The 55,652-nt window shown below is 63.2% G+C and carries 55 protein-coding genes and 1 tRNA gene (2 of these 56 running past the window's edge); 21 read left to right on the top strand and 35 right to left on the bottom strand.

What is annotated here, in order from left to right:
• On the top strand, positions 1-129 hold the final stretch of the coding sequence (locus tag QF092_RS03890) for a hypothetical protein (RefSeq protein ID WP_281467807.1). Its footprint begins 474 nt before the window's first position; 129 of the gene's 603 nt are visible here — the last part of the coding sequence; its start codon lies off the left edge, out of view; the stop codon is at positions 127-129.
• Between the two features lie 15 nt (positions 130-144).
• On the opposite strand, the gene QF092_RS03885 is transcribed toward QF092_RS03890, so the two are convergent.
• The 5 genes from QF092_RS03885 to guaB all read right to left on the bottom strand — a co-directional run bounded on the left by QF092_RS03885 (position 145) and on the right by guaB (position 5,875).
• On the bottom strand, positions 145-1,872 hold the full coding sequence (locus QF092_RS03885; RefSeq protein ID WP_420026493.1) for an ATP-binding protein: 1,728 nt from the start codon (positions 1,870-1,872) through the stop codon (positions 145-147).
• A 43-nt stretch (positions 1,873-1,915) separates the two neighbouring features.
• Positions 1,916-3,064 (bottom strand): RsmB/NOP family class I SAM-dependent RNA methyltransferase, encoded by a 1,149-nt coding sequence (locus QF092_RS03880; protein WP_281467806.1) that lies wholly within the window; start codon positions 3,062-3,064, stop codon positions 1,916-1,918.
• Positions 3,061-3,813 (bottom strand): SDR family NAD(P)-dependent oxidoreductase, encoded by a 753-nt coding sequence (locus tag QF092_RS03875; protein WP_281467805.1) that lies wholly within the window; start codon positions 3,811-3,813, stop codon positions 3,061-3,063. Before QF092_RS03875 ends, QF092_RS03880 begins: the two co-directional genes overlap by 4 nt.
• Before the next feature lie 101 nt (positions 3,814-3,914).
• A complete protein-coding gene (locus tag QF092_RS03870; RefSeq protein WP_337250651.1) occupies positions 3,915-4,106 on the bottom strand; it encodes a hypothetical protein in 192 nt (63 codons plus the stop codon).
• 320 nt (positions 4,107-4,426) lie between these two features.
• Entirely contained in the window at positions 4,427-5,875 is a 1,449-nt protein-coding gene (gene guaB / locus QF092_RS03865; RefSeq protein WP_281467804.1) for an IMP dehydrogenase, read from the bottom strand.
• 88 nt (positions 5,876-5,963) lie between these two features.
• On the opposite strand from guaB, the gene QF092_RS03860 reads away from it, so the two are divergent.
• Positions 5,964-6,740, top strand: coding sequence for a type 1 glutamine amidotransferase (locus tag QF092_RS03860; protein ID WP_281467803.1), 777 nt, complete (start codon positions 5,964-5,966; stop codon positions 6,738-6,740).
• Positions 6,741-6,830: 90 nt separating this feature from the next.
• On the opposite strand, the gene QF092_RS03855 is transcribed toward QF092_RS03860, so the two are convergent.
• Both QF092_RS03855 and QF092_RS03850 read right to left on the bottom strand, forming a co-directional pair.
• Entirely contained in the window at positions 6,831-7,823 is a 993-nt protein-coding gene (locus QF092_RS03855) for an SLAC1 family transporter (protein WP_281467802.1), read from the bottom strand.
• A 135-nt stretch (positions 7,824-7,958) separates the two neighbouring features.
• Complete coding sequence (locus QF092_RS03850) at positions 7,959-8,756, bottom strand: phytanoyl-CoA dioxygenase family protein (protein WP_281467801.1); 798 nt, start codon at positions 8,754-8,756, stop codon at positions 7,959-7,961.
• Between the two features lie 97 nt (positions 8,757-8,853).
• Here QF092_RS03850 and QF092_RS03845 point away from each other — a divergent pair, with 97 nt between their 5' ends.
• Entirely contained in the window at positions 8,854-9,771 is a 918-nt protein-coding gene (locus tag QF092_RS03845) for a LysR family transcriptional regulator (RefSeq protein ID WP_281467800.1), read from the top strand.
• Positions 9,772-9,775: 4 nt separating this feature from the next.
• On the top strand, positions 9,776-10,738 hold the full coding sequence (speB, locus tag QF092_RS03840; protein ID WP_281467799.1) for an agmatinase: 963 nt from the start codon (positions 9,776-9,778) through the stop codon (positions 10,736-10,738).
• A 59-nt stretch (positions 10,739-10,797) separates the two neighbouring features.
• On the opposite strand, the gene QF092_RS03835 is transcribed toward speB, so the two are convergent.
• The 5 genes from QF092_RS03835 to QF092_RS03815 all read right to left on the bottom strand — a co-directional run bounded on the left by QF092_RS03835 (position 10,798) and on the right by QF092_RS03815 (position 17,370).
• Positions 10,798-11,883: an ABC transporter ATP-binding protein gene (locus QF092_RS03835; protein WP_281467798.1), complete on the bottom strand. Its 1,086-nt coding sequence runs from the start codon at positions 11,881-11,883 to the stop codon at positions 10,798-10,800.
• Between the two features lie 14 nt (positions 11,884-11,897).
• Positions 11,898-13,523, bottom strand: a complete 1,626-nt coding sequence (locus tag QF092_RS03830) for an alpha-amylase family glycosyl hydrolase (protein WP_281467797.1) — start codon at positions 13,521-13,523, stop codon at positions 11,898-11,900.
• Positions 13,524-13,536: 13 nt separating this feature from the next.
• A complete protein-coding gene (locus QF092_RS03825) occupies positions 13,537-14,676 on the bottom strand; it encodes a carbohydrate ABC transporter permease (RefSeq protein WP_281467796.1) in 1,140 nt (379 codons plus the stop codon).
• Between the two features lie 13 nt (positions 14,677-14,689).
• Positions 14,690-15,910 (bottom strand): carbohydrate ABC transporter permease, encoded by a 1,221-nt coding sequence (locus tag QF092_RS03820; RefSeq protein WP_281467795.1) that lies wholly within the window; start codon positions 15,908-15,910, stop codon positions 14,690-14,692.
• A gap of 113 nt (positions 15,911-16,023) precedes the next feature.
• On the bottom strand, positions 16,024-17,370 hold the full coding sequence (locus tag QF092_RS03815; RefSeq protein ID WP_281467794.1) for an ABC transporter substrate-binding protein: 1,347 nt from the start codon (positions 17,368-17,370) through the stop codon (positions 16,024-16,026).
• Positions 17,371-17,638: 268 nt separating this feature from the next.
• Between QF092_RS03815 and QF092_RS03810 the strand changes: the two genes are divergently transcribed.
• Genes QF092_RS03810 through QF092_RS03800 form a run of 3 tightly spaced genes read left to right on the top strand, consistent with a single transcriptional unit; the run spans position 17,639 to position 20,995 of the window.
• Positions 17,639-18,670, top strand: coding sequence for a substrate-binding domain-containing protein (locus QF092_RS03810; protein ID WP_281467793.1), 1,032 nt, complete (start codon positions 17,639-17,641; stop codon positions 18,668-18,670).
• 4 nt (positions 18,671-18,674) lie between these two features.
• Positions 18,675-19,994 (top strand): GH1 family beta-glucosidase, encoded by a 1,320-nt coding sequence (locus QF092_RS03805; protein WP_281467792.1) that lies wholly within the window; start codon positions 18,675-18,677, stop codon positions 19,992-19,994.
• Between the two features lie 23 nt (positions 19,995-20,017).
• Positions 20,018-20,995 (top strand): glucokinase, encoded by a 978-nt coding sequence (locus QF092_RS03800; RefSeq protein WP_281467791.1) that lies wholly within the window; start codon positions 20,018-20,020, stop codon positions 20,993-20,995.
• Between the two features lie 125 nt (positions 20,996-21,120).
• Here QF092_RS03800 and QF092_RS03795 read toward each other — a convergent pair whose 3' ends face one another.
• Positions 21,121-21,783 carry an alpha/beta hydrolase gene (locus QF092_RS03795; protein WP_281467790.1) on the bottom strand — a complete coding sequence of 221 codons (663 nt, stop codon included), beginning with the start codon at positions 21,781-21,783 and terminating at the stop codon, positions 21,121-21,123.
• Positions 21,780-22,439 carry a DNA-3-methyladenine glycosylase family protein gene (locus tag QF092_RS03790; RefSeq protein WP_281467789.1) on the bottom strand — a complete coding sequence of 220 codons (660 nt, stop codon included), beginning with the start codon at positions 22,437-22,439 and terminating at the stop codon, positions 21,780-21,782. Before QF092_RS03790 ends, QF092_RS03795 begins: the two co-directional genes overlap by 4 nt.
• A gap of 165 nt (positions 22,440-22,604) precedes the next feature.
• Here QF092_RS03790 and QF092_RS03785 point away from each other — a divergent pair, with 165 nt between their 5' ends.
• On the top strand, positions 22,605-23,822 hold the full coding sequence (locus QF092_RS03785) for an MFS transporter (protein WP_281467787.1): 1,218 nt from the start codon (positions 22,605-22,607) through the stop codon (positions 23,820-23,822).
• 4 nt (positions 23,823-23,826) lie between these two features.
• On the opposite strand, the gene QF092_RS03780 is transcribed toward QF092_RS03785, so the two are convergent.
• From QF092_RS03780 to cysS, 5 genes are all read right to left on the bottom strand, one after another.
• The gene (locus QF092_RS03780; RefSeq protein WP_281467785.1) at positions 23,827-24,363 is read right to left on the bottom strand and encodes a Hint domain-containing protein; all 537 of its coding nucleotides are present in this window, start codon (positions 24,361-24,363) and stop codon (positions 23,827-23,829) included.
• A 186-nt stretch (positions 24,364-24,549) separates the two neighbouring features.
• Complete coding sequence (locus QF092_RS03775; protein ID WP_281467783.1) at positions 24,550-25,341, bottom strand: squalene/phytoene synthase family protein; 792 nt, start codon at positions 25,339-25,341, stop codon at positions 24,550-24,552.
• Positions 25,329-26,051 carry a class I SAM-dependent methyltransferase gene (locus QF092_RS03770; RefSeq protein ID WP_281469750.1) on the bottom strand — a complete coding sequence of 241 codons (723 nt, stop codon included), beginning with the start codon at positions 26,049-26,051 and terminating at the stop codon, positions 25,329-25,331. Before QF092_RS03770 ends, QF092_RS03775 begins: the two co-directional genes overlap by 13 nt.
• On the bottom strand, positions 26,051-27,685 hold the full coding sequence (gene cimA, locus QF092_RS03765) for a citramalate synthase (protein ID WP_281467781.1): 1,635 nt from the start codon (positions 27,683-27,685) through the stop codon (positions 26,051-26,053). The genes QF092_RS03770 and cimA overlap by 1 nt, the downstream gene beginning before the upstream one ends.
• 100 nt (positions 27,686-27,785) lie before the next feature.
• Positions 27,786-29,177, bottom strand: a complete 1,392-nt coding sequence (gene cysS, locus QF092_RS03760; protein WP_281469748.1) for a cysteine--tRNA ligase — start codon at positions 29,175-29,177, stop codon at positions 27,786-27,788.
• Between the two features lie 636 nt (positions 29,178-29,813).
• On the opposite strand from cysS, the gene QF092_RS03755 reads away from it, so the two are divergent.
• Positions 29,814-31,193: a pyridoxal phosphate-dependent decarboxylase family protein gene (locus QF092_RS03755; protein WP_281467779.1), complete on the top strand. Its 1,380-nt coding sequence runs from the start codon at positions 29,814-29,816 to the stop codon at positions 31,191-31,193.
• Positions 31,194-31,245: 52 nt separating this feature from the next.
• Here QF092_RS03755 and QF092_RS03750 read toward each other — a convergent pair whose 3' ends face one another.
• From QF092_RS03750 to QF092_RS03740, 3 genes are all read right to left on the bottom strand, one after another.
• On the bottom strand, positions 31,246-31,830 hold the full coding sequence (locus QF092_RS03750; RefSeq protein ID WP_281467777.1) for an outer membrane protein: 585 nt from the start codon (positions 31,828-31,830) through the stop codon (positions 31,246-31,248).
• A 238-nt stretch (positions 31,831-32,068) separates the two neighbouring features.
• Positions 32,069-33,874 carry an ABC-F family ATP-binding cassette domain-containing protein gene (locus QF092_RS03745; protein WP_281467776.1) on the bottom strand — a complete coding sequence of 602 codons (1,806 nt, stop codon included), beginning with the start codon at positions 33,872-33,874 and terminating at the stop codon, positions 32,069-32,071.
• Positions 33,875-33,906: 32 nt separating this feature from the next.
• A complete protein-coding gene (locus tag QF092_RS03740) occupies positions 33,907-34,632 on the bottom strand; it encodes a GNAT family N-acetyltransferase (RefSeq protein ID WP_420026492.1) in 726 nt (241 codons plus the stop codon).
• Positions 34,633-34,737: 105 nt separating this feature from the next.
• Here QF092_RS03740 and msrB point away from each other — a divergent pair, with 105 nt between their 5' ends.
• Positions 34,738-35,130 (top strand): peptide-methionine (R)-S-oxide reductase MsrB, encoded by a 393-nt coding sequence (msrB, locus tag QF092_RS03735; protein WP_281467772.1) that lies wholly within the window; start codon positions 34,738-34,740, stop codon positions 35,128-35,130.
• 27 nt (positions 35,131-35,157) lie between these two features.
• On the opposite strand, the gene QF092_RS03730 is transcribed toward msrB, so the two are convergent.
• Positions 35,158-35,628 carry an outer membrane protein assembly factor BamE gene (locus QF092_RS03730; RefSeq protein ID WP_281467770.1) on the bottom strand — a complete coding sequence of 157 codons (471 nt, stop codon included), beginning with the start codon at positions 35,626-35,628 and terminating at the stop codon, positions 35,158-35,160.
• A gap of 232 nt (positions 35,629-35,860) precedes the next feature.
• Here QF092_RS03730 and QF092_RS03725 point away from each other — a divergent pair, with 232 nt between their 5' ends.
• The 8 genes from QF092_RS03725 to QF092_RS03690 all read left to right on the top strand — a co-directional run bounded on the left by QF092_RS03725 (position 35,861) and on the right by QF092_RS03690 (position 41,497).
• Positions 35,861-36,427 (top strand): YceD family protein, encoded by a 567-nt coding sequence (locus QF092_RS03725; RefSeq protein WP_281467768.1) that lies wholly within the window; start codon positions 35,861-35,863, stop codon positions 36,425-36,427.
• Positions 36,428-36,591: 164 nt separating this feature from the next.
• Positions 36,592-36,798: a 50S ribosomal protein L32 gene (gene rpmF / locus QF092_RS03720; protein ID WP_101920344.1), complete on the top strand. Its 207-nt coding sequence runs from the start codon at positions 36,592-36,594 to the stop codon at positions 36,796-36,798.
• Positions 36,799-36,822: 24 nt separating this feature from the next.
• A complete protein-coding gene (gene plsX / locus QF092_RS03715; RefSeq protein WP_281467765.1) occupies positions 36,823-37,953 on the top strand; it encodes a phosphate acyltransferase PlsX in 1,131 nt (376 codons plus the stop codon).
• Positions 37,950-38,921 (top strand): beta-ketoacyl-ACP synthase III, encoded by a 972-nt coding sequence (locus tag QF092_RS03710; RefSeq protein WP_281467762.1) that lies wholly within the window; start codon positions 37,950-37,952, stop codon positions 38,919-38,921. Before plsX ends, QF092_RS03710 begins: the two co-directional genes overlap by 4 nt.
• Before the next feature lie 100 nt (positions 38,922-39,021).
• A complete protein-coding gene (gene ihfA, locus QF092_RS03705) occupies positions 39,022-39,324 on the top strand; it encodes an integration host factor subunit alpha (protein ID WP_281467760.1) in 303 nt (100 codons plus the stop codon).
• A 12-nt stretch (positions 39,325-39,336) separates the two neighbouring features.
• Positions 39,337-40,212 (top strand): MerR family transcriptional regulator, encoded by an 876-nt coding sequence (locus QF092_RS03700; protein ID WP_281467758.1) that lies wholly within the window; start codon positions 39,337-39,339, stop codon positions 40,210-40,212.
• Between the two features lie 62 nt (positions 40,213-40,274).
• Positions 40,275-40,352: transfer RNA gene (locus QF092_RS03695), tRNA-Pro, on the top strand.
• A gap of 68 nt (positions 40,353-40,420) precedes the next feature.
• On the top strand, positions 40,421-41,497 hold the full coding sequence (locus QF092_RS03690; RefSeq protein ID WP_281467756.1) for a 2'-deoxycytidine 5'-triphosphate deaminase: 1,077 nt from the start codon (positions 40,421-40,423) through the stop codon (positions 41,495-41,497).
• Here the strand turns inward: QF092_RS03690 and QF092_RS03685 are convergent, their stop codons facing one another.
• From QF092_RS03685 to QF092_RS03640, 10 genes are all read right to left on the bottom strand, one after another.
• Entirely contained in the window at positions 41,498-41,710 is a 213-nt protein-coding gene (locus QF092_RS03685) for a hypothetical protein (RefSeq protein ID WP_281467753.1), read from the bottom strand.
• Between the two features lie 16 nt (positions 41,711-41,726).
• Positions 41,727-42,374, bottom strand: coding sequence for an SMC-Scp complex subunit ScpB (gene scpB / locus QF092_RS03680; RefSeq protein WP_281467751.1), 648 nt, complete (start codon positions 42,372-42,374; stop codon positions 41,727-41,729).
• Positions 42,371-43,156: a segregation and condensation protein A gene (locus tag QF092_RS03675; RefSeq protein ID WP_281467749.1), complete on the bottom strand. Its 786-nt coding sequence runs from the start codon at positions 43,154-43,156 to the stop codon at positions 42,371-42,373. The genes scpB and QF092_RS03675 overlap by 4 nt, the downstream gene beginning before the upstream one ends.
• Positions 43,149-44,162, bottom strand: coding sequence for a glycoside hydrolase family 3 N-terminal domain-containing protein (locus QF092_RS03670; RefSeq protein ID WP_281467747.1), 1,014 nt, complete (start codon positions 44,160-44,162; stop codon positions 43,149-43,151). Before QF092_RS03670 ends, QF092_RS03675 begins: the two co-directional genes overlap by 8 nt.
• Positions 44,159-45,118 (bottom strand): SPOR domain-containing protein, encoded by a 960-nt coding sequence (locus QF092_RS03665; RefSeq protein ID WP_281467745.1) that lies wholly within the window; start codon positions 45,116-45,118, stop codon positions 44,159-44,161. The genes QF092_RS03670 and QF092_RS03665 overlap by 4 nt, the downstream gene beginning before the upstream one ends.
• 75 nt (positions 45,119-45,193) lie before the next feature.
• A complete protein-coding gene (gene argS / locus QF092_RS03660) occupies positions 45,194-46,939 on the bottom strand; it encodes an arginine--tRNA ligase (RefSeq protein ID WP_281467743.1) in 1,746 nt (581 codons plus the stop codon).
• A 68-nt stretch (positions 46,940-47,007) separates the two neighbouring features.
• Positions 47,008-47,370, bottom strand: a complete 363-nt coding sequence (locus QF092_RS03655) for a 3TM-type holin (protein WP_281467742.1) — start codon at positions 47,368-47,370, stop codon at positions 47,008-47,010.
• A 69-nt stretch (positions 47,371-47,439) separates the two neighbouring features.
• Positions 47,440-47,892, bottom strand: coding sequence for a cytochrome c maturation protein CcmE (ccmE, locus tag QF092_RS03650; RefSeq protein WP_281469746.1), 453 nt, complete (start codon positions 47,890-47,892; stop codon positions 47,440-47,442).
• Between the two features lie 17 nt (positions 47,893-47,909).
• Positions 47,910-48,938 (bottom strand): N-acetyl-gamma-glutamyl-phosphate reductase, encoded by a 1,029-nt coding sequence (argC, locus tag QF092_RS03645; protein ID WP_281467740.1) that lies wholly within the window; start codon positions 48,936-48,938, stop codon positions 47,910-47,912.
• A gap of 237 nt (positions 48,939-49,175) precedes the next feature.
• Positions 49,176-49,988 (bottom strand): glutamate racemase, encoded by an 813-nt coding sequence (locus tag QF092_RS03640; RefSeq protein ID WP_281469744.1) that lies wholly within the window; start codon positions 49,986-49,988, stop codon positions 49,176-49,178.
• 216 nt (positions 49,989-50,204) lie between these two features.
• On the opposite strand from QF092_RS03640, the gene QF092_RS03635 reads away from it, so the two are divergent.
• Entirely contained in the window at positions 50,205-51,098 is an 894-nt protein-coding gene (locus QF092_RS03635) for a LysR family transcriptional regulator (protein ID WP_281469742.1), read from the top strand.
• Between the two features lie 251 nt (positions 51,099-51,349).
• Here QF092_RS03635 and QF092_RS03630 read toward each other — a convergent pair whose 3' ends face one another.
• A complete protein-coding gene (locus tag QF092_RS03630) occupies positions 51,350-52,555 on the bottom strand; it encodes an RNA polymerase sigma factor (protein ID WP_281467738.1) in 1,206 nt (401 codons plus the stop codon).
• Positions 52,555-52,902: a YciI family protein gene (locus QF092_RS03625; RefSeq protein WP_281467736.1), complete on the bottom strand. Its 348-nt coding sequence runs from the start codon at positions 52,900-52,902 to the stop codon at positions 52,555-52,557. Before QF092_RS03625 ends, QF092_RS03630 begins: the two co-directional genes overlap by 1 nt.
• Before the next feature lie 206 nt (positions 52,903-53,108).
• Here QF092_RS03625 and purL point away from each other — a divergent pair, with 206 nt between their 5' ends.
• The gene (gene purL, locus QF092_RS03620) at positions 53,109-55,262 is read left to right on the top strand and encodes a phosphoribosylformylglycinamidine synthase subunit PurL (protein ID WP_281467734.1); all 2,154 of its coding nucleotides are present in this window, start codon (positions 53,109-53,111) and stop codon (positions 55,260-55,262) included.
• Positions 55,262-55,652, top strand: partial view of a GNAT family N-acetyltransferase gene (locus QF092_RS03615; RefSeq protein ID WP_281467732.1) — the 5' portion only. The gene runs 74 nt beyond the window's last position; 391 of the gene's 465 nt are visible here — the first part of the coding sequence; its start codon is at positions 55,262-55,264; the stop codon falls past the right edge of the window. Before purL ends, QF092_RS03615 begins: the two co-directional genes overlap by 1 nt.

The raw sequence follows: 55,652 nt of genomic DNA, 5'->3' as shown, positions 1-55,652 counted from the left end.
ATTCTGCCCCGGCTGAACGTGTCGCCCCATGCCGCGCTTGACCTTGCGCCAGAGACAGAGGCGATGCTGCGCAAAACGGCCGCCCGTGACCTTGCGCTTTATGATACCCTGCGTCCGGACGCGCCCTGATCGTCCTGCCCCTGTTCACGCCACCAATTGCGCTTGCACCATGTCGGTCAGTTCCGAAAGGGAAAAGGGTTTGGGCAAGAATACCGAACCCGGAATACGCGCCTGCAGATCCGACAGCGCCTCTTCGGCATAGCCCGACATGAACACCGTGCGCGTGCCCGGACGCCTTTCCAGCGCGCGTTGCACCCAGCCGGGGCCGTCCAGCCCCGGCATCACCACATCGGTGACGAAAACATCGATCCGCAGCCTGTCATCTTCAAGCAGGGACAGCGCCTCTTCGGCATTTGCCGCTTCCAGAACCGAAAGCCCCCTGAGGCGCAGCGCCCGCGCAGCAAAGGTGCGCACCGGGGCCTCATCCTCCACCAGCAGGATGACGCCCCCCTTGCGCGGCCCATGGCGCGCCCTGCCCGGTGCCACGCTGGCAAGCGCTGGCGGATCGCTGCAATAGGGGAACCACAGTTCGAAATGCGCCCCAAGACCGGGGGTAGAGGTAACAAAGATGAAACCACCCGATTGTTTTACGATGCCGTAAACCATCGACAGGCCCAGACCCGTGCCTTCCCCGGGCCGTTTAGTCGTAAAGAAAGGATCGAAAATCTTTCCGATCCGCTCGGCCGGGATGCCATGGCCCGAATCCTCAACCGAGATGACCACATGGCGCCCTCGCGGCACGACAGCACGGTCCCTTTCCATCTCTTCGGTCAGGGTCACAAGCCGTGTCTGCACCTGAACGACACCGCCATCAGGCATCGCATCCCGCGCATTCACCACAAGATTCATGATGACCTGATCGAATTGTCGTCGATCCGCCCGGATCGCCATGGCCTCTGCCCCATGCACCAGCTCCAGCACCACCTTTTCACCGAGAAGGCGGTTCAGAAGATGGGTCATATCCGCCAGCGCATCCTGAAGGTCGATCCTTTCGGGCTTGAGCGTCTGCTTGCGTGAAAAGGCCAAAAGCTGCGAGACAAGCGCCGCTGCGCGGTTGGCGTTCTGCCGGATCTGCACCAGATCGGGATGGTCCGGGTCATCGACCCTGTGACGCAGCAACATCAGGTCGCAGTGGCCCGTGATCGCCGTCAGAAGATTGTTGAAATCATGCGCTATACCCCCGGCCAACTGCCCGATGGCCTGCATTTTCTGGCCTTGCAGAACCTGCGCCTCAATCCGCTTTAGGGCGGTTGCATCCTGCAACACGGCCAGCGCACCGCCCCGGCCATCGGGGCGCAGAGCGACCTGAACGAAACGGTCCCCTTCATCCTGACGCACGCCACGCAGCGCCACCATTTCCACGCCGCCCGGCAAGCGCCGCGCCGCCACATCGGCAATCCAGTCCCGCACTGGCCTGCCCAGATCGACGAAAAGCCGTGCCGGTTCCGGCCGCTCGCCCGGGCCAAGGTCAAGAAGAAGCCGTGCTTCGGAATTCACATGGGTCAGATTGCCCGCGGCATCAAACCCAATCAGGGGCAGCGCCAGCCCCTCTATCAGCTCTGCCTCGTTGCTGGTCGCTGTGGCGGCCTTTACCTCCACCCGCCCCTCTTCCCCCATGCGCCGCGCCAGAGCATAGAACAGCAGCGCCAAAGTCAGCCCGGCGCCAAAAGCGGCAAGCCCCGTCGCGATATGCAGGCCCACTAGCAGTAGGGCCAAGCCGCACATCGCCGCAGAACCAAGAACAAGCGCCCCTGACCACCCGATCGGCGGTAGGGCAAGACGGCGTTCATTATCTGCGGAACGATCTGTCATTCCGCCCAGAATGCCGCCAAAGCCTTAACAAATCGCTAAGGCCCTATGCCGGAGCGCGCAGCACCGCCGCATAGAAGCCATCGCCCTCTTCCAAGGGCGTGAAGCGTCTTTCCGCTTCCAGCCGCCAATCGGGATGGCGGGTCAGGAACCCCGCGACCTGTGCCGCATTCTCGGCCTCCAGCAGGGAACATGTCGCATAGCCCAAGGCACCCCCGGCCCGAACCATCGCCGCCGCGCGGTCCATGATCCCCGCTTGAATGGACAAAAGCGTCGCCAGCCGCTCTGCTGTGAACGCCCATTTCCCTTCCGGATCGCGCCGCCAACTGCCGGAACCCGAACAGGGAACATCCGTAAGGATCAGGTCATAAGGCGCCGTATTTTCGGGATTTTCCGTAATTTTCACACGCACTCCGGCACGCGCTGCGCGGGCAGGAAGGTCGGCCATGCGCCGCACCTCGGCATCATGGGCGAAAAGCTGCAGCCGCGCCCGCGCTGCCATGGCCAGCGTCTTGCCCCCGCCGCCTGCGCAATGGTCCAACACCGCCATCCCATCAGATAGGGGCAGCATCTCCACCACGGCCTGACTAGCGGCATCCTGCAATTCCACCAGACCACCCGCATAGGCGACCGAGCTTTGCACCTTCCGCGCGCCCTCGACCACCTCCAGCGCCATCCGCGCCAGAGGATGGGGGCGGGCCACGATCCCCTCGGCCGCCAGCGCCGCGACCGCCGCCTCGCGCGTCACGCGCGCCGCATTCACCCGCAAAAAGACCGGTGCGCGACGCTGCATCGAATTCATCACCGGCTCAAAGGTATCACCCAGAGAGGCCCGCAAAGACGGCGCAAGCCAATCGGGGCAATCGATCGCCTCGGCCCCCTCGGGCACCCGTCCCGCTTCTGCCGCCGATGGCGGCGCAGGGGCATGGCCTTGCCCATCAAATAGCTCCTCTTGCCCGCGCGCCCGCGCCCAGCCCAGAACCAGCGCCCGCGCGCCCTGTCCGCCTCCAAGCGCCGCGCAGGACCGCCGACACCGCAGCACGTCAAAGACAATGTCGCGCACCGCAGCCCTGTCACCTGAACCCGCATAGCGGTTCGCCCGCCCCCAATTGGTCAGCGCGACCTCGGCGGGGCGGCCTGCCAAGACCTGCTCCAACACAGCAATCGCCGCCGCTGCCCGTGCGCCGGGGGTCATCCCTTCCGCTCCTGCAAGATATTGCCGCCATCCACCACGATCACCGCGCCATTGACATAGGATGCGGCATCGGAGGCAAGGAAACCCACCACCGCCGCCACTTCGTCGGGCGTTCCGGCCCGGCCCGGCGGCGTGGCCCGTGCAGCCAGCACCTCTTCCGGCGTCGAGGCCTCCGTCGCCACCCAGCCCGGTGCGACCGCATTCACCGTCACGCCCCGTGCCGCCACCTCCAGCGCCAGCGCATGGGTTAGCCCCACCATCCCCGCCTTTGCCGCCGAATAAGCAGACTCTCCGGGGTTCGACACATAGGGCCCGGTGACCGAGGCCATCATCACCACACGCCCCCATGCCTGCGCCACCATGCCCGGCAGAAAGGCCCGCGTCACCAGAACCGCCGTCGTCAGCGAAACATCCATCGCTCGCCGCCATTGATCGGGGTCAAGGTCAAGAAAAGAGACCTGTTCCGCCGGTGCCCCAACCGACCCCATCCCTGCATTGTTGACCAGCACATCCACCGGCCCCACCGCATCGAACAAGCGCTGCACCTGATCAGGCTCCGTCAGGTCGGCGACATGGGCCGTTACGTCAAGGCCTTCTGCAATCAGTTCAGCCGCTCGCGCATGCACGCGCCCCGTGGTCGCACAAATCGCCACCCGGTTACCTGCGCGCGCCAAGGCCCGCGCCGTGGCAAAACCGATGCCCCCCAACGCCCCCGCCCCTGTCACCAATACGCGCCGCCCCGCTGCCATGCTGCCCCCTCTTCTGCGCGGCGGACCATAGAAAAAGGCGGCCGCCTTGACCAGCGTCCGCCCGCTTGAGCCAAATTTCTTCGAAGATTATCGGGCTGCCCCTACTCTGCCTGATCCGCGGGCTTGGCGTTTAGCATGCCGTATTTCTCTTCGCCCAACCTCTCGAAGAGACCAAGCTGGGTTTCGAGAAAGTCGATATGCCCCTCTTCATCCGCAATCAGCTCGTCGAACAATGCGCGCGTGACGAAATTGCCCACCCCGTCGCGCCGGGGTATCGAGGCTGCGCGCCCCATGCTGCGCCTCCGGCGTCTGGCGCAGGGTCTGGCCGATCCGCGGCCGGTCAAGCAGTTACAGATGGGGATGCCCATCCATCACGATGATCCGCGCGATGCTGCCTCCATTGTCAGGGTCAGCATATCATGGAACAGCGGGTCTCTATCTGGTCTATCGGTCATTGCGACTTACATTTGGGCAACGGCAACAGAAGGGAAATTACCCTGCAGAATTTGTCTTCCCTGTGAGGGGGACAACAAGGCTTTAGATGTCCTGGCGAAATGCAAAACGCCCAAAGGGTTTCTCCTTCGGGCGCGCTAGTCTTTATTGGATGAGACCGTTATCCGATCCGGTAATTCGGGCTTTCCCGCGTGATCTGCACGTCATGGACATGGGATTCCTTCAGCCCCGCCCCTGTGATGCGCACGAATTGACAGCGCGACCGCATCTCGGCCACGGTGGCATTGCCGGTATAGCCCATCGCCGCCCGCAAGCCCCCCACCATCTGGTGAATGACCGCCGCAGCCGAGCCCTTGTAAGGCACCTGCCCCTCGATCCCTTCGGGCACCAACTTGTCGGATGCTGCATCCTTCTGGAAATAACGGTCGGCCGACCCCCGCGCCATCGCGCCAAGGCTGCCCATACCACGATAGGCTTTGAAGGACCGCCCCTGCCACAGGATCACTTCGCCGGGGGATTCGTCGGTTCCGGCAATCGCGCTGCCCACCATGGCGCAAGAGGCCCCCGCCGCGATGGCCTTTGCGAAATCGCCGGAAAACTTGATCCCGCCATCAGCGATCACGGGGATATCCCCCGCAGCGCGGGCCGAATCCATGATCGCGGTCAGTTGCGGCACGCCAACACCCGCAACGATCCGCGTTGTGCAGATCGACCCCGGCCCGATCCCCACCTTCACTGCATCCGCACCCGCCCCGATCAGGGCGCGCGTCGCCTCTGCTGTGGCCACGTTCCCGGCCACAACCTGCACCGCATTGGACAGCGCCTTGATCCGCTCCACTGCGCGGGCCACGCCTTCGGAATGGCCATGCGCGGTGTCGATCACCACCATATCCACCCCCGCATCGATCAGGGCCTGCGACCGTTCAAACCCCGCATCTCCCACGGTGGATGCTGCGGCAACCCGCAGCCGTCCCAACTCATCCTTGCAGGCCTGCGGGTTCAGCACTGCCTTTTCCGTGTCCTTCAGCGTCAGAAGACCCGTCAGCTTGCCCTGTCCATCCGTCACCAGCAGCTTTTCGATCCGCCGCGCCTTCATCAGGCTGATCGCCTGCTCCCGGTCCACCGGTTCGCGCAGCACGGCCAGATTAACCGCCGTCATCATCACCGAAACCGGCGTCTTGTCATCGGAAGCAAAGCGCATGTCGCGGTTCGTCACGATTCCCAGCACACGGCCCGCCCCATCCACCACCGGAAAACCAGTGATATTGTAGCGTTCCATCAGGGCCTTGGCATCCGCCAGCGTCTGGTCAGGGGTCAGCGTGATGGGCTTATAGACCACCCCGCTTTCGAACCGCTTCACCCGGCGGACCTCGGTCGCCTGCGCCTCGATGTCCAAATTGCGGTGGATCACCCCGATCCCGCCCGCCTGCGCCATGGCAATGGCCATGCGCGCCTCGGTCACCGTGTCCATCGCGCTCGACAAAAGCGGGATGTTCATGCGGATCGACTTCGTCACATTGGTGGACGTATCTGCCTCGCTCGGCAAGACGCTGGACGCCGCCGGAACCAAGAGGACATCATCAAAGGTAAGGGCCTCGCGAATCTCCATTACCGTCTCCGTGGAAGGCTTCGTTTGGCGGTTCCCCTTTTCACGCCCACCACCGGGATGCAAGGGCAAATCCCCCCGCCGCGCTGCCATGCCGCCCCTTGCACCTGCCCGCGTGCCATGCATCCTGCCGCTCATCGAAAAACCGGGGAACCCCATGCGCGTCGCCATCGTCGAAAACACCCGCATCACCCATCACGGGCAGGTCGGCGTCGCCTTGCACGAGGCGGCGGCCAAGATCGACCTCTACAAACCCTGGGCCGATCAGCGCCTTCCTGATCCGGGCAGCTTTGACGCGCTTGTGGTCTTTGGCGGCGAACAATCGGCGCGCGATGACCACAGCCACCCCTATCTCTCCGCCCTCGCCCGCCTGATGCACGTCGCAGGCAAAGAGGGGAAGGCCGTCCTTGGCATCTGCCTTGGCTCGCAACTTCTTGCGCGCGGTCTAGGCGCCGAGAACCACCTTGGCACCGCCCCCGAATTCGGTTGGTGCGAGGTGGCGCTCACCGATGACGGTCGCGCCGATCCCGTCCTGTCGCATCTTCCCGACCGGTTTCCCATTTTCCAATGGCATTCCGACACCTTCACCCTGCCCCAAGGCACGACGCGCCTTGCCGGGTCCGACGTCGCGCAGAACCAATGCTTCCGCATCAACCGTGCCACCTATGGGATGCAGTTCCACTTCGAAGCCTCGCGCGCCGTGGTCGCCGATTGGAACCGCCATTTCCCCGAGGCGGTGGAACGCAACCTTCCCGGCTGGCTGGGCACCCATCATCCGGAACGCGCGCCCGTTCAAGGCGTGCAGGCAGATGCCGCAGGTCTTGCCATCGCGCGGGCCTGGGTCGGGCTGATCGAAAGCGGAACCTGACACGGGGACCGCGCGGGCTTCAGGCACCAAGGTCGCGCCCCAACGCCTGCGTCGAACCGGAAGACGGAATTTGCGGCAAATCCCGCCGGCTCAAACCTCCGCTGCATTTGTCACGGCGGCCAACCGCCCGCTCCCCCACAGCGTGATCACCCGATAGGCAATCGGCGGGATCACCCCCAGCGCCGCGATCAGCACCACCATTCCCGGCACCTCCCACCCACAAGCGAACAGCGCCCCGGCAAAGGCCGAAAGCGGAAAGGTAAAGGCCGCCCACATCGCGCTAAAGCCTGAAGCCGTGATCCAGCGCCCCGTCACCAGCAGCGCGACGAAGATCGTCGCCGCCAAGGCCAGGGCTGTCTGAGCCATCACCTCCATCCCAAGCGTCGCGCAGATCGTCGCGATAAAGCTCATCGGTGCCAGATGGATCGCCAGCATCGGGCGCAAGGGCGCAGGCGGGATACGCCGAAAAAGCTGCACAAGGCTGATAGCCCAGATCATCCCCGCCACAACAACCGTCCACCAAACAAGCCCAAGCGCAAGCGATGGCCAGCCCACGATCAGTGCGGCAAGGCCACCGACGATGTAACCGATAAAGGTCAGATGCCAGCCGGGATTCACATCCCGCCCCTCAGGCGGCAAGGACAGCAGCACCCGCACCGTTACCAACATGACGATGCCATGCCCGATCAGCGCCGCAACCAGCATCCCCTTTCCCAAGGTCACGGAAAACGGTGCCACCGCCGCGGCAAGCGCCATGGCCCCCACCGTGGCCGCCGCAAGGCCCGTCCGCCCCGGCAGGGCCTTCATATCCTCCAGCATCACCGAAGGCCGCCGCGTCAGTTTCACCCCATAGGCAAATAGGGCATAGGCCCAAAGCATCGCAGCCGCGCCTAGCAAAAGATCGGCCAAGCCAATCGGCAACCCTGCCGCATCCAAACCCCGCCGCAGCGCTAGACCAAGGCCCAGAAGTCCGAGGATGGCAGGAAAGACCGCAGGCGGCACCCTGTCAAACCGTCCCGGACGCCGCGGCGGAAACTGCGGCGGCGGATAAAGTTTCGGTCGCGGATGCGCGCGCTCGGCCATTTGGATGCCTCTCTTTCAATTGGCATGCACCCTAACGAAGGCGACAGGCGCAGGGAACGCCCCCCGCGCGCGCCAGATCACCGCAGCCATCGGGTCATGGCGACCCGTCGGGTGGGGTGACACCCCACCTCCCCGTCAGACCAGATACGGAAACCAATCCTCCCGCAACCGCTGCCCCGCCTCCATGCCATGGCCGGCAAAGGGCGGCGAGGTCGGTCCCGGCCGGTCCACATAGCGCGCATCATCCCCGACAAGTCGCAAGGAAAACGCCCGCCGCCGCGCGGTGGTCGTATTGCCCCGCGTCCCGTGCAACGTGCGGTAATGAAAGGCCACCGCATCGCCCGGTTCCATCTCCCATTCGCGAATCTCCATCCCCTCCGCTTCAGGGTCCGGCACGGGCATGTAATCGTGATCGCCCGGATAAAAATTCGTCTCCGCCATCCAGCGCGTCGGCAGCACATCCTTGGGCCAAAGATGGCTTCCCGCCACGCAGCGCAAACTCGCTTCCTTCACCGGGTCCAGTGGCACCCAGAAAGACACCGTCTGCCGCCCCTCGACAAAGTAATAGGGTCCGTCCGTGTGCCATGGCGTCGGCTTGTTCGTGCCCGGTTCCTTCACAAGCACATGGTCGTGAAAAAGTTGCACCCGGCTTGAGCCCATCAGAGCTGCCGCCACCCCCGCCACATCCGACCCCCGGATCGCCTGTTCGAATTCCGGGATGCGCGTCCAATTGCAGTAGTCGTCAAAGAAGCGCCCCTTCTCACCGGGCTTCAAGGTCGCCATCAGTTGCGGCGATGGGCTGGCCATGTTCTTTTCCACACCCGCGCGCAACAGATCGACCCAGTCGCGAAACAAGCCCTTGACCAGAACCACTCCGTCACGCTGGTAATCCTGCACCATGCCCTCGGAAACAGCGTCTGCGATCGCCGTCATCTTGTCCTCCCAGTCGGAAATCCTTGATCCTTTGTCGACAAATCGCATGCCGTGGGCATAGCTTCCAATAATATCTTGTAATCAGGGTCATAATTGAATGCTCAACGTCACGCTCCGTCAGATCGAATACGCCACCGCCACCGCCCGCTTCGGCGGCGTCACCGCGGCGGCCGAGGCTCTGAATGTCTCGCAACCCGCGCTTTCCGTGGCCCTTGCGCAGCTGGAACAGACGCTTGGTCAACCGCTTTTTCTGCGCCGCCCCGGCGGGCGCATCACCCCCACCGCCTTTGGGCGTGGCTGGCTGGACGAGGCGCAGGCCCAGCTTGACGCCCTCACGCGCCTAATGGCGGGCGAAACCCCGGCGGCCCCCGTGCGGCTGGCCTGTTTCGAAGACCTTGCCGCCACCCACCTCGCCCCCCTCTTGCGCTTTCTCGCCACGCAAGAACCCGACATCGCCATCGCCCCCGAAATCCTGCCGTTTGAAGCGATCAGCGATGGCCTCCGCCGCGGTCGCATTGACCTTGCCCTGACATGGGATCTCGGCTTGGACAGCAGCGCCGAACGGCAGGTCTTGCAGCAGATCGCCCCCCATGCCGTGGCCGCCCCTGAACATCCCCTCGTTGCCCAAGCGCGGCGCGGCCTGACGCTGGCCATGCTGTCGGCCCATCCCCTGATCCTCGCCGATCAAGGCCCGTCTCTGGCCCATATGCGCGCACTCTTTGCCGCCCGTGACCTGCCCTTCACGGTGGCGCATCGCATCGCCACGCTCGACCTCATGCGCAGCTTTGCCGCCAACGGCTTTGGCGTGGGTCTCAGCTATTCCCGCCCCGCCGGACGGCGCAGCCATGACGGCGCGCGGCTTGTCACCCTGCCGATCCTTGATGCGGGCAGCGAACCCATTATCCTCGCCCGCACCGCAGGCAATCCGCTTCCGCCCCCGGCGGATCGGATCGCCGCGGCAATCCCTGCCTTTTTCACCCCCACCCCCGATGCCGAACAAGACGGAGACGCCTGACCAAATGTCCGCCAATTCCTATGATACCGGCCGCCTGAACCTGCCCTTTGTCGGCATCTCCACCTTCGGCAAGCGCCCCTATATCGACGACTGGTCAAAGATCGATGCCGATATCGCCATCCTCGGCGCGCCCTTTGACTTTGGGACGCAATTCCGCGCCGGCGCGCGTTTTGGGCCGAGGGCGGTGCGCGAAGCCTCAACCCTCTTTTCCTTCGGCCATGCCGGGGCCTATGACCATGAGGATGATGTCACCTATATGGGCGCCGATGTCCGCATGGTGGATATCGGGGATGCCGACATCGTCCATACCGATACCGAAAAAAGCCATGCCAATATCGAGGCAGGCGTCCGCGCCATCCTCAAGGCGGGCGCCCTTCCGGTAACGATTGGCGGGGACCATTCGATCAATATCCCATGCATCCGCGCGTTCGATGATCAGGGGCCGATCCACATCCTGCAAATCGATGCCCATCTCGATTTCGTCGATGTCCGCCACGGCGTGCGCCATGGCCATGGCAACCCGATGCGCCGCGCCGCGGAAAAAGACTATGTCACAGGCATTACCGCGCTTGGCATCCGCAACGTCTCGTCCACGACCAAGGAAGGCTATGACGCCGCCCGCGCCATGGGGGACGATATCCTGTCCGTCCGCCAAATCCGCAAATTGGGGCCAGAGGCCACCGCCGCCCGCATCCCCGAAGGCGCCCGCCTCTATGTCACTATCGACATCGACGGTTTCTGCCCCTCCATCGCGCCGGGCACGGGCACGCCTAGCCATGGCGGCTTTCTCTATTACGAGGTGTTGGAAATCCTTCAACAGGTCGCCCAGCGGCATGACATCGTCGGCATCGACCTTGTCGAGGTCGCGCCCGATTACGACCGTGACGGCACCACCGCAATCCTTGCCGCGCAAGTCCTGCTGAACTTCCTCGGCTTCATCTTCCACGCCCGAAAACAGCGCGCCTGAAAGAAAAAGGGGCAGCGACCTGCCCCTTACTCCCTCTCGGAACACGCCGCGGTCCGCCCTCAGCGATAAAGCAGCGACCGCCCATTGGCGAAGACATGCACCTTCTTCGGGTCCGCCGTCAGGGCAACGGTCTTGTACCGCAAATCCGCATGAATCCCCGGCAGCTTTGCCACGACCTGCGCCGCCTGTTCCTGGCGTTTGAAATAAAGAAGCGTCACTTCCCCCAGCGCCTCGGTAATCTCCACTTCTCCGGTAAAGATCGCATCCCCCGTCGCCGCTACCAGATCCTCTGGCCGCACGCCGATATTGACCTTCAAACCCTTATCCGTAGCCATCGTCGGCACCAATGACCGCGCCACGCCGCCATTCTCAAGACGAATGACTGTGGTTTCACCCGTCTCCACCACTTCACCCGCCATCAGGTTCATCGACGGGCTGCCAATGAACTGCGCCACGAATTCATTTTCGGGCCGTTCATACAATTCCAAAGGCGTGCCGACCTGGCTGATCCCGCCCCCCGCCAGCACCACGATACGGCTGGCCAGCGTCATCGCCTCCACTTGATCATGGGTCACATAGATCATGGTGGAATTCGGCATCTGCTCTTTTAGCTGCGCGATCTCGATCCGCGTCGCTACTCGAAGCGCGGCATCAAGGTTCGAAAGCGGTTCGTCAAAGAGATAGACCTTCGGGTCCCGCACGATGGCCCGCCCGATGGCCACCCGCTGGCGCTGGCCCCCCGACAGGGCCTTGGGCAAGCGGTCCAGATAGGGCGTCAGTTGCAGGATTTTCGCCGCCTTATCGACCGCCGCCGCAATCTCCGACGCTGATTTCTTGGCGATCTTCAGGGCAAAGGCCATGTTGTCCCGCACGGTCATATGCGGATAAAGCGCATAGGATTGGAACACCATCGCAATCCCCCGCTGTGCGGGCGGCACGTCATTCATCATGACGCCGTCGATGGTGAACTCCCCTCCCGTAATCCGCTCCAACCCTGCGATCATGCGCAAAAGCGTGGATTTCCCGCATCCCGAAGGGCCGACAAAGACGATCAACTCGCCCGTCTTGATGTCAAGGTTGATGTTCCGCAGAACCTTCACCTCGCCATAGGCCTTCTCGACATCGACCAGTTTCAACTCGGCCATCCCCGTCCCTCCACTTATCCCTTTCGCGCGATGCAAGCGCCCCATGCCGGCAGCCGCACCTTGCCCCCCGCAGGCGCAATACTGCCCACGGCCTCACCAATCCGTTCCCAATGCCCGCTGGGCAGCGCGACCTCGGCCTCTGCCTCGCCCAGATTGAAGGCGCAGAAAATCTCGATCCCACCGCTGCGGGTGAAGGAAAACACGTCGCCTTCCGCCTTCCACCCGCCCATGCGCCCCTGCGCAAAGGTCGGATGGCCCCGGCGAAAGGCCAAAAGGCTGCGATAATGGTGGAGCATCGACCCACCTGCCGCCTCTTGCGCCGCCACCGACAATGGCCGATGCGGCGCTGTCACGGGCAGCCAGGCCCGAGCCGCGCTGGAAAACCCGCACAGGCCATTGTCCGTGACCCAAGGCATCGGCGTGCGGCACCCGTCGCGGCCCTTGAATTCCGGCCAGAACTCGATGCCATAAGGATCTTGCAACTCCTCAAAGGCGATCTCCGCCTCTGGCAGACCCAATTCCTCACCCTGATACAGACAGACCGAACCCCGCAGACACATCAGCATCGTCGCGTAAACCCTTGCTGCTGCATCAGAAAGGCCCCAGCGCGTTACATGCCGCACGGTGTCGTGGTTCGAATAGGCCCAGCAGGGCCACGCATCCGGTGCCGCCGCCGCCAGACGGTCAAACACCGCAGCGGCCGAGGATGCCGTCAACCGCGCCGGTTGCAGCATCTCGAACGGATAGCACATCTGCACCTTGTCCCCGCCGCTGGTATATTCGGCCATGATTTCCAGCCCACGCTGGGCATCGCCGACCTCACCCACCGCAGCCGCGCCGTAAGGGTTCAGCACCGCGCGGAATTTCCTCAGGAATTCAAGGTTTTCGGGCTGGTTCTTCGAAAACAGGTGCAACTGATGGTTATAAGGGTTCACCGAAGGCGCGATACTGTCATTGCGCAATTCCGGTGGAAGTGACGGATTATCGCGCAGATAGCGGTCCGCGAAGTAAAAGTTGATCGTATCCAGCCGGAAGCCGTTCACCCCCCGCTTCAGCCAGAACCGCGCCACATCCAGCAATGCCTCTTGCACCGGTTCATGGTGCAGGTTCAGGTCCGGCTGACTGGTCAGGAAATTGTGCAGGTAATATTGCCGCCGCCGCCCGTCCCATTGCCAGGCACTGCCGCCAAAGACCGAAAGCCAATTGTTCGGCGCCGTCCCATCGGGCTTTGGCTCCGCCCAGACATACCAGTCGGCCTTGTCATTCACGCGATCCTTGCGGCTTTCCTTGAACCACGGATGCTGATCGGACGTATGCGACAGCACCAGATCGATCATCACCTTCAGGCCCAGGTCATGCGCCCGTGTCACCACCCGGTCAAAATCGGCAAGGCTACCGAACATCGGATCGACGTCGCAATAATCGCTGACGTCATAGCCAAAATCCTTCATCGGGCTGGTGAAGAACGGACTGATCCAGATTGCATCCGCCCCCAGCGCCGCGATATGCGGCAACCGCTCCACGATCCCGCCCAGATCGCCGATCCCATCGCCATTGCTGTCCTGATAGCTGCGCGGATAGATTTGATAGATCACCGCGCCACGCCACCAGTCGGCATCATGGCCGATCACATCCGTCATAGTCCTGTCTTTCTCACTTCACCGATCCGGCCAACAGGCCGCGGACCAGATATTTCTGCATGGCAAAGAACACCGCCAAAGGCACCGCAATCGACACAAAGGCCGAGGCCGATAGAATTTCCCAATCCCCGCCGCGCGACCCCATAAGGTTCACAAGGTTCCCGGTCAGCACTTGCTGGTCATTCCCCGTGCCAAGGAACACCAGCGCCACCAGCAGGTCGTTCCATGTCCAGAGGAACTGAAAGATCGCAAAGGACGCCAGCGCCGGAAAGGACAGGGGCAGAATGATCTTCACAAAGATCTGGAAATCCGTGGCCCCATCCACCCGCGCATTCTCGATGATGTCGCGCGGCAGACCGGCCATGTAGTTGCGCAAAAGATAGATGGCCAAGGGCAGGCCAAAGCCCGTATGCGCCAACCAGATGCCCAGATAGCCCTTCCCGATCCCGATCCAGTTGTGGAACTGCAAAAGCGGGATCAGCGCCAATTGCAGCGGCACCACCAACAACCCCACGACAAAGGCCACCAAAAGCGCGCGCCCCGGAAAATCCATCCAAGCCAAGGCATAGGCCGCGAAGGCCGCCACAAGAATAGGAATGATCGTCGCCGGGATCGCGACCGTCAGTGTGTTGATAAAGGCCTGCCCGATGGACTGGCCCGCCATCGGGCTGAACACCACGGTGGAATAATTGCCCAGCGTGAATTCCGGCGGGGTCGCCGCGCTCACAAAGACGCGCGGCATCCGCATCTCGGCCATCGAAGTGGCGGATGCCAAGGTAAAGGCCCCATCCGCCGCCACCGTCAGTGTCACGCCATCGCCCAGATCGGCGACGGCCTCCGGCTCATAGGCCTCAGGCTCCCGCGATGAGGTGCCCCACTGGCTGATGACCGCCGCGCCCCCGTCAAACAGGTTTCCTTCGATCACGAAGATACCGTCGCGCGGCACCTCTTCCCCCGCGATGCGAATGGCCGGTAACTGGCTTTCCTGCGTGGAAAGCGCCTGCCACCAACCGGATGAGGCGATCTGATCCCCCGTCCGGAAGGACGACACCAAAAGCCCCAACGTCGGCAGCACCCACAGCGCCACCAGCGCCGCCGTGCAAAGATGCACCACCCAGATCAGCGCGGGTTTCTTGCCTGCGATATTCTCCATCAGACCATCCCCCTCAGCGCATTTCCTTGCGGGCGTTGTAGACGTTCCAGACAAGGATCGGCGTCACCAACAGCATGATGATCATGGCGCTTGCCGATCCCACGCCCCAATCCAGCGCGCGGAACATCTTGTCATACATGTAATTGGCAAGGACCTGCGTCTCCCACTGGCCGTTTGTCATGGCCAGAACGATGTCAAAGACCTTCAGCACCACGATGGTGATCGTCGTCCAGACCACCACGATCGTCGGCATGATCTGGGGCACCTTGACTTGGAAAAAGATCTGGAACGGGTTCGCCCCATCCAAAAGCGCGGCCTCGATCGTATCCTCCGGCACCCCCCGCAGCGCCGCCGACAGGATCACCATGGCAAAGCCCGTCTGAATCCAGACCAGCACCGCCATCAGGAAGAAGCTGTTCCAATAGGGCATGGTCAGCCAAGTCTGCGGCTGGCCATAGGGCAGGTCGTTGGTCACGACACCCAAAAGCCAAGTCCCCACCTCAAAAGCCAGAAACAGCGCGACCGCACCGCCAACCAACCGCCCCGCCGTGATCCAGCCACCGCGGCCCGCCCCCGTCGCCAATGGGCGCAGAACCGTCCAGGCGGCCCAAAAGAGCAGCGCTAGCACCGCCAAAAGGAAAAGCCCCGGCAACAACCGCAACAACAGCATCGACCCGATGCCGCCGTCGAATTTCAACCAAAGCGCATTCAGCAAACCGATCTGCGCCTGCTCCACAGGACGGGTGTCATAGATCAGCTTCCAGATGACCGATGCCCCCACGAAGGAAATCGCCATCGGCATAAAGATCAAAGACTTGGCCAGATTGCCCCAACCTATCCGATCCGTCAGCTGCGCGGCCAACAGGCCAAAGGCGGTCGATGCCGCAGGCACCACCACCAGCCACAGCATATTGTTGCGCATGGATTCCCAGAACTTCGCCTCGCCCATCATTGCGGCGTAATTGGCAAGCCCCACGAATTCGCCGTTGCGGTTCAAGGAAAGCCAGAAGGTCGCGAAAACCGGATAGGCCAGATAAAAGCCCAGGGCCACCATGGCGGGCATCAAAAACAGCCAAGGCCGGATCATATTCGCCCGGCTTGTATTGCGCCCCGCATTCGGCCCACGGGCCGGAAACAGCACCTTGTCCAAAAAGAGGTTCGATAAAAAGAAATATCCGACGCAGCCGCCGACACCTACAAATATAACGATAAATGCCTGTAAAACAGGATGCATCTCTTTCCCTCCCCTTCCTAGGCCGACGCTCTGGGTAGGCCGTGCTGCCGGGTTTTCCCGGTCGGGTTTGGTGGGCGGGCCCGGGAACTTTTCCCGGACCCACCGTCTTCAGGTCACTTCGGCCAAGAGGCGTCGATGGTCGCGGCGACTTCCTCGGCGGACTTGCCACCGGTGTAATCCACCATCCCGGTCCAGAAGCTGCCCGCGCCAACAGCGCCCGGCATCAGGTCCGACCCGTCAAAGCGGAAGGTCGTCGCATTGGCGAGGATTTCGCCCTGCTTCTTCAGCGCAGCAGACCCATACAGATCCACATTCACGCCCTTATGCGGGGTCACGAAACCGGTCTGCGCCATCCAGACTTCATGTGCGATCGGCGTCTTCAGCCATTCGATGAAGGCGCGGCCCGCTTCGGTATCCTTCATCATGAATGCCAGCGTGCCGGCACCCAGAACGGGCTGCCCCAGATCCTTCTCGGCATAGGCCGGGAAGTAGAAGAAGTCCGCATCCGTGCCCAGTTCCGTGCCTTCCGGGAAGAAGGACGGGATGAACGACGCCTGACGGTGCATGTAGCACTGCGGCGGCGAGGAGAAGAGACCCTTCGGGCTGTCACGGAAGTCGGTCGAGGCAACAGCCGCCGCGCCGCCCGCCACATAGGCGTCGTTACGAGCGAACCAACCAAACTCCTCGATCGCGCCAATCACGGCCGGATCGTTGAACGGAATCTCATGCCGCACCCACTGGTCATAGACATCAGGCGATTGCGTGCGCAGCATCATGTCTTCGACCCAATCGGTCGCAGGCCAGCCCGTTGCACCGCCCGACCCCAGACCGATGCACCACGGCGTGCCGCCATCGGCCACGATCTGATCGGTCAGCGCCTTCAGCTCTTCCATCGTCGTCGGGATTTCATAGCCCGCATCGGCAAAGTTGTCGGGGCTGTACCAGACCAGCGATTTCACATCGGCCTTGTAGGGAAAGGCATAAAGTGCCTGCGCCCCGTCGGCTCCGGCATAGGTCCCCAGCGCAGCCCAGCTTGCGCCTGCGCCGTAATTGTCGGTCAGCCACTGCTGCGTATCCGCGCCCAGAGGCACGACAAAGCCCTTGGCAGCCAGATCGCCAATCAGACCCGGCTGCGGCAGCACCGCCACATCCGGCGGCGACCCTGCTTCGGCGTCGATGATGATTTGCTGTTCATAGCCTTCCGACGAGGAATAGCTCACATCCACGCCAGAGGCCGCTTCGAAATAGGCCAGCATCGACTCGACCAGAACCTGGTCCTCGCCACGCCACGGCCCAAAAATGGTCAGCGTCTGCCCTTCAAGGTTGGTCGCCTCGTCAAAAGCCTTATAGCTGTCCCAATTGAACGCCCCTTCGCCAATGGGGAACTTGAAGTCCTGCGCCACCGCGCCACCGGACATCAGCGCAAGCGCCGCAGCGCCTGCGAGAAACTTCGCTTTCATGGTCATCCTCCCGATTCCCCCGCCCTCTTGACGGGGCACAACCCAACTTCGGCCAGAATCATACTCAAACCGCTTTGGATGGCGCACACTTGCCCATCCCACCCACCAAGTCAATGAAAAGCACCGTCATCTGCGGTGGAAAACCCTTTCTCATCGCAGGATCAGCGGCGAAAACGTTTCCCTATCCGTGCGCTTAACCTTTGACCTCGTCGGATCGAATCTCTAACCTCCCTGCCAAATTGAAATCGGTTTGGAAAATCTGTCCGCCATGAACCTCAAGGAACTGGCCACGAAACTGGGCCTCTCGCCCACGACCGTCAGCCGCGCGCTCAATGGCTATCCCGAGGTGAACGAAGCCACCCGCGAACGGGTGATGGCGGCGGCCAAACGGCATAACTATCGCCCCAATACCCGCGCCATCCGCCTTGCCACGGGCCGCGCGTTGGCCATCGGCCATGTGATCCCGCTCGCCACGCGGCACGAAATCATGAACCCGATCTTTGCCGATTTCATCGCTGGCGCGGGCGAAACCTATTCGCGCAACGGCTATGACATGTTGCTTTCCGTCGTCCCTGATGAGGATGAGGAAAAGGCCTATCGCGACCTGAAATCCCGTGGCAGCGCCGATGGCGTGATCCTGCATGCCCCGCGCATGAACGACCCCCGCATCCCCCTCATGCATGAGATCGGCATACCTTTCGTCGTGCATGGCCGCGCCACCGCCACCGCCGAGCCCTATTCATGGGTCGATGTGAACAACCGCCGCGCCTTTCAACGCGCGACCGAGTTCCTGCTTGATCTTGGCCATGCCCGCATCGGCCTTGTGAACGGCCTTGAATTCATGGATTTCGCCATCCGTCGCCGCACGGGCTATGCCGATGCCCATGCCGCGCGCGGGCTGCAGCTCGACCCTGCCTTGATGTCCTCGGACGAGATGACCGAAATTGCAGGCTTTCGCGCCGCGACCGCCATGCTCGACCTGCCCGATCCTCCAACAGCTTTTCTGGTGGCGTCGATGATTTCCGGCATGGGCGTGCGTCGCGCCATCGAAGGGAAAGGCTTGACCATGGGAAAGGATGTGTCGGTCATCATCCATGACGACGATCTTTCCTATCTGCGCAACGGCGAGGATGTGCCCATCTTCACCGCCACCCGCTCTTCGGTGCGCGAAGCGGGCCGCATCGCCGCCGAGATGCTGCTCGCCATCATCACCCAGCATGGCGAAGAACCGCAAAATCGGCTTTTGGAAGCCGAACTCATCATCGGCCAGTCGACCGGACCGGCCCCCCGCCGGACCTGATCCCATGTCGCTTTCGCGTTTCGACTTTCCCGAAGGTTTCCTTTTCGGGGCCGCCACGGCCGCCTATCAGATCGAAGGGTCCCGCTTCGGTGGCTGCGGGTCCTGCCATTGGGATACATTCGCCGCAACCCCTGGCAATGTCCTGCGCGCCGAAGATGGCGGCACGGCCTGCGACCACTACCACCAATGGCCCGCCGACCTTGATCTTCTGCGTCAGGCCAATATGGATGCCTACCGCTTCTCTACGTCTTGGGCGCGCATCATGCCCGACGGTGTGACGGTCAACCCCGATGGCCTTGCCTTCTACGACCGTGTTGTGGACGGGATGCTGGAACGCGGCCTCAAGCCCTTCCAGACCCTCTACCACTGGGAAATGCCCTCGGCTCTGGCCGACAAAGGCGGCTGGACGAACCGCGACACCTGCTATCGCTTTGCTGATTTCGCCGAAACCATCACCCGCACCTTGGGTGATCGCGTGGCCTCCATCGCTACGATCAACGAACCTTGGTGCGTGGCGTGGCTGTCGCATTTCCTTGGACATCACGCGCCGGGTCTGCGCGACATCCGCGCCGCCGCCCGTGCCATGCATCACATCCTCTTGGCCCATGGCCTTGCCGTGGAACGGCTCCGCGGCATGGGTCAGCCCAACCTTGGCATCGTGCTGAACTTCGACCACGCCACCCCGGCCAGCACCAGCCCCGAAGACCAGACCGCCGCCGCCCGGGCCGATGGCATCTTCAACCGCTGGTTCATCGAAGCCATCACCCGCCAGACCTACCCGGACAACGTCCTCGACGGCCTCGCCCCCCATATGCCTGACCGCTGGCAGGATGACATGGTCCTCATCGGCCAGCCGCTCGATTGGCTGGGCGTGAACTACTACACCCGCCACCTGCACGCCCATGACCCCGCCACTCCTTGGCCACATCTGCGGGACGTGCCGGGTCCCTTGCCGAAAACCCAGATGGACTGGGAGATTTATCCCCAAGGCCTGCACCATTTCCTCACCCGCATGGCGCGCGATTACGTGGGCAAGCTGCCGATCTATGTCACGGAAAACGGCATGGCCAATGCCGATCACCCCGACCTCCCCGACAAGATCCGCGAAGAGTTCCTCTTCGCCCATCTTGCCGCCACGAAACAGGCCATTGCCGACGGCGCCAATGTCCGCGGCTTCTTCTACTGGTCGCTTCTGGACAATTACGAATGGTCATTCGGCTATGAACGCCGCTTTGGCCTTGTCCATGTCGATTTCAACAGCTTGAAGCGGACCCCCAAAACCTCCTATCACGCCCTCGCGCGCGCCTTGGCGCGGAACGATTGATCCCTGCCCGGACGGAGCGACCCATGACCCTCGCCATCCTCGCCGATATCGGCGGCACCAATACAAGGGTCGCCCTTGCCGACGGCACCGCCGTGCGCGAAGCCAGCATCGCCCGCTATCCCAATGCCGAATACAAAGCGCGCGGTCAGGACATCGCCCATATCCTGCGCGACTACCTCTCCAGCACGGGCGCGCAACCCGATGGCGTCTGCGTCGCCGCCGCTGGCCCCGTGCAGGATGGCATCGCCAGCATGACCAATCTCGATTGGGTCATGGACGGCACAAAACTCACCACCGCCACCGGTGCCCGCCGCGTGGCGATCCTGAACGACCTTCAGGCACAGGGCCATGCTCTCGGCCATATCGCCCCCACCCATCTGCGCCCGCTGATTTCCGGCCCCGCCCATAGCGGCGCTGCCATGCTCGTCGTGGGCCTTGGCACCGGGGTCAATGCCGCCCCTGTCCATGGGCAGGGTGCTGCCCGCGTCGTGCCCCCTTCGGAATGCGGCCATGTGAACATGCCCGTCCGGTCGGAAGAAGACCTCCGCCTCATGCGCTTCATCGAACAGCGCCTCGCGGCCCGCGCAGAAACCCCCCATTGCGGCGTGGAAGAAGTGCTGGCCGGACGCGGGCTTGCCAACCTCCACGCCTTCGCGGCCGTCGAGGCCGGTCAATCCACCGAAAAATCCTCTGCCGAGGTTCTCACCGCGCTGTCCGCAGGCGACCCCATCGCCGTCCATGCCGCGCGGCTTTACACCACGATCCTCGCGCAGGTTCTGGCCGACCTGGCCCTGATTCACCTGCCCTATGGCGGCATCTACCTGATCGGCGGCATGTCCCGCGCCATGACCCCGCATTTCGCGCGCTTCGGCCTAACCGAAACCTTCCGCGAAGCCCGCCGGGTTGACCTTCTGGAAAAGGATTTCTCCGTCACTGTGGTCGAGGATGACTTTGCCGCCCTCACCGGCTGCGCCGCCTATCTCGACGCCACCACCGCCTGACCCAGCAGCACTCTATTGGGGTTAACGCGCCCCCGTCCCCATGTTTTGTCGAAAAATATCCTCAGGGGGTGAGGGGCGCAGCGACGAGGGGGGGCAGACAGCCCTCCTGCAACGTCAGCCATCCCTCACCGCGGCAGCCGCTCCTTCAGAAACTGCAAGCTCACGCCCAAACCATCCGGCGCAATTCCATGCCCGGTGCCTTCCATCACATGACCATAGGTTTCAAACCCAGCCGCCACCAGCGCATCCCCCGCCAGCCCCATATCGGCAAAAGGCACCACCGGGTCCTGATCGCCATGGATCAGCAGCACGGGCGGCTTCACTACCGCTTCTGCCGCCAACCGCTCCGGCACCAATAACCGCCCCGAAATCGCCACCACCCCTGCCACGGCCTCAGCCCGGCGCGGCGCAACATGCAGGCTCATCATCGCCCCTTGCGAAAACCCAACAAGCGCCAGCGCGTCGGCCCCAAGGCCCTCCTCCGTCAGCCGCGCATCGAGAAAGGCATTCAACAACGCAACGGATGCCGCCATCCCCTCCCGCGCCGCCTCTTCCGAAGACCCGTCCAACCAAGGGATCGGAAACCATTGGAACCCGAAAGGATTGCCGACACAGGGCTGCGGCGCATCTGGCGCGACAAAGACCGTATCCGGCAGATGCGGCGCCAGCGCATCGCCAAGGCCCAACAGGTCTGCCCCATCCGCGCCATAGCCATGCACGAAGACGACAATCGACCGCGCCTTGCCGCTCCGCGCCGCCTTGCGCCCGAATTTCAATCCCTCGCTCACCTGATGCCCTCCCGCGCCTTTTCCACATGGTAGTAGGCCCAGAGCATCCGCGCCGCAACCGCCCGCCAAGGCGACCATGCCTCCGCCATACCGCGCAAAACCCGCTCCGATGGCCGCGCCTCCAGCCCGAACAAAAGCCGCGCCGCCTCCTGCAAGGCCAGATCGGCCGGCGCAAAAACATCCGCCCGCCCCAAGGCGAACATCGCGTAAATCTCTGCCGTCCAGCGCCCGATCCCCGGCACCGCCGTCAAGACCGCCACCACCTCTTCATCCGGCACCCCGCGCAGGGCATCGAAATCAATCCCCGCCCGCGCCAATTCCTGCCCATAGCGCGCCTTCTGCCGCGACAGCCCCGCCGCCCGCAGCGCCTCTTCCGTGGCACAGGCCATCGTATCCGGCTCGCATAACCCCGCCGCCTCCATCCGCGCCCAGATCGCATTGGCCGAGGCAACCGAAACCTGCTGGCTCACGATGGCTGACAACAAGGCCCGAAACCCATCCTCTCGCCGCCGCAGCGGCAATGGCCCTGTCATCGCAAGCGCCGCAGCAAAGCGTGGCTCTCGTTCTGCCAGCCATGCCGCCCCTTCGGCCACACAAGTCTCTGTCCGAATGATCCGCCCGACCGCCACCACATCCCCTCCAGCCTGCTCCTTCATCTTGGCCCAAATACGCCTCCCAAGGCCAGCCATCCCGCGCGCCGTCCGGTGCTTTCGGAAAAAGGGGGGGGCGGGTGGACGCCTGTCCCCCCGCGTCCGAGAAAGGTATTCACCCGCGCGCATTTGTCCCTTGCCCCCGCCACGCCACAGAGTAACCCTTCGCCCATGACCGACAGCGCCGCCCCAACCGACTCCACCGCCAAACGCAATGTCCTCGTCCTCGTCGCGGCGCAGGCCATCCTTGGCGCGCAGATGCCCATGATCTTCACCGTGGCAGGGCTTGCTGGCCAAAGCCTTGCGCCCAATGCCTGCTGGGCCACCCTGCCCATCAGCGCCGCCGTCATAGGCTCCATGCTGACCGCCACCCCAATCTCGGCCTTCATGCAGAAATACGGCCGCCGCGCAGGCTTTGCCATCGGGGCGCTTGGGGGCGGGATCGGCGGGGCACTCGGGGCCTATGCACTATCCACCGCGAATTTCGCGCTTTTCGTCCTCGCCGCGCTGTTCACGGGCATCTACATGTCGGCCCAAGGCTTCTACCGCTTTGCCGCCGCCGATACCGCCTCGGAGGCCTATCGTCCCAAGGCCATCTCCCTCGTCATGGCCGGGGGCCTCCTCTCCGCCGTAATCGGCCCGCAGCTGGTGAAACTCACCGCCGAGTCGATGGCCGTCCCCTTCCTCGGCACCTATCTTGCCATTATCGCGCTCAATGGCCTGGGCGTTTTCCTCTTCACCCTGCTCGACATCCCCAAGCCCCGGCCGCCCGCCATCGGCGCATCCACCGGCCGCACGCGCGGCGAATTGATCCGCACCCCCGTCATCGCCGTGGCGATGATCTGCGCGACTGTCTCTTATGCGCTGATGAACCTCGTGATGACCTCATCCCCCCTCGCCGTGGTGGGCTGTGGCTTTTCAAAGGGCAACGCGGCCGACGTCGTCACCGCCCATGTCCTTGCCATGTATGCCCCCAGTTTCTTCACCGGCCACCTCATCGCCCGGTTCGGCGCGGAAAGGATCGTGGCCACCGGCCTTGTGATCCTTGCCGGGGCGGGTGCTGTCGCCATCGCGGGGGTGGAACTTGAGAATTTCTTCCTCGCCCTCATCCTGCTGGGCCTCGGCTGGAACTTCGGCTTCATCGGCGCGACGACCATGCTCACCGCCGCCCAAGCAGCAGAGGAAAAGGGCCGCCTGCAAGGTCTGAACGACCTTGTGGTCTTCGGCGGCGTGACCCTCGCGTCTTTCTCATCCGGCGGGTTGATGAATTGTTCGGGGGGATCGGTTCAAGAGGGCTGGCAAGCGGTCAACTTCGCCATGCTGCCCTTCCTCGTGCTGGCGGGTGGTGCCCTCATCTGGCTTGCCATGCGCCCGCGCGAGGCGCGCTAGCGCCTCACGCCGCCAGCGCCAGAAGCCGCGCCTCTGCCACGCTTAGGGCGGGTCGGCTGTCCCGCGCGGCATCGCCCAGGGCAACCTGAAGACCTTCCACGACCAAGGCACAGGCTTCTTCCATTTCGATCTCATACCAGATCTCGCCGACAGGGGCGTCGACCAACCGCAGATCCTGCCCATCAATCAGGGCGCCAATCGGCGCCAAGGCCTCTTCCACGCCGAAATAGGCGGCCAAACGATCCCCCGCGACGACGATCATCTGCTCGGGCGCAAGATAAAGCGCCTCTGCCCCCCGGCCCTGCCCTCGCGCTTTTCCGTTCACATAGACGACCTTCACGCCAATGCGCGACAGCACGATCGCCCGGATCGAGCGGATGACAATTGGTTCTTCCTTGCAGCAGGAGAGAATATCCCCCGCTTGCAAGCTTTCGATCTTGCGCCAGCCCGAAGGCGTCATCAGGCGCGTCCCACCAACAAACCCCCGGGGCGACGGTGCCGCCTCGACATCCACGGGAAGAATGGGCGTTACAATGCTCATCACTCAGTCCAGACCGCTACGGGCCGCACGGCGACAGATCCGAACGATCCGCCACTCACACCTTACCGTGCCAGCCATCCGTGGTCTGAAACGGACGCAATTCAGGATTTTCTAGGGCATATACATAATTTTTGTGGATAATTAGTCCGAAACCGGACCAACCGCCGCCTTGCGCCCGACAAGGCTCTAGATTCGACCGCGCAAACCGGCCCGTAACAACCCCCAACGTCGCGCGAATTCTGATGGCTGCAAGGCCCCAGCTGCCACCCGACCCGGATCTTTCGCCGCAATGCGCAAAATGGCTTCGGCCTGCCAAGCCGCGATGGTCGCAACCCGCGCCGCCCCCATCCGCCGCAATCCCGCCCGCGCCCCTGCCATCCGGTCAAGCCCTTGCCGCGCCAGTGCCGCCACCGCCTCGGCCCGCCCATCGACCAGCGGCACACGTCCCCGCGCCTCCAATTCTGGCACGGCCCGCAGAAATCCGGCCAGCCCCGCCGCCCATCCCGCCGCGCGCAAGCAGGCCTCATCCGCCGCCCCCGCGCCAAGGGCGCAGCCTGCCAGCCACATCAGCCCCGCGCCGGTATCTTCCAGATAAGCCACCAGCGCCGCCTGATCCTCAAACGGCTCGCGGTAAACATCCCAGCGCCGCGCTTCTACCAACCGGTCCAGCACCGCCACCGGCAGACCCGCTTCCCTGATCAGCGCCGCCAGCGGCCCCGCCACCTCATGCGCGCGTGCAGGCGCGCCCGCCGCCGCCTCGGCCACCATATCGCGCCACCATTGCAGACGCATCTCGGCGATCATCGGCTCTTGCGTCACCCAAGGCGCGCGCGCCACTTCAAGATTGAAGGCATATAGAACGAAAAGCCGCCCCCGCGCCGCAACAGGTGCCGCCATCACCGCAGCATAGCGGTCAGGGTCCCCCCGCTCCACCAACGCAGCGCAGGCCCCGATGGCGGATGCCGTCACCCCCTCCATCGCGCCACCGTCAACAGATAGCCCGTCTCACGTCGCACCTGTCGCCACTGCGCGGCCTCCCCCGCACAAAGGTCAAGCATCGCTGCCAAAGCTGCATCCGCCCCCGGTCGCAGCGTTTCAATCCGCGCCTCCATCGGTGCGAAATAGGCCTCCCAAGCGCCATCGCCCAAGGCCCGCGCGCCAAGGCTGTCATACCCCGCCGCGGCCACCGCATTGGCAATCCCTGCCGCATCGCGCGTGGGATACCCCTCCCAGAACCCGACCGCCGCCTCTGACGGCGCGGGGGTGAAAAAGCAAGGCTCCGTAAAGGCCAGCACTCCGCCGGGCTTCAAGGCCGCCCCCATTCGCGCGAGACCTTCCTCCAACCCAAGGAAATACAGCGCTCCAGCACACCAGATCAGGTCAAAGGGTCCCGCCGGATGCGCGGCCAAATCCGCCATATCGGCCTCTTCCACCTCCACCCGATCCTCACCCGCAAACCGCGCCTGCATTTGCGCCACAAATCCCGGATAGGTGTCGATGGCCAGAACCCGCGCCCCCGGCACGGTCAGCAAAGAGGCCACATCCCCCCCCGCCCCGGCCCCCGCATCACAGATGGCAGCGCCCTCCGGCACCCCCGCCAAGTCCAGGGCCCAGGCCACATCGGCAGCCTCCCCCGGCCCTTCGCGCGGCAGGTCGCTGTGAACGGTGAAAAACGCCTCCCAATCCATCACGCAGAACCGCCCACAGGCCGCCCCACATCCCGGATCAGCTTCCAGTTGATCGCGTCCAGCAGCGCCTCGAAACTGGCATCCACGATATTCGCGCTCACCCCCACGGTAGACCAGCGCCGCCCCCGGCTGTCCTCGCTGTCGATGATCACGCGCGTGACGGCCTCGGTGCCGCCTTGCGTGATGCGCACTTTGAAATCCACCAGTTTCATGTCGTCGATCACCGCCTGATAAGGGCCAAGGTCCTTCCCCAACGCCTTGGCCAGCGCATTGACCGGACCCCGATCCGTCCCCGTCTCATCCATCGACTCGGAAACCGACAGCATCTTCCGCTCGCCGATCTTCACCACGACCACGGCCTCCGACAGGCTGACCATCTCATTATATTTGTTCTTCCGCCGCTCCACCGTCACCCGATAGCGCTTCACCTCAAAGAATTCCGGCAACAGCCCCAATTCCGCCCGCGCCACAAGCTCGAAACTCGCCTGCGCCCGGTCATAGGCATAGCCCTGATCCTCGCGCGCCTTGACGACCTCAAGGATGCGCCCCAGCCGGGCATCCTTCGGATCAACCACGATCCCCGCCGCCGCCAGCCTTGCCCGCAGATTCGACTGCCCGGCCTGATTGCTCATCGGGATGACGCGCTCATTGCCGACCACCGAAGGATCGACATGCTCATAGGTCGACGGGTCCTTCAGGATCGCGCTCGCATGCAGCCCCGCCTTATGCGCAAAGGCCGACGCCCCCACATAGGGCGCGCTGCGCAACGGCACACGGTTCAGGATATCGTCCAACTGGCGGCTGACCCGCACCATCCCCGCCAGCGCCTCACGCGTGACCCCCGTTTCAAACCGACCCGCATAAGGCTCCTTCAGCAAAAGCGTCGGGATGATCGTCGTCAGGTTTGCATTCCCGCAGCGCTCCCCCAACCCGTTCAGCGTTCCTTGAATCTGCCGACATCCCGCATCCACGGCGGCCAGCGAATTGGCCACCGCATTTCCCGTATCGTCGTGGCAATGGATGCCCAGCCGATCCCCCGGCACGCCCGCCGCAATCACCTCGCTCACCACGCGCCCCACCTCGGCAGGCAGCGTGCCCCCATTGGTATCGCACAGCACGATCCACCGCGCCCCCGCCTCCAACGCCGCACGCAGACAGTCCAACGCATAGGCCGGATCGGCGCGATAACCGTCGAAGAAATGCTCGGCATCAAACAGCGCCTCGCGCCCCTTGGCCACACAGTGCGCCACGCTCGCCCGGATCGCCTCGCGGTTTTCCTCAAGCGTGCATCCCAACGCCGTCTTCACATGAAACTCATGCGTCTTGCCGACCAGACAGACGGCAGGCGTCCCGGCATCCAGAACAGCCGCCAGCACATCGTCATTCTCGGCAGACCGTCCCACGCGCTTGGTCATGCCGAAGGCCGTCATCACCGCCCGCGTCGGCGCGCGTCCCGAAAAGAACTCGCTATCCGTCGGGTTCGCCCCAGGCCAACCCCCTTCGATATAATCCACGCCCAGATCATCCAGTGCCGCTGCGATGACCCGCTTCTCGGCGGTGGAAAACTGCACGCCCTGCGTCTGCTGCCCGTCGCGCAGCGTGGTGTCGAACAGGTAAAGCCGCTCGCGGGTCATGCGCGCCCCTCCCCTTCCTTTTCAGTCGAAAAACATCCTCGGGGGATCACGTCAAAGTCCGCAGGGGGCAGACAGCCCCCCTTTTGCGACAGAAGCCCCATCAGACCAGCCCCTCCAGCTTTGCGGCATCGAACCCCGGCCCGGGCAATAGCTCCACCCCCGCTTTCGACATCCGCACCTCCACCCCCGCCGCCAGAAGCGCCGCCTTCATCGCATCCACCGGGGCAAAATCCTTTGACGCCATCGCGGCACTCCGCAGATCGGCCAACCGCGCGGCCAAGGGCGACAGGTCAACGCCCGCCTCGGCCCAGGCCCCCATATGATCTTCCAGCAGACCCATAAGCCCAGCCGATGCCTTCAGCCCGGCCATATCCCCGGCCGCCGCCAACGCATGCAGTTCCGCAATCGCCCCCGCCGTGTTCAGGTCATCAGCCAGCGCCGCCACCACCGCCTCCGATGGCTGCCCCGCAGGCACCCCCTTCACCATGCCACGCCATTTCCGCAACGTGGCCTCTGCCTGCGCCGCCTTCTCCGCCGTCCAATCCATGGGCCGACCGTAATGCGTGCCCAGAAAAACAAAGCGGATCACCTCGCCCGGTATCCCCTGCCCCAACAGATCCCGCACGGTAAAGAAATTGCCCAAGGATTTGGACATCTTCTTCCCTTCCACCTGCAACATCTCGTTATGCATCCAGACGCGGGCAAACTCCGCCTCAGGATGCGCGCAGCAGCTTTGCGCCACCTCATTCTCGTGATGCGGGAATTGCAGGTCGATCCCACCGCCATGAATGTCGAAACTCGCCCCCAGCAGCGCCAGCGACATGGCCGAGCATTCGATATGCCACCCCGGTCGCCCCCGTCCCCAAGGGGATGCCCATCCCGGCAGGCTTTCATCCGACGGCTTCCACAGCACGAAATCCATCGGGTCTTCCTTGAAGGGCGCGACCTCCACCCTTGCGCCCGCGATCATGTCATCGACCGACCGCCCCGACAGCCGCCCATACTCCTTAAAGGACCGCACCCGGAACAGCACATGGCCATCCTTCGCATAGGCATGGCCTTTCTCGATCAAGGCTCCGATCATCGCGATCATCTGGCCCACATAGGCCGTCGCACGGGGTTCATGCGTGGGCCTAAGTGCCCCCAGCGCATCCATATCCTGATGATACCAGCGGATCGTCTCTTCCGTCCGCTCCGCGATCAGCGACTCCAGCGTTCCCGCCGCCCCCGCCTCCTTCCGTGCAAGGGCGGTGGCGTTGATCTTGTCATCCACATCGGTGAAGTTCCGCACATAGGTCACATGCTCCGCGCCATAGACATGGCGCAGCAAGCGAAAGAGCGTATCGAACACCACAACAGGCCGGGCATTTCCCAAATGCGCCCGGTCATACACCGTCGGCCCACAGACATAGAGCCGCACATTCATCGGATCGATCGGGTCAAAGACCTCCTTCGCCCGCGTCTTCGAATTGTGCAGCCGGATCGTCACCATATCCCCAACCTCGCTAAAGGCCCCGCCCATCCTGCCGGCACGCCCCCATCCCGCGCGGGTCTAGCAACTTCGTCTTTCCTTGGGAACGACAAGAAGGCCCGCGCGACCGATGGTCAGCGCGTAATGCAAGAAATGCAGCAGAAGCCCGTCCTGTTCATGTACTCACCGCTACAGAAAAACCCCCGGCCTGCCAAGCCCCTCTGCCCCCGCTCCCTATCTCGCCCGCTAGCCCGGCCCCGGCCCAAATGCAGAGCCTCCTTCTCCCCCGAACACGCCCCGCTCCCAACCATCCCCAAGCCCAACCGAACCCCGCCCCGAACCCGATACCGGCTCCCCCTCTCTGCCGACCGCCCCCCCCTCTCGCCATCGAAGCCCCAAAGATAGGGAAAGACAGGCCCCAGCCCCAGCTTTAGCTACCCTCCTCCCCTAGGATGGGTCATATGGCCATCCCCCGTTTACCTTAACGCCGCCCCACCAAACCGCCCGCTGCGTGCCCACAAAATGCTGCACAAAAGGCGGCACAAAACAGGGCACAAAGGATTTCACCCAACCCCCTGATTTCACGCCAAGATTTACGCCCCCCTTGCGGCGCGACCAAAGCCCTGCTCATCTCCGCGCAGAAAAAGGACCTCCCGCATGGATCACGACGCCCTCCGCCACTGGTCGAAAATCGCCGCCGATTGGGCGCATGATTACCATACCGGCTTGCGCGACCGCCCCGTCCGCGCCCCCCTCACCCCCGGTGCCATCGCGGCGCAACTCCCTGAAACACCGCCGGAAAACCCCGAACCACCCGAGGCGATCTTTGCTGATTTCGCCCGTATCATCCCCCCCGGCCTGACCCATTGGCAGCATCCCCGCTTCTTCGCCTATTTCCCCGCCAATGCCTCCCCTGCTTCCATGCTGGCCGAACAACTCGCCAATGCCATCGCGGCTCAGGGCATGCTGTGGCAAACCTCCCCCGCCGTGACCGAGGTGGAACAGGTGATGATCCGCTGGCTCACCCGCGCCCTCGGCCTGCCCGACCGCTTTACCGGCACGATCCATGACAGCGCCACCACCGCCACGCTGTCGGCTATCCTCACCATGCGTGAACAGGCGCTTGGCTGGCAGGGCCTGCAACAGGGCCTTTCGGCGCAGCCACGCCTCCGCCTATACGCCAGCGCCGAAACCCATAGCAGCGTGGATAAAGCCACCCGCATCGCCGGGATCGGTCAGGAAAATCTGGTGAAAATTCCAACGGATGCGACGCTTTCCATGAAACCCGGCGCACTCGCCGGGGCCATCGCCGCCGACCGGGCGGCAGGCCACCTGCCCGCAGGCGTCATCCTGTGCGCAGGCGGTACTTCGGTCGGGGCCTTTGACCGCATCGCTGATTGCATCACGGTCGCCAAAGCCGCGGGCCTGCCCGTCCATGTCGATGCCGCTTGGGCAGGCAGCGCCATGATCTGCCCCGAGTTCCGCCGTCTTTGGGAAGGGATCGAGGGTGCCGACAGCATCGTCTTCAACCCCCATAAATGGCTGGGCGCGCAATTCGATTGCGCCGTCCAGTTCCTTGCCGATCCGGGTCCGCAGATCCGCACGCTCGGCCTGCGTCCAACCTATCTGGAAACAGCCGGTCGGGAAGAGATCACCAATTTCAACGAATGGACCGTACCCTTGGGGCGCAGATTCCGCGCCCTTAAGCTTTGGTTCACGCTTCGCGCCTATGGTCTGTCAGGCCTGCGCGACCGGATTCGCAACCATGTGTCCTGGGCACGTCAGGCCCGCGATGCGCTGGCGCGTCTGCCCGGCGTGACGATCACAACCGAACCTTCGCTATCGCTCTTTACCTTTGCCCTTGCCACGGACCGGGAAACGGAAACTTTGCTCAGCCGCATCAATGACGATGGCCGCATCTACCTGACGCAAACCCGCCACGCCGGACGCTTCGTCATCCGGGTGCAGGTGGGCCAATTCGATTGCACTGCCGAAGATGTGGACATGATCCCAAAGGTGGTGGCCGACCTCATGTGAAAAAGCGGCCCGCGAAGGGCCACCCTTAACACTTCGTTAACGCCGGCCGGTATCAGAACCGGAACCCGACACGCGCATTCAGCGTGGTCGCATCGATATCCGTCCCGCTGCCGACAAAATTATCAAATCGATGCTCCATAAGCTCCGCGCCCACTGTCATCTGCTGTGTCAGCGCGTAATCCACCCCGATCCCCGCACCCCAGCCATTATCGGCGCCCAGCGACGTATCCGCCCGGACAGCTGCCACCGTGCCATAGACAAGGGCAGGCCCCAGATCATAGCCCCCCACCAGTTTCAGGCGCGAGATGGACTCCAGCGTCGCCCCACCCCCAATATCGATATCGGCCCAGTCAAAATTGCCTTCCACCCCGGCCACGAACTGCCCGAAATCGGCGCGATAGCCCGCCAGCAGGCCACCCGTCATGCCATCCCCGCCCAAGGCGCCGCTTGATCCGATATCGCCATAACCAAGCTGTCCACCGACATAAAGCCCGCTCCAGTGCGCCGAAGGGGCGGGCAGCGCAACAGGTGCCGGTGCCACCACCGGCTCCTCTGTCACCGCGCTCGGGCCGCCCGCAAAGGCCGGCAGCGCCACCATGGCTGCCACGCCCGCAACCGTCATGATCCTGCGTTTCATCATTTGTCTCCTGTGCCTGTGCCGCGCCCCTTGCGCCTGTCACAGGCCAGTCCGGGGCGTCTCGTCCCGCAGACCTGCGCCCTCAGGAAGACACGGACAAGGCAGCCTCGCACGGAGGTGAAGGCGCGTGACGCGCACAGGCGGCAACCGGCCTGCACCGCCGCCTAGGATCGGCCAGACACCGCCTATCCCATCAAAATCACGTGGTATTTTCTCGCTTTCGCGTGAACCTGCGGCCTCAGGCGCGCTCGGCCAGCACCAGCCATTCCTCTTCTGCCGCAGCCAGTGCCTGCTGCCGTTCGGCCATCGCCTCGGATGCCTTTCGGAACTTTGCAGGCTCCTTGGTGAACAAGTCGGGGTCCGACAGGAATTCGCCCAGCTTGGCGATCTCGGCCTCCAGCCGCTCAATCACAGCCGGCAGGGCATCCAGCCGCTTGCGCTCGGTAAAGGTCAGGCCGTCGGCCTTTACGGGTTGCGGCTTGACCTCTGGCTTCGGGGCCTCGGCTCGCATTGCCCTTGCAGCCGCATCCACTGGCATCGGGCGCTGCGCCGCATAATCCGACCAGCCACCGGGATAGACCGTCGCCTTCCCGCCGCCTTCCAGCGCGACAGTTGCCGTCGCCACCCTGTCGATAAAATCGCGATCATGGCTGACCAGCAAAACCGTGCCGTCGTAATCGCCCAGCACATCCTGCAACAGGTCCAGCGTTTCCACATCCAGATCGTTGGTCGGTTCGTCAAGGATCAGCAGGTTCGACGGCTTCGCCATCAGCTTGGCCAAAAGAAGCCGCGCCTTCTCACCCCCGGAAAGGCTTTTCACCGGGGCGCGCGCCTGCGCTTCGTCAAACAGGAAATCCTTCAGATAGGCCACCACATGGCGCGGATTGCCACGCACCATGACCTGATCGGAATTGCCCGAAACTCTCATCATGGGATCACCGGTCAGGTTCTCCCAAAGGCTCGCCTCACCATTCAACTGGGCGCGGGTCTGGTCAAAGACGGCAATTTCCAGATTGGTGCCAAGGGTCACGCTGCCCGCATCGGGGGCCACCTCGCTGACCAGCATCTTCAGAAGCGTGGTTTTTCCCACCCCGTTCGGCCCGACAAAGGCCACCCGATCACCACGCAGAACCCGAAGGTCCAACCCCTTCACGATCACCTTGTCGCCAAAGCGTTTTTCCAGACCCTTCGCCTCGATCACCCGCTTGCCGCTGGTCTGGCCGCCTTCCAATTCCAGCGCCGCAGTCCCCTGCCGCCGGATCATAGACGCCCGTTCGTCCCGCAGCGCGGCCAAGGCGCGCACCCGCCCCATGTTCCGCTTCCGTCGGGCGCTGATGCCTTCCACGGCCCATTTCGCCTCGGCCTTGATCTTGCGTTCCAGCTTGTGGCGCGCCTCATCCTCTTCGGCCCAGACGGTTTCGCGCCATTCCTCGAACCCGTCAAACCCCGCCTCGCGCCGCCGTACTTCGCCCCGGTCGATCCAGAGCGTGGCCTTCGTAAGGGCCTTCAGAAAGGCGCGGTCGTGGCTGATCAGGACAAAGGCCGTGCGGGTTTCGGTCAACTGCGCCTCAAGCCATTCGATGGCTTGAATATCCAGATGGTTCGTCGGTTCGTCCAACAGCATCAGCTCTGGCCCCTCAGCCAAAAGCTTGGCCAAGGCGGCCCGCCGCCGTTCCCCGCCCGACGCGGTGGCAACCGGCGTCTCGGGTCGGAACTTCAAACCTTCCGCAACCATTTCAACGCGATAGGCCTCACCTTCCGGCAGGGCGCTGGCGGCGTAATCGCCCAATGTGGCAAAGCCCGACAGATCTGGGTCTTGCTCCATATAGCCCACGACGATGCCCGGCGGCACGATGCGGCTGCCCTGATCGGGTTCCACCAATCCGGCCATAACCTTCATCAAGGTGGATTTACCCGACCCGTTCCGCCCCACCAGCGCAACCCGATCCCCCGGCTGCACCACAAGGTCCAGCCCCTCGAAAACAGGGTTTCCGCCAAAGGTCAGGGATATCCCCGACAACTGCAAAAGAGGTGCGCGTGCCATGCCCGCTCAGGTATGCGGGGCCGCGGTGAAGGTCAACGGGCATCCGCCCGCAGAAGACGCGCGCGCGACGGCGGAATGGCCGCGATCTCAACCCCGGTGCAGACATGCAGCGTGCCCAGATCACGATCCACCACGGCGTGATCACTGACCCATCCCCCCATCGCCAGATAGCTGCGGAGCAAAGGCGGCATCTGCCGCAGCGCGCGGCCCGCATCATGCGCAGCTGGCGTAAGCGGCACCACCTCAACCGCCTTCCGCCCCGGTCGATACCGAAGGGGCGCCATATGCCCCCCTGCCAGCGCCGCCAGCGCATCGGCAAAGTCGCTTGCCTCCGTGCCGGGAAAAGAGGTGCAGCCAAACAGAAGGGCGATCCCCTCCGCATCCACCATCCGCGTCAGCGCGGCCCAAGCCAGACGCAGCATATCCGGCTCATGTCCCCCCGGACGCATGCAGAACCGCCCGATTTCCAAAATCGGCGCGGAAAATGCGCGAAATGCGGAAAGGTCGTAGAACTGCCCCGTATAGCCCTGCCCCGGATCGGCGCTTGCGGCAAAGACTTGAAAACGGCAGGTGCCGACCAGACGCCCATCCTCAAGCCCTTCAATCATCAGATGCTTTGACACTGCGTCGAATGCGTCCTGATCCCGCCCCTCAGCCCCACGAAAGGCAAGGTGCCGCAAACCCTGAACCGCGGCCAAATCCCCTGCCCCCTCGGCCAGCCGGACGCGAAACCGCCCCTTGCTAAATTCCATTTCCATCCCGGCGCGACTTGCTGCTTGGCTGTTTTCTGCCCCGCGCCTAGATATGGGCCGAGGGGCCGCCTTCGGGCAAGGGCCAGAACGGACAAGCGAAGGAAGCAAGCGATGGAAAAGGTGGTCAAATCCGATGCCGAATGGCGGTCGCAACTGTCAGATCTCGCCTATCGCGTCACGCGCAAACACGCGACGGAACGGGCCTTTAGCAACGACAACTTTCCCAAAGCCCCCGGCACTTTTCGCTGCGTCTGCTGCGACGCCCCGCTCTTCTCCGCCCGGACTAAGTTCGACAGTGGCACAGGCTGGCCCAGCTTCTGGCAGCCAATCGACCCCGAAATGGTAGGGGAGCAGGAAGATCGCACCCTCTGGATGCGGCGGACCGAAGTGCATTGCAACCGCTGCGACGCTCATCTGGGGCATGTCTTCCCCGATGGGCCTGCGCCCACAGGGCTGCGCTATTGCATCAACGGCGTGGCGCTGACCTTTGATCCAGAAGAATAGGACCGGCGCGCATCGCGCCGGCTACCCTCAGTTGTCGCCGGTGATCACACCCGGTGCAATCCGGCCAAAGCTGCCCAGCAACTGCTGAATAAGGCTCAGACCCTTGACGCTGGATTCCGTCACGCGACGCGACAGCGGCACAACTTTCCCGCGCTCCAGCCCGAATCGTTCGATGTTCTGGACGGTCCCATTGTCGTTGAAGGTGATCGAAACCACCTGACGGTCGATTTCCCGGGGCTCGAAGGCGCCGCGATATTCCCAACGGCTTTGTACATAGAACCAGCCCACATCGTTCAACAGACCCGAGGCCGAGGGCCGACCGACTTTTTCCGTTACCGTCTCGCGCGTGTCGACACCCACTTCAACCAAGGCAAGGTCAAGATCTGTCGGCACATAGCCATGATTGCGATAAAGCGTTGAACAGGCGGCCAAGGCAACCATGACCAGACCCACCACTCCGGCCCGCAGAATACGGGCGGTTCCCGAAAGGGCCGTCATCTTGCCGTTGAACCCCATGCTGTTCCCACCCTGCCTCTGCCCTGCCGGTCTTGTCTCGCCCGGGCGCAGCACATATGGCATATGCCATGACCTGCGCGGCTGCTTTCCTTTGGCTTACAGAAGGATGGCCCGCACTTCAAGAATGCAAACAGCAGCGCCTGCGCCGAACAGTCTGCCCAAGCACTGCCCACCGCCGCGCCACATGGCATGATCCTGCAAGGGAAACCCACAGATGCCCGATGAAACCGCCGCCCCGCCACCTTTCCACCATCCCCTCCGCAGCGCCACACTGGCTACACGCAAACCCACCCGGTTCGACCTGCGCCCCGATCGCAGCACACGCGACTGGATGGCCACGCAACTGGGCTTGATCGCCCTGCCTGCCTTTCGCTTTGCCGGAGAAATTCGCCCCGCCGGGCGCGAAGATTTCACGCTAGAGGCAAAGTTGACGGCAGAGGCGGTGCAGCCCTGCTCTGTCACGCTGGCTCCCGTCACGGCGCATCTGACCGAAGACGTCCGCCGCCACTACATCGCCAAGTGGCAGGAACCCGAAGGCGACGAGGTCGAGATGCCCGAAGATGACAGCGAAGAACCGCTGCCCGAAACGATCGATCTGGCCCTCGTGGCGCTAGAGGCCCTTGAGCTTTCCCTGCCGCTTTATCCGCGTGCCGAAGGCGTGGCGCTTGGCGAGGCAGTTTTTGCGGCCCCCGGCACCGCGCCCTTAAGGGATGAAGACCTTCGTCCCTTCGCCGGGCTTGCCGCGCTGAAGTCGCGTCTGGATGGGTCGGATCAAGGCTAATACCGGCTTTGCGCGACCCGCAAGAAAGGGGCTTGCGCGCGCAGGAATTCCGGCTATGTTCCGCGCCTCATCAGATGGCAGGTATCGGCTCGCGCGGAATGTGGGCAAACCGCTGTCAGCAATAGGAAAATCAGGGGCATGTCCCCGCTACCCGAGGTTGAGACATGGCTGTCCCTCAGAACCGAGTCACCCGTTCGCGCCGTAACATGCGCCGTGCGCATGACGCGCTTGTCGCTGGCAATCCGCAGGAATGCTCCAACTGTGGCGAGCTGAAGCGTCCGCACCATGTGTGCAGCGCTTGCGGCCATTACGACGCGCGTGAAGTCGTCGCGACCGCAAAAGAGATCGATCTGGACGAGGACGCGGCGTAAGCCGCGCCCACGACGCCTCGCCCGATGGCCAACGGAGTCCAAGATCCGGCAACCGACGGCGCGAAGCGTATCGTCATTTCCGTCGACGCCATGGGTGGAGACAGGGGACCGGCAGCCGTTGTTGCCGGTCTTTCGTTGTCTTTGCGCGAATTCCCGGATGTGAGCTTCCTGCTGCACGGCAACGAGGCCGAGCTGGCCCGTCTCGTGGCACAGCAAGAGGGGTTGGCCGGTCGGGTGACCCTTTGCCATGCAGATCGCGTGGTCACCATGCAGGACAAGCCCAGCCAAGTGATGCGCAATGGCGAAGGGACCTCCATGTGGTCCTGCATCGAAAGCGTAAAGCAGGGCGCAGCCTCCGCTGCCGTGTCTTGCGGAAATACCGGGGCCTTGATGGCCCTGTCGATGATCCGCTTGCGCCGCCTGCCCGGCATCAACCGCCCTGCCATCGCCAGCCTCTGGCCATCGCGCAACCCCGGCGGGTTCAACGTCATGCTGGACATGGGCGCTGATGTGAAGGCCGAGGCGGATGATCTGCTGCAATTCGCCATGATGGGCGCATCCTATGCCCGCAATGGCTTGCGTCTTACCCGCCCGCGTGTCGGCCTCCTGAATGTCGGGACGGAAGAACATAAGGGCCGGGCCGAGTTGAAAGAGGCGCATGAACGCGTGGCACAATCGGCCGAGGCGGGCGGTTTCGATTACGTGGGCTTTGTTGAAGGCAGCGATATCCCCTCCGACCGGGTCGATGTGATTGTGACGGATGGCTTTACCGGCAATATCGCGTTGAAGACCGGCGAAGGCACGGCAAAGCTGATTTCGGATTTCCTGCGGGAAGAGTTCAACGCCAATCTTTTTTCCCGACTCGCTGCCGTTTTCGCCCTGTCCACCCTGCGGCGCCTGCAAAAGCGGATGGATCCGCGGCGGGCCAATGGTGGGGTGTTCCTTGGGTTGAACGGAACAGTGGTGAAATCGCACGGATCAGCAGATGCCACCGGCGTCGCGGCCGCGATCCGTTTGGCACACCAATTGGCTGCCGCCGGCTTTCAAGAACGTCTTGCAGCACGGGTTGCCTCTGCCATGCGTCCGGGGCAGGATGACAGCGTAACGACCCCGTCCGAGACGGCCGTGGGGACGGGAGGCGGGACCAAGGAATGACGATACGCGCCGTCGTAAGGGGCGTGGGACACTATCTTCCCGAACGGGTTGTCCCCAATGCCGAGTTTGAGCAGATCATCGAAACCAGCGATGAATGGATCCGCAGCCGATCGGGCATCGAAAGACGCCATTTCGCAGCCGAAGGCCAGACGACGTCGGATCTCGGACTAAGGGCCGCACAAGCTGCCCTTGCCGATGCGGGGCTAGACGCGAATGACGTGGATGCCATCATCGTGGCAACTTCGACCGCAGACCTTACTTTCCCGTCCGTTGCCACGATGATTCAATCGGGCCTTGGTCTCTCGGGCGGCTTTGCCTTCGACGTGCAGGCCGTCTGCGCGGGATTCGTTTATGCTCTGACAACGGCCAATGCCTTGATCCTGGCTGGTCAGGCCAAGCGTGTTCTGGTGATTGGGGCCGAAACCTTTTCGCGCCTGATGGATTGGAAGGACCGTTCCACTTGCGTGCTGTTCGGTGATGGCGCAGGCGCCCTGCTGATTGAAGCGCAAGACGGCGCAGGAACGGTCGCCGATCGGGGCATTTTGTCCACCGATCTGAATTCGGATGGGCGTTTCAAAGACATCCTTTACGTCGATGGCGGCGTGTCCACCGGCGTGACCGGCCACCTGCGCATGGAAGGCAAGGAAGTTTTCCGCCATGCCGTTGAAAAGCTTGCGGAAACAGCGCATACCGCGCTTGAGAAAATCGGCCTTTCCGGCGGCGATGTGGATTGGATCGTGCCACATCAGGCCAATATCCGCATCATCGAAGCAACCGCCAAACGCATGCAGGTACCGATGGACCGGGTGGTTGTCACGGTGCAGGATCATGGTAACACCTCTGCCGCATCCATCCCCTTGGCGCTCTCCGTCGGCAAGCAACGGGGGCAGATCAAGCAAGGCGACCTTGTCGTGACCGAAGCGATCGGCGGCGGTTTGGCTTGGGGCGCGGTGGTCTTGCGTTGGTGAAACAACGCCCCGGCGCATGAAATGTACGCTGCAAGTTGTTGATATTGACTCGTTAATCCAAACCGCTCAGTCTGACACAAAACCCGGGGGGGACTTTGGCATGAGTGAGAAGACATTGACGCGCATGGATCTATCCGAAGCGGTGTTCCGCGAGGTGGGTCTGTCACGGAACGAAAGCGCGGCTTTGGTGGAAAGCGTTCTGCAACACATGTCCGACGCTTTGGTCGAAGGCGAGACGGTGAAGATCTCTTCCTTCGGAACCTTTGCCGTCCGCAGCAAATCCGCGCGGGTCGGTCGCAACCCGAAAACCGGGGATGAAGTGCCAATCAGCCCGCGCCGGGTGCTGACCTTCCGCCCTTCGCATCTTATGAAAGATCGCGTGGCTGCCGGAACCAAACGGTAAGGATTTCCGCGGATGGAGAAATCGCCTGAGGCGTTCCGAACCATCAGCGAAGTCGCAGACCTGCTGGACACCCCGGCCCATGTTCTGAGGTTCTGGGAAAGCCGCTTTCCCCAGATCCGGCCTGTGAAACGGGCGGGTGGTCGGCGCTATTATCGCCCCGGCGACGTTGCGCTTCTTGCGGGCATAAAGAAACTTTTGCACGACGATGGGCTGACAATCCGCGGTGTCCAGAAAATCCTGCGGGAACAGGGCATTCGCCATGTGTCCGGACTTGGCGCGCCCCTGCCCGATCTGCAACCCGGCGAAGGCGCCGTGATCGACCATCCTGAAGACATCGCAGAGGATCAGGACTTCCTGTTATCTGTAATTGCCTCACCCAAAGCGCCGTCTGACACGGCCCAGATCATCCCCTTGGATCAGGTTTTTGCGCGTCAAGAGACCGCGCGCCAAGCCGCGTCGCAGGATGATGACGCGCCTCAGGAAAGCCGGCTGGAAGACGTTCCCGAAGCGCCCTTCATGGAGGCTGAAGAAGATCAAGACAGCGGCGAACAGCTGCCATTTGCCACATATCCCGCATCGGATGCCGAAACCGCCGCCACGCCAACCAACGAAGTGCAGGGCAATCTCTTTGCGGCGGCCGATGACACCCCTGACGCCCCTTCTGAAACAGCCCTTTCGCCCCCAACAGACACAGGTACAGACGCAGCCCTGTCAGAGGCCGAGAAGGACAGCGATGACGGAGGGATTGAGGTGACCATTGCCGCCCTTTTGCGGCGCAGCCACCGCGCACGCCTTGCCACGCATCAGGCTGAATTGGCCCGTCTGCATGATCGTCTCGCCGACCTGCGCGACCGGGTGGCCGAGGCGTCGCGCCGCCGCGTGCGTTGATCCTGCGACGATGCGCTTTCCCGCTTGCCCCTGCCCGGAATATCGGTATGTATCCCGCCTGTCGGGCCGTGGCGCAGCCTGGTTAGCGCGTCCGTCTGGGGGGCGGAAGGTCGCGAGTTCGAATCTCGCCGGCCCGACCATTACCGAAACCGCCCGCCTGCCGCATGGCAGCGCGGGCGGTTCCGTTTAGCGCACCGGGGGGCTTGAGGTGACAGAAATCGGCGTTCTTCCCTCGCAAAGCCTGCGGCACCTTATTGCGACGGGCGCCATCACGGGCGCGGAACCGATCACCGATGCGCAGGTCCAACCCGCCAGCCTTGACCTGCGGCTGGGCACGGTTGCCTATCGCGTGCGCGCCTCTTTCCTTGCCGGTCACGGACGGACCGTGGCCGAACGGTTGGCAGAGTTTGAGATGCACCGTGTGGACCTGATCGACGGTGCGGTGTTGGAAAAGGGCTGCGTCTATGTGATTCCCTTGATGGAATCACTCTCGCTGGCGCCCGAGCTGACGGCTGTGGCGAATGCAAAAAGCTCCACAGGACGGCTGGACCTCCTGACGCGCACAATCACCGATGGCGGAACGGAGTTTGACCGTATCACGCCGGGTTATAAAGGCCCGCTTTATGCCGAGGTCTGTCCGCGCAGCTTTTCCGTGCTGGTGCGGCCCGGCATGCGGTTGAACCAGATCAGGTTCCGCCACGGGCAGGCCGTTCTGGATGATGACGAACTGGCCGCGCTGCATGCACAAGAGCCGCTGGTTTCGGGCGAAGCTGTGATTGCCGGGGGGTTGGGCTTTTCGGTCGACCTGATGCCCGAAACGGGCGACCTCTTGGGCTATCGCGCCAAGCCGCATACGGGCGTGATTGATCTGGACAAGATCGGCCATTACCCCGCACGGGACTTCTGGGAAGAGTTGCGCAGCACCGAAGGCCAGATCATCCTTGATCCGGGTGCCTTCTACATCCTTGTCAGCCGCGAAGCGGTGACGATTCCCCCTGATTATGCGGCAGAAATGGCCCCCTACCTTGCCATGGTGGGCGAGTTTCGGGTCCATTATGCAGGCTTTTTTGATCCGGGCTTTGGCCATGCTTTGGCGGCAGGCGAAGGATCGCGCGGCGTTTTGGAAGTGCGCTGCCACGAAGCACCCTTTGTTTTGGAACATGGGCAGGTGGTGGGGCGGCTGGTCTATGAACGCATGACGGAAAGGCCTGAAACCCTGTATGGGCAGGCCATCAAGTCGAATTATCAGGGTCAGGGCCTGAAACTGGCCAAACAGTTCCGCTGATCAGCGCCAGAAGCGACGTCCGATCCGCATCATCTGTTGTAGACGTTTTTGGGTTTCAGCCGATTTCGCATGATGTCGGCGTTCGGCATCTGTCAATTCGCCCTTTGGCTTTGGCCCGCCCCCGATGCGGTCGACGCCATGTTTCATTGCCATGCCAAGCGCTTGGCGGAGCAGCCGCCCGCCCATCCCCTGCAACAGCCTGTTCCAATCCATCGCAATCGCCCTTTCACTAATCTTCGAACAGCTCGCTCTGCCCGACCGTTGCCTCATCCTCGTCATCAGACCGCGTGGCGCTGCCGGGAAGCGGGCGATTGTCCAACAGACCGGCTGCCCGCAATTCCTTAAGCCCCGGTAAATCACGCGCGGATTCGAGACCGAAATGATCTAGGAACTGTTCGGTCACAACAAAAGTGACCGGACGGCCCGGCGTCATCCTTCTGCGGCCCAAACGAATCCATTCCAGTTCCAAAAGCTGATCCACCGTCCCGCGCGAGACGGCGACACCCCTAATCTCTTCGATCTCGGCCCGGGTGACAGGCTGGTGATAGGCGATAATGGCCAGCGTTTCGATCGCGGCACGGCTGAGCTTGCGCTGTTCCACCGTTTCCTTGCGCATCAGATGGCCAAGGTCTGGCGCGGTTCGGAAGGCATGGGCATCGCCCACGCGCACAAGATGCACCCCCCGCCCCTCATAGCGCTTGCGAAGATGCACCAAGGCCTCGGCCGGATCGCAACCGTGGGGAAGGCGGGATTCCAGTTCGGCCACCGTCACGGGTTCGGCAGAGGCGAACAGGATCGCTTCGATCATACGTTCCTGTTCCGCCATGGGCGGTGCCTCAAACAGGCTGCGTTCAATGGGTTCGGGGGCGTCGGTCATAGGTCTTTCCGGCGCAGTTGGATCGGGGCGAAGGTCTCACCCTGACGCAATTCAACCTGCCCGCGCTTGGCCATTTCTAGCACGGCGGCGAAATGTGCCGCGGTTGAGGAGCGGCGGCGCATTGGATTGACGTCCCAACCTTCCGGCAGGAAAGAGGTTAGGTCCGCCCATTCCCCCGCATAGCCGATCAGGCCACGCATCCGATCCAGCGCCTGTTCCATTGTGAAAACATGGTCGCGGTCCATCACGAAGGGGCGGAATTCATCCTTGGTCCGCGTCCGGGCATAGGCGCGCATCAGATCAAGAAGTGTCGCTGAATAGGTGATCTTTCGGTTCAGCGCGATATCTTCGGGCAGGCCACGGGCAAAGAAATCGCGCCCCAATTGATCGCGTGCCATAAGGCGGGCGGCCGCCTCGCGCATCGCCTCAAGCCGTTCCAACTGAAAAGCCAGATGTGCAGCGAGTTCTTCTGCCGTCGGTCCGTCCTCGCCCGGTTCGGGGGGCAAGAGAAGGCGGGATTTCAGAAAGGCAAGCCAAGCCGCCATGACAAGGTAATCGGCAGCAAGTTCAATCCGCAGCGCCTGCGCGCGGTTGATGAAGCCAAGGTATTGATCGGCCAGTTGCAGGATCGAGATGCGCCGCAAATCGACCTTCTGGGTGCGCGACAGGGTCAAAAGCAGATCAAGCGGCCCTTCGAACCCGTCGACATCGACGATAAGCGCCTCTGCCGCGACGCGTTCGGCAGGGGGAAGACGTTCCACTCCGGTCCAATCGTCAGACATGCGCGTTTCCTTGCAGGACCTTTGCAAGGTCATCTTCCAAGGCGGCGATGTCAACGGCATCAGGCGCTTTGCGCCAAGCCAGCGCCGCGGCAGCGCGCGTTTGGCTTGCGCTGTCCATCCGCCCTGCGGCAGCGGCGACGGCCTGCATTTCCGAAAGATCGCCCTTGCAATGAAGGGCAATATCGCAGCCTGCGGCACGGGCGGCGGCCGTACGTTCGGCCAAACTGCCCGACAGGGCCTGCATATTCAGATCATCCGTCATCAGAATGCCCGCAAATCCGATCCGGTTGCGGATCACGTCGATCATCACGGGCGATTGGGTGGCCGGACGATCCGGATCGAATGCCGCGAAGATGACATGGGCCGTCATGGCCAGCGGCATGTCCCGAAGGGCATGGAAGGGGCTGAAATCGGTGGCGTCAAGGTCATCGGGTGATGCGGTTACCGTGGGCAGATCGTGATGCGTGTCGGCCGTCGATCGGCCATGGCCCGGCATATGTTTCATCACCGGAAGGACGCCGCCCGCAAGATGCGCCTCGGCCACGGCGCGGGCAATCGTGGCCACCCCTGCCGGCGCGCTGCCATAGCAGCGGTTGCGCAGGAAAGGATGGGTCGAGTCAGAGGCCAGATCACAGCAAGGGGCGCAATTGGCATCGATCCCGACGGCGCGCAGCTCATGCGCGATGATCCGCGACCGGAGGGCCATGCCGCGTGCGGCCTGCGCCCCGCTTTGCATCACCTGATCCAGCGGGGGCAGCCATTCGCGCCAATGGGGCGCGCGCAGACGCTGCACCCGCCCGCCCTCCTGATCCACCAGAATGGGTGCGTCATGGCCTGTGCTGGCGCGCAGATCATCTGTCAGACGGCGGACTTGTTCGGGCGTTTCGATATTGCGGGCAAAGAGGATGAACCCGAAGGGATCGGCATCGCGGAAGAAGGCTGCCTCATCCGGTGTGAGGGTCGGGCCGGAACAGCCGAAGATCGCGGCACCTTGCCCGAATGTCATCCGCGCTGCTCGACCGGGATGCACGAGGCGTTTTGGGACAGCATTTCGGTGCAGAAGCCCCGTGCCTCGGTTTCATCGGCAAAGCCGTGGGCACGCAGGCGGAAGAAGGTGCGCCCGCCGCTTTCTGCGGCTTGAACGACCAAGGCCTTGCCAAGGAAGAGGGGGCCGAACTGATTTCCAAGCTTTGCCCATTCGGCGCGTGCCTCTTCCGCCGTATCAAAGGCGCCAAGCTGAACAAGGCGGGTGCCGGCAGGGATGGCGGCGGGATCGATTTCAGCGGCAGGAGGCGGCGCGGATGTGGTCAGGGCTACCTGTTCCACGGCCAGATCGGCCTGCCCCGGAGAGGTTGGCCGCGGGCGAGGGCGGATTTGGCCAGAAGCGGTGGTTTCGGCGGCTGCAGGCGTGGCCTCTGGCAGGGGTTCGGCCAACGCCTCGGCCAAGGCCTGCGCCACAGCGTCAGGATCGGGGCCAAGGTTTTCTTCGGCCTCGGCCAGTGGCGCGACCGCCGCAACGGGCAGTGCGACGGGCGCTGCCGACACGGGGGTCACGCTGGCCTCATCAGCCGAAGGCATCGCCCCGGCAAGGGCAAGGCCGGGCGCATCTTCAAGGCTAAGATCGACGGGACGCGGGGCAAGTACAAGACGATCCGGCGGCGGGGCCGCAACGCCAAGTGCCGCGACCGTATTCACAGCAAGGCCCTGATGATCGGCCACCTCGCCCCCGGGATCCTTGGGGGCGATGCGCATGGGGCCTTCCAGCGCGCGCACGACAGGCACGCCATTGGCATCCCGGACAGCGACGCGATAGCCCCAATAGGCAAGACCAATCACCAGCGCGACGGAACAGACCGCCCCGGCAAGGTGGACGATCTGTGCCATCCGCCCGCCGTGCGGGGCATGATCTGACCAGCCGGATTCTTCGCCGGGATCGAAATCGTCGTAATCAACCTGCGCCATGTCTAGCCTCGTGCCGGATGCGATACGTGCCGCAGCCGCGTTCTTTGCCTGCTCGACCGGACGGGGCGCTGTTGATCAGCGCATTTCCTCGACCGGAGTGACGCCCAAGATAGCAAGACCGCTGCAAATGACAACGGAAACGCTGCGCGCAAGGGCGATTTTCGCCTGTGAAACGGTCGGATTGTCCTCTTGGATGAAGCGAAGGCTGGTGTCGTCATTGCCGCGGTTCCACAGGCCGTGGAAATCAGAGGCAAGTTCATACAGATAGAAGGCCACCCGATGCGGTTCATTGTTCCGCGCGGCAATCTCGACCAAACGGGGCCATTCCGCGATCTTCTTGGCCATAGCCAGTTCGGCGTCATGCGTCAGGATCGACAGATCGGCCGCCATAAGGGTGCCATCCGCCACATCCAGCCCCGCCTCACGCGCCTTGCGCAGGACGGAATTCACGCGGGCATTGGCATATTGGACGTAAAAGACCGGGTTGTCCTTGGACTGTTCCAGCACCTTGTCAAAGTCGAAATCCAGTGCCGCGTCGTTCTTGCGGGTCAGCATGACAAAGCGCGTCACATCGGCCCCGGCCTGTTCGACCACGTCGCGTAGCGTGACGAATGTCCCAGCCCGCTTGGACATCTTGAAGGGTTCGCCGTTTTTATAAAGCTTTACTAACTGGATCAGCTTGATATCGAGCGGCACGCGGCCATTCGACAGGGCCGAAACAGCAGCTTTCATCCGTTTGACATAGCCGCTGTGATCGGCACCGAAGATGTCGATCAGCTGGTCAAAGCCACGCCGCACCTTGTTGTAGTGATAGGCGATGTCGGGGGCGAAATAGGTCCAGCTGCCATCGGATTTCTGCACCGGGCGGTCCACATCATCGCCATGGGCGGTGGACCGGAACAGGGTCTGGAGGCGGGGTTCCCAATCTTCGGGTTCCTTGCCCTTGGGGGGTTCCAGCGTACCCTCATAGATCAGCCCCATGGAGCGCAGGGTGCTGATCGCGGCCTCAATCTCGCCCGTGCCATACAGCGCCTTTTCGGACGAATACACATCCATCTCGACGCCCAAGATTTTGAGATCGTTACGGATTTCGGCCATCATAATTTCGGTGGCAAAATCGCGCACGTCTTTTAGCCAGACGGATTCCGGCTGATCCAGCAGGGTGGCACCGTATTTGGCCTTTAGCGCCTCGCCCACAGGAATAAGGTAGTCGCCGGGATAAAGGCCTTCGGCGATGGCGGGTTCAAGACCATGCGCCTCGCGGTAGCGTTCATAGGCAGAGCGGGCCAGCACATCGACCTGCGCACCGCCGTCATTGATGTAATACTCCCGCGTCACATCCCAGCCCGCAAAGGACAGAAGCCGCGCCAGCGCATCGCCAAAAACCGCGCCGCGCGTGTGGCCCACATGCATGGGGCCCGTGGGATTGGCCGAGACGAATTCGACATTCACCTTCAGCCCCTGCCCAAGGCTTGAACGGCCATAGTCGATCCCCTGCGCCAGCGTTGCGCGGATCAACCCGTGCCAAAGCGCGGTGTCGAGACGAAGGTTAAGGAAACCCGGACCGGCAACATCGGCCCCGGCGATGCGGGGATCGGCCATCAGGCGCGCGGCAAGCGCCTCGGCGATGGCGCGGGGCTGCATGCCGGCAGGCTTGGCCAGCACCATGGCGGCATTGGTGGCCATATCGCCATGCGCGGCATCGCGCGGCGGCTCCACTGCGACGGCGGTGGTATCCAATCCCTGCGGCAGCACGCCTTCGGCGGCAAGATCGGCAAGGGACGCAATGACGAGGTCCCGGATATCCGAGAAGAGGTTCATTTGATCACATTCCTGTCTGGTTGCCTCCGGCAATGCCAGAGGCGACCTGACAGGTCAAGGACGCCGGATCAGGCGGGGTTGTCGGGCCCCGGCTTTTCGCCCCTCGATTCATCGGCGGGAGGCGTTCGGTGGCGCAGGTGATGGGCCTCGCGCGCCCCGAAATGACCGGCAAGGATCGCGCCCACCAGCCACCAAAGTTCATCCGGCATCCGGTCAAGGCTGGCCATGCCCCGATCAAAGAGATCAGGCCGGATCAGCGCAAGAAACATCAAGGCCACGGTGCCATAGACAAGAACAGGGCGAGGCAAGCGGTTGGCGGCGTCGATCAGGCGATCATAGCGGCCCTGCGGGGCTGCGGATGCGTCTGATCGGGCCAGAGCGCGCAGATGACGCGCGGCGATTGCGGCTTTGGAAAGGATCGACTTCGGCATTCCGGCCCCCATGATGATGAGAGCCAGAGTTGCGCGAAAGGGTTAACGGGCGCGGTAAGGAGCGCGCGCTCAACTTTCCGGCTTGTTCGGGTCGACATAGACACCCTGTTCCTTCAGGGCATCCACCACCTCGGCCGGCATGTAGGTTTCGTCGTGTTTGGCAAGAATTTCCGTGGCTTGGAAGGTGCCATCGATCATGCTGCCGGTGCCCACCATGCCTTGGCCTTCGGCAAAAAGGTCGGGCAGGATGCCGGTATAGGCCACCGGGATGGATTCGTTCATATCGGTGACCCGGAACGTCACGGTTTCACTTTGGCCACGGACGATGGACCCTTCCTCGACCAGGCCACCGATGCGGAACACCTCTCCCTGCGACGGCGGGTCTTCGACGACCTGGGTGGGAGAGCGGAAGAAGTTGATCCCGTCCCGCATCGCATAACCCACAAGGCCCGTCGCCCCAACCAGCGCCACGGCAGCCAGCGCGATGATCTGGATACGGCGTTGTTTCTTCAGACCTTTCAGACCGGCCATGAACCCTCCTACGGGAAGACGGGGGCAAGCATCAGCCCTTGGGTTTCGGGCAGGCCCAGCATGATATTTGCGTTCTGGATCGCCTGACCGGAAGAGCCTTTGGTCAAATTATCCAAGACGGCGATGATGACCGCACGACCGGGCTTCCGGTCGCCGATCACCCCGATATGGCAGAAGTTGGAGCCTGCGATATCGCGTGTCGAGGGGAGCGCGCCAAAAGGTAGCACTTTCAGGAATGTCTCGGATTCATAGGCGGTTGCGAGGGTTTCGTGAACCACCTTTGGGTCGCCCTTGACATAGACGGTGGCCAGGATGCCCCGGTTCATCGGCAGAAGGTGCGGGGTGAATTGTACCTGCACGGGGCGGCCGGCGATCGCGCTGAATTCCTGATCGAATTCGCCAAGGTGGCGGTGTTTGCCGCCTGCGGAATAGCTATGGGTGCCGCCAGACAATTCGGCGTGAAGAAGGTTTTCCTTCAAGGACCGCCCTGCCCCGCTGACGCCTGCTTTCAGGTCAATCAGGATATCATCCAGATCGATGCAACCCTTTGAAATCAGGGGACGAAGCGCGTATTGCCCGGTGGCTGCGTTGCAGCCCGTGCCTGCCACGAGGCGGGCGTTGCGGATGGCGTCGCGGTAGAATTCGGTCAGGCCATAGACGGCCTCTTTTTGCAGGTCGACGGCCGTGTGGGGTTGGCCATACCAGCGTTCATATTCCGCCGGGTCACGCAGCCGGAAATCGGCGGAAAGATCCACGATCCTGAGGGTGCGGGGCAGTGCGGCCACAACCTGTTGGGTCGTGGCATGGGGCAGCGCACAGAAGCACAGGTCGATGCCGGAAAAATCGATCTCGTCGATCTTTTGCAGCGTGGGAAGGGTCAGGTGGCGCAGGAAGGGAAAGACATCCGCCATCGCCATTCCTGCCTTGCGATCGGCGGAAAGTGCCGCGATTTCAAAGCCTTCATGCGTGGCAATCAGGCGGACGAGTTCGGCACCCGTATAGCCCGACGCCCCAAGGATTGCGACTTTTGCGGCCATTGCGACCCCCTTTCCAGATGCCGCGTTGATGCGGCAGGCTGGGGCAAGTGGCAAGGGATTTTTGGCTGCAACGGCTGTGCCCTGTTTTGTGCCGCCTTTTGTGCGGCATTCTGTGGGCACGCAGCGCGCGGTGAAGGCGCATGTCGCGCAACGGCAGAGGCAAAGGATCAATCCAGCCTATGGCCCTGCTGCGTGATCAAAAGCATCGCTTATACCCCGGCCTTGGTCGCCGTGGCGTCAAGCCGCCTGAAACTCGATCCGACGCCGCAGGAACTGCGTTGCCTTGTTCGACACAGCCTTGGGATCGCCCGTGGTCAGGAACTTCGACTCGGTCCCATGGCCCAGAAACTCTGGCCGCCGCGTGAGGTAATCGGCCAGCGATTCTGCCACCAGATTGGCTTGGCTATAGACCTTCACCCCCTGCCCCAGGGCATCCTGAAAAATCCGCTCCATCAGCGGGTAGTGGGTGCAACCAAGGATCGCCGCCTCGGGCGCGGGCATGCGGCGCTTCAACGCCTCGACATGGGATCGCACCAGCGCCTCGGCCAGAATCTCATCGCCCTGTTCGATGGCGTCGACCACGCCGCCGCAGGGCTGCGCCTCGACATCAACGCCGATCGCGCGGAAGGCGAGCTCGCGCTGAAAGGCGCGAGAGGCGACGGTGGCAGGCGTGGCGAAGAGAGCCACATGTTTCACAGCCACCTCGCGCGGGGGGGAGTTGTCGCCCCATTGCCGTTCGGTCAGCGCCTCGATCAGCGGGACGAAGACACCCAGCACACGCTTGTCGGCGGGCACCCAGGTTTCCTGCATCCGTTTCAGCGCGGCGGCAGAGGCGGTGTTGCAGGCTAGGATGACAAGGTCGCAGCCTTCGGCCCAAAGCCGTTCGGTGGCGGCACAGGTCAGGCGGAAGATGTCATCGGCATCGCGCACGCCATAGGGTGCATGGGCGTTGTCACCGAAATAGACAAACGGGATATCGGGCAGACGCCGCGCAACCGCATCAAGAACCGTCAGGCCGCCCAGACCCGAATCGAAGATGCCGACCGCCATCACCGCCCCCTTTTCCGGCTTATGCCGGATGCTGCCCTTGTTGGGCGCAGCATAGGCGCGATGGCGGAAGGGGAAAAGGCCATTGCCGCGCCCTATGACGCGAGAAGTGGCGCGGGGGCCGGAAATTGGAGCCATGCATCCTTTACATGGCAGATATACTTCTTATGTGGGGTCTCCCGTGGTAGCGTGCCCGGGATTTGCACGGTGATCGACATGATGGACTGGGATAAACTGCGGATTTTTCATGCGGTTGCCGATCGCGGCAGCCTAACCCATGCGGGGGATGTCCTGCATCTGAGCCAATCCGCCGTCAGCCGACAAATCCGCGCGCTTGAGGAAAGCCTGAACGTCACGCTGTTCCACCGCCATGCGCGGGGGTTGATCCTTACCGAACAGGGTGAGCTTTTGTTCGATGCCACCTCGCAGATGGTGAAACGGCTGGAGGCGACGGCCGCGCGCATCCGTGACAGCGAGGACGAGGTGTTTGGCGAGTTGCGGGTGACCACCACGGTGGGCTTTGGCACGCTGTGGCTGGCCCCGCGATTGACGGCGCTTTATCAGAAATATCCCGGCCTGAAGATCGACCTGATGCTGGAAGAGCGGGTTCTTGACCTGCCGATGCGCGAGGCGGATGTGGCCATCCGCATGAAGGAACCATCGCAGGCAGACCTGATCCGCAAGCGGTTGATGCAAATCCGAATGCGGGTTTATGCGACGCCGGAATATCTGGCCGAGAACGGCACGCCCGAAACCATGGCGGATTTCCATTCTCATCGGTTGATCTGTCAGCATCCGGGGACGGCGCAGGTGGCAGCAGGGGCTGTTCTGGTGCAGCAGTTGATGAGCAATGACATCCCCTCGACCCTGACGGTGAACAACTATTTCGGGGTCTTGCAGGGCGTGTTGAACCATATTGGGATCGGGGTCCTGCCCGATTACATCACCGAGGATTTCCCCCACCTTGTTCGCGTTCTGCCGGATGTGGAAAGCGCCGAGGTGCCGGTCTTTTTGGCCTATCCCGAAGAGCTGCGCCATTCCAAGCGCGTGGCCGCCTTCCGCGAGTTCGTCAGCGAAGAAATCTTCAAGTATCGCAAGCGCGAACAGGCCTAAGATATCTAGGGCGAAGGGCCGGGGCGGAAACGTTTCCATGCCTGTCGCACAAAGCCATGCGCAAAGTGCATAGCGGCCATGATGCGCCTGCGGCATTCCTGCCCTTGCACGGAATCATCCGCCACCCTAGATGCAGTGGCGAGGCGGTGATCGAGTTCTTCTCTTGCCGCTTCATACCTCCCTGTTGGACTTGGGCCGAGCTTCTGCTCGGCCTTTTTTTTGGTTTTTTGAGGTTTTTTCGACTCTGCCCGTCAGATGGGCCGCTTGTCGCGCCGATTGGTCAGGAAAGCAGCATCCGCAGGAGAGGTGGCCAGCGCGATTGCCCGGTCATAGGCCGACTGTGCCGCCGGCCCCTGCCCTGCCCGCGTCAGAAGTTCCGCCCTGGCGGCATGGAGAGGTTGATAATCACTTAGAGCTTCGGCCAAGGGGGCAAGGTCGGCAAGGGCCTGTGCAAGATCGCCCGCCTCGGCCACAGCGACCGCGCGGTTGAGGCGGATGACGGGCGTAGGTTCAAAATCAAGAAGGCGGGTGTAAAGCGCCACGATCTGCGGCCAATCGGGCGCGGGATCGGCGAGATGGCAGGCGGCGATGGCGGCCTTGATCTGATAAGGGCCGGGACTGCGGCGGGCCATCGCGGTGTCGATCAGGGCTAGCCCTTCGCGCATGGCGGCGCGATCCCAGTTGCCACGGTCCTGTTCTGTTAGGGGAACGGTCGCGCCGTCGGGGCCGATGCGGGCCTTGGCGCGGGATTGAGTCAGCAAAAGAAGCGCGAGGCACCCTTCAATTTCGGCCTCATCCGGGCGGAGTTGGACAAGGAGCCGGGCGAGGAAGACGGCCTCGGCGCAGAGGTCGCGGGGTTCGTTGGGGCCTGCCACATATCCGGTGGTGAAAATCAGATAGAGGGTGGCCAGCACCGTATCGAGGCGCGACGGCCAATCTTCGGGGCCGGGGATGGCAAAGGGGATGCGGGCCGCCGCGCTCTTGGCCTTGGCGCGCGACAGGCGCTGGCCCATCGTGGGTTCCGCATCAAGAAAGGCGCGGGCGATTTCGGAGGTGGTCAGGCCGCAGACCGTGCGCAGCGTGAGGGCGACGCGGGATTTCGGGTCAAGCGCCGGATGACAGCAGGCGAAGATCAGGCGCAGGCGGTCATCGGGGATATCGGGATGATCGTCGAGGGCGGCTTCGTCCTTGGCCAGAACCGCCATCGCCTGCGCATGACGCTGGGCCGTGCGGTCGCGGCGAAAGCCGTCAATCGCCTTGCGATAGGCCGCCCGCAGGAGCCACGCTTCGGGGCGGGCGGGAAGACCCGCCCTGCCCCAATGGGTAAGTGCCGAGGCCGCCGCCTCATGCAGCGCATCCTCGGCGCGCTGGACATCGCCAAGCCGAGAGGCAAGCGCCGCGACGATGCGGCCCCGATCCCGGCGCAGGCAATGGGCGAGCGCGTCTTCCGGGGTCATCAATAGACCATGACCGGGCGCACCTCGACCGTGCCGATGCGGGCGACGGGAATTTCGGAGGCATAGGTGAGGGCGGCATCAAGGTCGGGGGCCTCGATCAGGTAGAAGCCGCCCAGATGTTCGCGGGTTTCGGCAAAGGGGCCATCCATGGTTTCCCGTTTGCCATCGCGCAGGCGGAGGGAGGTGGCGGTTTCAACCCCTTGCAGACCGTCGCCGGCGAGGAAGGTGGCGACGCCCTTGGTGCGTTCGCCGACGGTCATGAAGCCTTGCATATAGCTGTCCCATTCGGGCGTGCCGGGTTTGGGTTCGATCGCGGGGTCCACATAGAGGAGAAGCATGTATTTCATCGGGTCAACCCTTTCTCTTTGCGATGGCGGGCGGGATTGCCGCACCATCGTAATGCAAGGACGCAAGGCGCGGGCGGATTTCGACAGGACCGCGAAAGGGGCGGCAAAAAAATCCTGCTGCGCGGGTTGCCCGTCCCTTCCCCCTTTCCCTTCCGCCCCGTTTCGCCTAGACGCGCGGGCAAGCACCAGACCCGAGGGATGCCGCCATGACAGAGCCCGCCATCACCCCCGAACTGATCGCCAGCCACGGGCTGAAGCCGGATGAGTATCAGCGGATATTAGAGATCATCGGGCGGGAGCCGACCTTCACGGAACTGGGTATCTTTTCCGCGATGTGGAACGAGCATTGTTCCTATAAATCGTCGAAGAAATGGCTGCGCACGTTGCCGACCACGGGGCCGCAGGTGATCTGCGGGCCGGGCGAGAACGCGGGTGTGGTGGATATCGGTGATGGGCAGGCCGTGATCTTCAAGATGGAGAGCCACAACCACCCGTCCTATATCGAACCCCATCAAGGCGCGGCGACGGGCGTGGGCGGCATTCTGCGCGATGTGTTCACCATGGGCGCGCGGCCCATCGCGGCGATGAATGCCCTGAGCTTTGGCGAGCCGTCGCATCCCAAGACATCGCATCTGGTGAAGGGTGTGGTTGAGGGGATCGGGGCTTATGGCAATGCCTTTGGCGTGCCGACGGTGGGCGGTGAGGTGCGGTTTCACCGCGCCTATAACGGCAACTGTCTGGTGAACGCCTTTGCGGCTGGTTTGGCCGATGCGGACAAGATCTTTTACTCTGCCGCCAGCGGTGTGGGGATGCCTGTCGTCTATCTTGGGGCCAAGACGGGGCGTGATGGCGTCGGCGGGGCCACGATGGCATCTGCCGAATTCGATGACACGATCGAGGAAAAGCGTCCCACGGTGCAGGTCGGCGACCCTTTCACCGAAAAGCGCCTCTTGGAGGCGTGTCTGGAACTTATGGCCTCTGGGGCGGTCATCTCCATTCAGGACATGGGGGCCGCGGGCCTGACCTGTTCGGCAGTGGAGATGGGCGACAAGGGCGGCCTTGGCATCCGGCTGCAACTGGACAACGTGCCCCAGCGCGAGACGGGCATGACGGCCTATGAGATGATGCTGTCGGAAAGCCAAGAGCGGATGCTGATGGTGCTGAAGCCCGAGAAAGAGGCCGAGGCGCGGGCGATTTTCGTGAAATGGGACCTTGATTTCGCCATCGTGGGCGAGACGATCCCCGAGGATCGGTTCCTGATCCTGCACGGGAATGAAATCAAGGCAGACCTGCCTTTGTCGAAGCTTTCCTCTTCGGCCCCGGAATATGATCGGCCATGGGTGGAAACCCCTGCGGCAGCGGCCTTGGCGGACGTTCCGGCGATTGCGCCCTTGGCGGGGCTGCGCGCGCTGATCGGCAGCCCGACCTATGCCCATAAGGCGTGGGTCTGGGAACAATATGACAGTCAGGTGGGCGCCGACACTGTGGTGACACCGGGCCTGCCTGCGGGGGTGGTGCGGGTGCATGGCACGGGCAAGGCGCTGGCCTTCACGTCGGATGTGACGCCGCGCTATGTGAAGGCGAACCCGGTCGAAGGCGGCAAGCAGGCGGTGGCCGAGGCCTATCGCAACCTGACGGCGGTGGGGGCAAAGCCCCTTGCCACGACCGACAACCTGAATTTCGGCAACCCGGAAAAGCCGGAAATCATGGGGCAATTCGTCGGCGCGATCAAAGGCATCGGGGCGGCGGTGGCGGCACTGGATATGCCCATCGTTTCGGGCAACGTGTCGCTTTACAACGAAACCGATGGCAAGGCGATCCTGCCCACGCCGACGATCGGCGCGGTGGGGATTCTGTCTTCGCTTGAGGAAATCATCCATGGCAAGCCCAAGGCGGGCGATGCGGTGGTGCTGATCGGGGACGCGGGCGCGCATCTGGGCCAATCGGCGGTTCTGGCCGAGATGTTCGGGATCGAGGCGGGCGATGCGCCGCATGTCGATCTGGAGACCGAAAAGCGGCATGGGGAATTCGTGCGGGCCAACCGCAAGCTGATCCGGGCCTGCACGGACCTTGGCGATGGCGGCTTGGCGCTGGCGGTCTTTGAAATGGCCGAAGGCGCGCGGATCGGCGTGACGGTCGAGAGTGGCGAGGCCGGGTTCCTGTTTGGTGAGGATCAGGCGCGGTATCTGGTGGCGACCGACAAGGCCGATGCCCTGATCGCGGCGGGCAAGGCGGCGGGGGTTCCGGTGGCCGTGGTGGGCCGCTTTGGCGGTGAGGCCGTGTCCTTTGGCGGCGATGCGGCCCCGATGGCCGATTTGTCGGCGCTGTATCGGTCGGCCTTTGCGACGGCGGTTGCCTGATGCTGCGGCGCGCGACCGAGGGGGAAATCCCAGAGGTCGCCGCCCTGATCGCGGGTCAGCCCATGGTGCTGTTGCAGCAGTCCGAAGATTGGCTGCGCGAGATCGCCAACGGTCCGGCACAGGGGGTGCTGATCTGGGATGACGGCGGGCTTGAGGGCTTTGCCGTCATAGATTGGGATTATCCGGGCGTCATGGGCCTTTGGAACCTTGCCCTCTTGCATCCCGGACGGGGAACGGGGCAGAGGTTCATCCGCGCCGTGCTGGATGAGGTCTTTGGCGTGATGGGGGCGCATCGCCTGTTCTGCGATGCCGCCTTCGACAATGCGGCGGCCTTGGCGGCCTTTCCCAAGGCGGGATTTCAACGCGAAGGCGTCATGCGCGCCTGCTGGC

The organism is Fuscovulum ytuae, from assembly GCF_029953595.1.
Classification (GTDB): domain Bacteria; phylum Pseudomonadota; class Alphaproteobacteria; order Rhodobacterales; family Rhodobacteraceae; genus Paragemmobacter; species Paragemmobacter ytuae.
This window is presented reverse-complemented; position numbering and strand designations above follow the sequence as displayed.

Excerpts from the sequence above, each read along its gene's own strand:
- QF092_RS03675 (WP_281467749.1), bottom strand. The coding sequence starts at position 43,156 with ATGTCTGACGATTGGACCGGAGTGGAACGTCTTCCCCCTGCCGAACGC.
- QF092_RS03815 (WP_281467794.1), bottom strand. The coding sequence starts at position 17,370 with ATGAAAGCGAAGTTTCTCGCAGGCGCTGCGGCGCTTGCGCTGATGTCC.
- QF092_RS03820 (WP_281467795.1), bottom strand. The coding sequence starts at position 15,910 with ATGCATCCTGTTTTACAGGCATTTATCGTTATATTTGTAGGTGTCGGC.
- QF092_RS03630 (WP_281467738.1), bottom strand. The coding sequence starts at position 52,555 with ATGACCCCGGAAGACGCGCTCGCCCATTGCCTGCGCCGGGATCGGGGC.
- argS (WP_281467743.1), bottom strand. The coding sequence starts at position 46,939 with ATGAACCTCTTCTCGGATATCCGGGACCTCGTCATTGCGTCCCTTGCC.
- purL (WP_281467734.1), top strand. The coding sequence starts at position 53,109 with ATGACAGAGCCCGCCATCACCCCCGAACTGATCGCCAGCCACGGGCTG.
- ihfA (WP_281467760.1), top strand. The coding sequence starts at position 39,022 with ATGAGTGAGAAGACATTGACGCGCATGGATCTATCCGAAGCGGTGTTC.
- QF092_RS03750 (WP_281467777.1), bottom strand. The coding sequence starts at position 31,830 with ATGAAACGCAGGATCATGACGGTTGCGGGCGTGGCAGCCATGGTGGCG.
- cysS (WP_281469748.1), bottom strand. The coding sequence starts at position 29,177 with ATGGTGACGATCCGGCTGCACAATTCGAAGACGCGGGCGAAGGAGGTC.
- speB (WP_281467799.1), top strand. The coding sequence starts at position 9,776 with ATGTCCGCCAATTCCTATGATACCGGCCGCCTGAACCTGCCCTTTGTC.
- QF092_RS03665 (WP_281467745.1), bottom strand. The coding sequence starts at position 45,118 with ATGGCGCAGGTTGATTACGACGATTTCGATCCCGGCGAAGAATCCGGC.
- QF092_RS03710 (WP_281467762.1), top strand. The coding sequence starts at position 37,950 with ATGACGATACGCGCCGTCGTAAGGGGCGTGGGACACTATCTTCCCGAA.
- scpB (WP_281467751.1), bottom strand. The coding sequence starts at position 42,374 with ATGACCGACGCCCCCGAACCCATTGAACGCAGCCTGTTTGAGGCACCG.
- QF092_RS03825 (WP_281467796.1), bottom strand. The coding sequence starts at position 14,676 with ATGGAGAATATCGCAGGCAAGAAACCCGCGCTGATCTGGGTGGTGCAT.
- QF092_RS03670 (WP_281467747.1), bottom strand. The coding sequence starts at position 44,162 with ATGACATTCGGGCAAGGTGCCGCGATCTTCGGCTGTTCCGGCCCGACC.
- argC (WP_281467740.1), bottom strand. The coding sequence starts at position 48,938 with ATGGCCGCAAAAGTCGCAATCCTTGGGGCGTCGGGCTATACGGGTGCC.
- QF092_RS03730 (WP_281467770.1), bottom strand. The coding sequence starts at position 35,628 with ATGACGGCCCTTTCGGGAACCGCCCGTATTCTGCGGGCCGGAGTGGTG.
- QF092_RS03850 (WP_281467801.1), bottom strand. The coding sequence starts at position 8,756 with ATGACGGCGATCGCAGACGCTGTTTCCGAGGGCATGGTGCAGGATTAC.
- QF092_RS03640 (WP_281469744.1), bottom strand. The coding sequence starts at position 49,988 with ATGGCGGTCGGCATCTTCGATTCGGGTCTGGGCGGCCTGACGGTTCTT.
- msrB (WP_281467772.1), top strand. The coding sequence starts at position 34,738 with ATGGAAAAGGTGGTCAAATCCGATGCCGAATGGCGGTCGCAACTGTCA.
- QF092_RS03785 (WP_281467787.1), top strand. The coding sequence starts at position 22,605 with ATGACCGACAGCGCCGCCCCAACCGACTCCACCGCCAAACGCAATGTC.
- QF092_RS03685 (WP_281467753.1), bottom strand. The coding sequence starts at position 41,710 with ATGGATTGGAACAGGCTGTTGCAGGGGATGGGCGGGCGGCTGCTCCGC.
- QF092_RS03770 (WP_281469750.1), bottom strand. The coding sequence starts at position 26,051 with ATGGATTGGGAGGCGTTTTTCACCGTTCACAGCGACCTGCCGCGCGAA.
- guaB (WP_281467804.1), bottom strand. The coding sequence starts at position 5,875 with ATGGAGATTCGCGAGGCCCTTACCTTTGATGATGTCCTCTTGGTTCCG.
- plsX (WP_281467765.1), top strand. The coding sequence starts at position 36,823 with ATGGCCAACGGAGTCCAAGATCCGGCAACCGACGGCGCGAAGCGTATC.
- QF092_RS03780 (WP_281467785.1), bottom strand. The coding sequence starts at position 24,363 with ATGAGCATTGTAACGCCCATTCTTCCCGTGGATGTCGAGGCGGCACCG.
- QF092_RS03870 (WP_337250651.1), bottom strand. The coding sequence starts at position 4,106 with ATGGGGCGCGCAGCCTCGATACCCCGGCGCGACGGGGTGGGCAATTTC.
- QF092_RS03725 (WP_281467768.1), top strand. The coding sequence starts at position 35,861 with ATGCCCGATGAAACCGCCGCCCCGCCACCTTTCCACCATCCCCTCCGC.
- QF092_RS03775 (WP_281467783.1), bottom strand. The coding sequence starts at position 25,341 with ATGGAGGGGGTGACGGCATCCGCCATCGGGGCCTGCGCTGCGTTGGTG.
- QF092_RS03800 (WP_281467791.1), top strand. The coding sequence starts at position 20,018 with ATGACCCTCGCCATCCTCGCCGATATCGGCGGCACCAATACAAGGGTC.
- QF092_RS03635 (WP_281469742.1), top strand. The coding sequence starts at position 50,205 with ATGGACTGGGATAAACTGCGGATTTTTCATGCGGTTGCCGATCGCGGC.
- QF092_RS03855 (WP_281467802.1), bottom strand. The coding sequence starts at position 7,823 with ATGGCCGAGCGCGCGCATCCGCGACCGAAACTTTATCCGCCGCCGCAG.
- QF092_RS03790 (WP_281467789.1), bottom strand. The coding sequence starts at position 22,439 with ATGAAGGAGCAGGCTGGAGGGGATGTGGTGGCGGTCGGGCGGATCATT.
- QF092_RS03810 (WP_281467793.1), top strand. The coding sequence starts at position 17,639 with ATGAACCTCAAGGAACTGGCCACGAAACTGGGCCTCTCGCCCACGACC.
- QF092_RS03885 (WP_420026493.1), bottom strand. The coding sequence starts at position 1,872 with ATGACAGATCGTTCCGCAGATAATGAACGCCGTCTTGCCCTACCGCCG.
- QF092_RS03805 (WP_281467792.1), top strand. The coding sequence starts at position 18,675 with ATGTCGCTTTCGCGTTTCGACTTTCCCGAAGGTTTCCTTTTCGGGGCC.
- QF092_RS03740 (WP_420026492.1), bottom strand. The coding sequence starts at position 34,632 with ATGGAAATGGAATTTAGCAAGGGGCGGTTTCGCGTCCGGCTGGCCGAG.
- QF092_RS03845 (WP_281467800.1), top strand. The coding sequence starts at position 8,854 with ATGCTCAACGTCACGCTCCGTCAGATCGAATACGCCACCGCCACCGCC.
- QF092_RS03835 (WP_281467798.1), bottom strand. The coding sequence starts at position 11,883 with ATGGCCGAGTTGAAACTGGTCGATGTCGAGAAGGCCTATGGCGAGGTG.
- cimA (WP_281467781.1), bottom strand. The coding sequence starts at position 27,685 with ATGACCCGCGAGCGGCTTTACCTGTTCGACACCACGCTGCGCGACGGG.
- QF092_RS03755 (WP_281467779.1), top strand. The coding sequence starts at position 29,814 with ATGGATCACGACGCCCTCCGCCACTGGTCGAAAATCGCCGCCGATTGG.
- QF092_RS03655 (WP_281467742.1), bottom strand. The coding sequence starts at position 47,370 with ATGCCGAAGTCGATCCTTTCCAAAGCCGCAATCGCCGCGCGTCATCTG.
- rpmF (WP_101920344.1), top strand. The coding sequence starts at position 36,592 with ATGGCTGTCCCTCAGAACCGAGTCACCCGTTCGCGCCGTAACATGCGC.
- QF092_RS03830 (WP_281467797.1), bottom strand. The coding sequence starts at position 13,523 with ATGACGGATGTGATCGGCCATGATGCCGACTGGTGGCGTGGCGCGGTG.
- QF092_RS03875 (WP_281467805.1), bottom strand. The coding sequence starts at position 3,813 with ATGGCAGCGGGGCGGCGCGTATTGGTGACAGGGGCGGGGGCGTTGGGG.
- QF092_RS03625 (WP_281467736.1), bottom strand. The coding sequence starts at position 52,902 with ATGAAATACATGCTTCTCCTCTATGTGGACCCCGCGATCGAACCCAAA.
- QF092_RS03700 (WP_281467758.1), top strand. The coding sequence starts at position 39,337 with ATGGAGAAATCGCCTGAGGCGTTCCGAACCATCAGCGAAGTCGCAGAC.
- QF092_RS03860 (WP_281467803.1), top strand. The coding sequence starts at position 5,964 with ATGCCGCCCCTTGCACCTGCCCGCGTGCCATGCATCCTGCCGCTCATC.
- QF092_RS03880 (WP_281467806.1), bottom strand. The coding sequence starts at position 3,064 with ATGACCCCCGGCGCACGGGCAGCGGCGGCGATTGCTGTGTTGGAGCAG.
- QF092_RS03745 (WP_281467776.1), bottom strand. The coding sequence starts at position 33,874 with ATGGCACGCGCACCTCTTTTGCAGTTGTCGGGGATATCCCTGACCTTT.